Genomic DNA, 53,830 nt, shown 5'->3' on the forward strand with positions numbered 1-53,830 from the left:
GCGACGAGCTGAAGACCAAGTTCGACGAAGATTTCGTCGTGATTGTCAGCGGCCAGGATAGCGCTGCCTTCAGCCAAATCCGCATGATCATGACCCTGCAGCTTCTGCTGCGCAATGCTGACCGCCTCGGCGCCCCGTTCGACCTGGTCATCGTTGACGAGGCGCACCGGCTGGCCGGATCCGGTGCCCGCCGCACCCGCGAGGTCGTCGGCCAACTCGTGCGGCAGGCGCCTCGGGCGCTGTTTCTGACCGCCACGCCGGTGCAGAACAACCTGCTGGAGCTGTACCGGCTGGTCGAGCTGTTGCGGCCGGGCACGTTCCGGTCCGAGCGTGACTTTCGCGACCGCTTCGTCCATCGAAGCGATCCACGCCGGCCAGTCAACGCGCCTGAGCTGCGTAAGCTGGTCAGCAGCGTCGTGGTGCGCACCACCAGGCAGCAGGCCGGCGTCGACAAGGTACACCGGATGCCTCCGCAGGATCACGGCGTCCACCTGACGCCGCCGGAGCGACAGCTCTACGACCTGGTCCTGCGCACCCTCCGGCACCGCATGACTGCACCCGGTGACCACAGCCGGCGCAGGAGCCTGGCCCACAAGCTCACCGCGTCTCCGCATGCCATGTCCCGCAGCGCGCTGCGGATGGCCGAGGGGCACCCCGACCCGCTGATGCGTGCCGCGCTGACGGAGATCGGTCACCTGGCCGGCGAAATCCACCACACCGCCCGGGAGCAGACCGCCCTGAAGATCGTCCGCAAATGGCTGGACGAGCATGGCCGAGTGCTGCTGTTCACCCAGCACACCCAGACCCTGGACGGCCTGCTGCGCCTGATGGACGCTGAAGGGATCGCCGCCGTGCCTTTCCACGGCAGCATGGCCCACTCCGCGCGAGCCGAGTCGGTGGCCGACTTCCGCTCCGGCAAGGCCCAGGTCCTGGTATCCACCGACGCCGGCGCCGAGGGTCAGAACCTGCAGGTGAGCAACTGCGTGCTCAACTACGACCTGCCATGGAACCCGATGCGAGTCGAGCAGCGCATCGGCCGAGTGCACCGGCTGACCCAGACCCGCGACGTGCACATCGCCAACATCTTCGCCCGGGACACCCTCGACGAGGCCGTCTACCGGCTGCTGCACGATAAGCTGGCCATGTTCGAGCTGCTTTTCGGCCAGGTCGTGACGGTCCTCGGCGAGCTTGACGGCGACCAGGACGCCACCATGGAGAAGCGGATCCTGGAGGCGCTGCTGGAGAAGAGCGACGCGACCATGCAGCGCCGCCTCGACGCGCTGGGTGCGGAGCTGGAGCAGGCCCGCACCAAGGCGATGCACATGATCACTACCGACAGCGGGCTAAGCGCGTGGCTGGCCCAGCGGCAAGAGGAGCGCCAGCAACGCGCCGCCCAGCCCCAAGCCAGGGAGTTGCTGCCACAGCCCGCGGACCGACCCCGCCGCCGCCAGCAGGACCTGGAGCGGTTCGTGTGCCGGTTCCTGGAGATGGCAGGCGCCGAGCTTTCGCAACCCGAGGAAGGGCTCACACGGGTCAAGCTGCCTGCTGATATGGACTCAGCGTTCGACGGCCGTGATGAGTTGTTCCTGGCCTTCACCCATACCGCGCTGGACCTCCATCCGGAGGCGGAGTTGTGTGTGGTCGGATCGGAGGTCTTCGACGAACTGCTGCGCGTACTGCGTGAGCACGGCGATCTGACCGGATCGATCGCCGAGCTTCCCGCAATACCGCAAGAACCCGTGCTCGCGCACGTGCCCGGCGTGGTGCTGCGCCAGCGGCGCTTGCAGCCCACCGGCGACTGGTCGGCGCGCGCCACGTACCGCGTGCAGGAGGGCGCGACCAGTGGCAACCAGCGGCTGGTTTCGGTTGACGTGGGCCCGGCTCGCAGGCCGGACGCCCCACGGGTGGCGATCCTGGACGGCGCGCCGCCTCCGGCGCAGCTCACCGAGTCCGGCGTGCTGGAAGCGGTGGAACGCCAGGCCGCCAGCGACCTCGCCGAGCAGCTCCGGCAGGCTCGGCAGGCCGAGGAGCGGCGGCAGGCCGAGTCCCGCGACCGCATGCTTGACAACCTGCGCGAACAGTTGGCTGAGACGGAGCAGACCCTGCTTAGCCGGGGCGTGGCCGGGTACGAGGAGCTGACCGAGCGGCATCAGCAGCTCTCCCGGGCGATCCGGACCGCTGAACAGTCATCGGTGGCCCCGGACCAGACCGAGCTGCGGGCCGAGCTGCTCACGCTGGAGGTACACGGCTCCGACCAGCTTGAGGTGGTCGAGTACTGGGAGCGTACCGCCGGCGGCGGGCGGGAGCTACGCTACGCCTGGACCGGGGATCTTGCCGACCACGGGCTGCGCTGCGAGGCCACCGGCGAGCCATTGACCACCATGGCCCTGTGCACAGATATGCACGTCGTCGACGCCTCGGCGCTGGTCCGATGCGACCTGTGCAACGAGGACCGGTGCGCCGCCTGCGGACCGCAACGCGTCGTCGTGCCCTGCGCGGCCTGCCAAGGCCACGCGTGCGGACCGTGCCGCTTCGACGGGGCATTATGCGCCGAGTGCCGCGACCCACATCGGGCGCCCGACCTGGACACCGAGTGGGAGCATGGCTGGCGGCTCGGCGCCGGCACGCATCTGCTAGTGGGCACTCGACACGCGACGTTCGTCGGTCCCGCCGGGCGCCGCGTCGACCTCGTCCCGGACGCCGATGTGGACGATCCGCTGCGCGTACGGCTGCGAGGGCTGGCCGCGCGCTTCGGGCTTCCCGCTAGCGCGGGCCTGGTCGCCGCGGCGCGCATCCCCGCGGCTGAGGAGTTGGCCGGGGAGGCAGCCTGGTCCGACGTGGAGCAGTCGGTGTGGTGGACGTGCCTTCCCAGCACTGGCGGACAGGTGGACGCGGAGCTCGGCGATCTGCTGCCCGAGATCACCGGGCCCGCGGTGGTAGGCGAGGTCAACGCCGGTTTCGACGGCCTGCTCGCCGAACTCCGCGGCCGCGAGCCGGCGCCTCCCGTACCGGCCGTCGCCGCCGTGCCGTTCGCCGTGGTCCGCCGGGTCGACCTTCGCGGCGCGCGGATCACCTACCGGGAGCTTTGGCACGAGGGGGCCGGCGAACCGATGGTCGCCGCCGCCGACACGCAACCACTGCTGCCTAGCCGGCACGAGGTGTCGCCGTTCTGCCGGCCGGTCGCCCGCGCCACAGTAGGCCCGGTCACCATCGAGTTCGACGGCCTGCACCGTTCATATGTTGGCCTGCTGACGGATGGCTCACGCACCTCGACGATCTTTGTTCCGGGTTGGTCGGCGGCCACGGTCGGGATGGAGGAGAAGTTCGCCGGGTTGGTTACCGCGGCCGGGCTACCGCCGACCCGGCGGGTCGTCCGCCACCCGTGGCCAGGCGTGGCCGCCACCGAACTGCGCTACCTCGACGCCGCGCCGGACACCGAGGCACACCGCAAGGTCAGCACATTGTGGACTCTGGTCGACTCGGCGGAAGGCGAAATCGACGCCGCGGCGGCGGTCACCGACGTGGAACCGGTCGAGTTCGCAGGCGCGAAGCCCGTCGCCAACGAGCCGCTACGGCACCTCCTGGAAGTCATGGACGAGCCGGTGACGTCCAGCGCCATCGCGCCATGCCTGCTCGTCGACGAAGAGTGGCGCTCGCCGCACGGACGGGCCGAACGCAGATATCTTGTCGCACCGGCGACGCCGATCCAGCGGAGTTTGCTGACCGGGCGGCTGCTGGTACATCCCGGTGGCTCGGTGGCCGCGCCGCTCGACGGCCCCAGCACCGACGACGACCCGGTCACGGTGGACACTTGCGGGCACCTCATCGGTGCTGGGCGGTCGATGCCGTGCCCGGTCTGCGCTCGGGTGTACGGCCCCTGCTGCGCCCCCCACCGCACCGTCGTGAGCTGCCGTACGTGTCGACGGCCTGCGTGCGGCGTGTGCCGTTCAGCCAGCACGCCGGCTTTCGAAGCCACCCAGTGCCAGCGGTGTGGCGACTACTCGTGCGCTGACTGCTCGCGGCGGCTGCCGGTGCGCGGCTGCACACTGTGCGGCCGGATTGTGTGCGCGGCCTGCACCGGCGATGGCAACCTCTGCGGCACCTGCCGCAGCCTCGCGCCGGCAACGGACGACGAGCTGGCTGCGCTGCCGGACGAGCTAGCAGCTGGCGGTCTTGCCGTCCTGATCGGACATGACCCTGCCGGTTCAGTCGCGCTACTGGCTGGCGAACACCGCGCTGAGGTCGCCGTGTTCTCCGCGACCGGCCTGCACCGCTGGGAGACGGCACACCCGGACGCGCGCCAGGTGCTTCAGGCACGCATCGCCGCCGCGCATCTGGCCGGCACCGGTGACATTGAGATCCAGGTGGTCGACGGAAGCGTGCCGCCGTTCTCCGAGGGTGCGATTGTGCTACTGCGGCACGGCTCGACACGCCTGGTTTGGGGCGTCCTGAACGACGGTGCGCTCCGGGCCGGCGACGCGCCAACCGTGCCGGGCCGAAATGTCGCCGGCCCCCCAAATCAGGATCTGCTCGAGGAACTGAACCAGGCACTACAGGCGGCCGGAACGAAGCTTCGCCTGCCAGCACCCACCTCCGCCCCTCGCGACGAGGTGATCCGCCGCGTGGCGAGCGTCGCCCACCTGCCCACCGGCCGGGGTGCCGTTGTCGTCTCACGGCAGGCCACCGAATCCGCAGTCCTTATCGACTCGCGAGGGCTGGTCCGTCGTACGGCCATTGGCCCCACGGTCACCGAGGAGGTCGCTGAGTGGCGGCCAGCTAACGAACCCATTCCGTGGGCCGGCCACGGCTGGATGCCTGCCCCGGACCTCGTCGCGGTCGCGGCAAAGGACGGATTCACCGCCGTGCTCGCCGCGGTGGGCGCCCACGCCCTCCTTGGCGTCCAGCATGGCGTGCAGGCACCTGCGTGGTACATGGTGACCGAACCCGCCTGGGACGACCTCGCCCGCGGCGCGCTCGGGGCCGCCCTGCTCGGCCGGCCCGCCCTGCTCTCGGTGAACGCCATCACCGCCCCGAGAACCCTGATCGGCCCTGCCGTCATCAACAGCCGTCGGATAGCACGACGCGTCTGGCCAGATCCGGTCCTGGCCAGCCCTGACGCAGCGCCGCTGCCCAAACCGGCCATACCGCCCGCGACAGCGCTCGCGCAGATACTGCCGCACGTCAAGGTCGCAGCGCCTCACCCTCGCGACGAACTACCCGCCACGCTGACGTCGGCCCTGCGCCAACGCCTCAGCGACCACACAGAGAACCGTGTCCGCGGCGGCATCGGGCTCCGCGTGGAGGAGGACTGGCAGCTGCCCGACGGCACCCCGATCAAGGTGGGCTACCGGGTAGCACCGAACGCCACCAACGGCTACCTCCCCGACGCGGTGACGGGCCAACCGCTGCGCCTCGCCCACGTATGCCGCAGCCACCACGTCGTCAGTGGCCTGGAGATATGTTCAACATGCCGGACCGGCACGTGCGGCGCATGCCCGGACTCGGTACGACCCTGTGCCCTTTGCGGCGACCGGCTGTGTGGGCGCTGCGTTGCCAACACATACGGCTGTTGCCAAGCGTGCGCCGCCCTCCGCAAGGTCGGCGTCCTCAGTCGAAGCCGCCTCGGCATTCCCCGGGGAGCAGATGGCTGGCATGGCCAGAGCCGTACGGTGCGGGTCATCGTCCGCAGGATCGGCGACCAGTGGTTCTTGGAACGTGCGAGCGACGCGGCGCCGATCACGACGGCCCTCACGGGAGACCGGCTACTACTCGCCCAGCGAGTGCTCGGTGGGCGAGCAACAGGCTGACACGGGACGGCGCGGATCAGTCCGCCGAGGTCCCGCAGGCTTGACATCTGCGTAGAGGAGATTCAGCATGGAGACGCTGTAAGTTCTTAGAGTTCTTTGGAGGGCACGTGGCCACCGTAGATATCGACGACACCACCGATCAGTACTTGGAGTTCGCCGCGAACGTCGGCGGGGTCACCAAGGGCCAGATCGTCGCCCAACTCGTCGCCGCGGCCAGAACCAGGGTGGAGCCTCCGGCGGGGCCCAAGAGGAGCAACCAGAACGGGGTGGCGATACACGCGGACTACGACGGCCACCGCACCCGGGCCCGGTTCATCCCCGGCCCAGGCCGCATCGAGATCACGGACGGACCGCTCGCCGGCACCACATTCCGCACCCCCAGCGAAGCCGCACGAGCGGTTGTCGGCCACTACAAGCCCGCCGTCTCCCCACATAGGAATGGCTGGGTGTTCTGGTTCGTCACCGCGAACGGAGAGCCGCTACAAAGCATCCGCCACAGTCGTCCGTGACGCCGCTCGATAGGCTTTGTCAGCGCGCCCTGCAATCCTCCGCTACGAAAGGCTCGCGCCCATGACGTACGATCACCGCTATACGTCGACGTACATGGATTGTGTGCAGCGCTATCAAAACCGCTCCGACGTCCTTGCTGCGCTGTCGCAAACCCTTACGGAGCTTGCCCGGCAGCCGTTCGGTAACCCCCGCCTTCAGACGCACGCGGTCAAGAAAGCCCAGCCGAACACCTTCACGTCGTACGTCACGAACCAAGGGCACCGGCTTATCTGGCGCCGGGTGGGAAACGTCATCGTCCTGCTGCTCTTCGGAGAGCACGACGCGGTATATCGCCGGGCCGAGCGGTTACGGCTGGAGATCGATGACCGGCAGAACATCCTGCGGGTCGTCGATGAAGACCCAGGCACCGGCGAGCAGTTGCCATACAGCCAGCGCCGCGCCGATGAAGGCCGGCTGTTCATGGCGTGGAACGACGCCGAATTGGGCGGCTTCGGCTTCGAGGCGCAGGAGATCGCCGTACTGCGGCGGCTCAACACCGACCAGGATCTGGTGTCCCTGGACAGCCGGATGCGGCCCGACGCATGGCAATGCGCGATGAACCTGGCGATGTACGGCACGCCGAGCGGCGAGCAGGTCACGCCGGACGAGGTGGTTGTAGAACCTGAACCGGTCGAGGTGCCGCCGACCGAGCCGGTTGACGAGCGGATCTCGGCCGCCCTGCAGGAGCGCAGCACCAGCCCGGAGTTCATCCCGGTCGACGCCGACGATCTCGCCTCCGTGCTCGCGAGGCCGATCGAGGATTGGATGGTCTACCTCGATCCCGACCAGCAGGGGCTCGTCGACCGTTCGTTCAGCGGTCCGGCCAGGATCCGCGGCGCCGCCGGCACCGGCAAGACGGTCGTGGCGCTGCACCGGGCACGGGCACTGGCCAGCCTCGGCCGTAAGGTCCTGGTCACGACGTACGTCCGCAACCTCCCCGAGGTGTATCAGCAGATATTCGCGCGGTTCGCCCCGGCCGAGCGGCCGATGGTCGAGTTCGCCAACGTCCACCGCTGGGCTCTTCGCTACCTGCACCGCCATCGGGTGCCCATCCAGGTCGATCCCAAGGGTGCCGATCGGGCCTGGCGCGCAGCGTGTCAACAGGTGATCGCCAAAGGCTCGCCGCTCCGGCGGGCCGGCCTCAGCCCGGCGTACCTGCACGAGGAGGTCGAATGGGTGATCCGCGGCCGGGCCCTCGCAAACCTTGACGCCTACCTCGGCCTGGAACGCACCGGCCGCGGCACGCCACTGTCGAAGGAGCTGCGGGGTGAGGTGTGGCGGCTGGCCGAGCGCTACACGGCCGAGCTGGCCGACCGCGGCGTCTCCGACTTCAGCGATGTGCTGCTGCGGGCACATCGGGTGGTGACAGAACGAGGTGGGCAGCCGGAGTACGACGCCGTCATCGTTGACGAGGCACAGGACCTGACAGAGGCCGCGCTCAGGCTGGTCTACGCGATCGTCGGCGACCGGCCCAACGGCCTGCTCCTCGTCGGCGACGGCCAGCAGTCCATCTACCCCGGCGGCTTCAACCTGGCCACCGCCGGTATCCAGGTACGCGGGCGCTCGTACGTGCTAAGCCGCAACTACCGCAACACCAGTCAGGTGTACTCCTTCGCCCAAGCGGTGCTGGACGGCCGGGGCATCAACGAGGGCGGCGACACGCCCGCGCCCGAGATGCGCTCCGTCGAGCTGTCGCGGATCGGCCCGGCGCCTACCCTGGCCGGCGCGCCCACGGTCGATGAGCACGATCTCGCCCTGGCGGCCGCCGTGGAGGCGGCGGTCGATGCCGGCACCAGCATCGGCGACCTGGCGGTGCTGGTGCCGACCAACGCACTGGCCGAGCGGTACACCGAGTTGATCGGCTCGCTCGGGCTGCCCACGCAGCCGCTGAACGACTACGACGGCACGCCGAACTCGTTCGCCAAGGTCGGCACGTACCAGCGCGCCAAGGGCCTGGAGTTCAAGCAGGTATTCCTGCCTCGGCTGGACGCCGACGGGCTGCGGGAGGCGCGGCGCGCCGACGAGGACGACGACGCGTACGCCGAGCGGCTCGCGCTGCTGCGACGCCAACTCTTCGTGGCCATGACCCGCGCCCGCGACGCGGTCTGGATCGGTTGGGTAGGCGAGCCTACTTCGCTGCTGCCGCGACCCGCGGGTACGTAGCGAGCGCCTCCCGGCGGCGCTGAAGCAGCGGTGCGAGCTGCTCGTTGATCAGGTCGACATCGGGCTGCGGAAGCTGGAGCAGGGCCCGGCGCAGGTACACGCTCCACGCCTCCGGCTTAGGAAAAGCGGCGAGCCGGCCGACGAGCGGTTGCAGCGCGACGCCGCCCGGATACGGCACCAGGCCGTCGATGCGCAGGTCGCATCCGGAGTGGAAGCTGCGCCCGGCTATCTCCAGCGGTTCGTCCAGCGCCCGGACGGTGCTCCGCACCGTAGCGCTGCCGATCACGCGACCGCGGTCGCGCGTCGGGTTGCCCCATGCGCCGCGGGTGGCGTAGAGCAACAGCCGGTCGTCCACCGCGAGGGCAGCCACCTCGGCGCGCGGTGTCGCGGGAAACGCCATCCGCTGCTCGCGCAGCACCCACGCGATCGCGTCCCGGTCACCGAGGATCAGCAGGTACGAACGGCTCACGCCCATACCGTAACGCCCGGCCTGGTCAGGTCCGCGGCAACGCGAGGACCTCTTTGCGTACGCGGTCGGCGAAGCGCTGGGTCCGGACCAGCTCGCCGAGCGGCGCCCCTTGCGCCTCTTCCTGCGCGGCGGCCTGTATCACGGCCAGTAGCCGGTTAACCAGGTCCTCGGCCCGCAGCGGGTTCCACACGACCTCCAGGACGCGCCGGCACTCCTCGGCCGCCTTCCTCGGCCGGGGATCGAGCCGGCCTGCCCCGAGCAGGTACGTCTTAACGGCCGCGAGCAGGTGATAGCGGGTGGGCGCGTACACCCTGGGCAGCTTGCCGTTGCGGAAGAGCCACTCCAGCCGGTAGTACGTCGAGGCGGCCGCATAATAGACGATCGGCGCGTGGTTGGGCTGGAAGAGCTCGGCGCCGCGGGCTTGCTTGAGTTCGGTGTAGTGCCCGATCCGCGCCGGCTCGTCCAGGAACATCGCCGCGTACGCCCGGATGAGCTGGCCACGCGTGATGATCCGGGTCTTCTCCACCTGTTGGTGGGCGCTGTACTGCCGGGACCGCCGCTCGTAGAAGAGCCGCTTGCGCTCCGGCTGGGCGGTAAAGAATTCCTCCAGGTCCTTCTGGAACTGCTCTCGCGCGGCCAGGTCCTCGTCGGACACCGCGGTCTGCCGGTTGGTCGCGGCGATGATCCCTCCGATGACATCCTCGTCGCGCGACTCCACCAGCCGGATGTTGACGTACACGCCGTCGGTGAGGGCCTCCCGCTCGTCGAAGAGGACGTGGCACGTCTGGCAGCCGTTGACGATCTGGAAATCGCGGATCCGGAAGTCGTCGCCGGCCGTGGTCAGTTCGCGGGTCACGATCGTGATGCCGTTGTTGAGCACGGCGAACCGGTCCCGGCGATCGCCATCCTGCAGGGTGGCCCGGATCTCCTGATTGACGGCGTTGTAGTCCTGGAAGTCGCGCACGTTTTCGTAGAACAGCGTCTTGCGGATGCCGCCGGTCGAGTCGGTCAGTAACCGCGAGACCAGCTCCCGGGCCGGCAGCACGCCGAGAAACGCCTGCTCGACGCCAGGAATCCGGGGCAGCGTGATCCGCTTGGCCAGGGTGAAGCTGGCCGAGACCGCCTCGGTGGCCCGCTTGTACAGCTCGCGCAGCTCGCGCGCGCCGACCGGCAGGATGTCCACGTCCTCGAACCGGTTGGTCGCGTCGAGCGCCGTGGCGGCGCTGCTCCGCTTCTGGTCGAGCAGGTCGTTGCCGACCGTGCCGGTGGACACATAGCGCACCGACAGCCGCGGCAGGCCACGGCTCAGCTTGCCGACATCGGAGTAGATGGCGTCGATGCACGACCGCAGGTTCAGCACATCCTCGCTCGCCGGGTAGGCGATGCTGCCGGCCGTGAACAGGTGGATCAGGTTATCGGCGAGGTCGGTGAAGACCTTCGCCTCGAAGCCGGCGGTCGTCTTGGCCTGCACGATGACAAACCGGACGTCGAGCTGCCTGGCCTGCTCGACGGCGTCGCGTACTTCGGCCGGGTCGCGCAGGAGGTCGCCGTTGACCACGATGGCGTACGTGTCGATGCCGAAGTCGTTGCCACCGCCGGTGCGGAAGCGATCCGGGTCGAACTCGTCCTCGTAGAAGGAGCTGAGCACGCAGAAGCCGGCGAACGCCTCGAACGCTTCGTCGTCGCGCAACGACGTGAGACCGCGATCGGTCTGGAACTGCTTGGTCAGACCTTGGATGATCAGATCCACCGCTACTCCAGTGATGTGTTCGGCAGGTGACCGTTCGTCACGATAGCGTGCTGCCGGCAATCTCGTCGGCCAGCTCCTCCACCTGTGCGACGAGCGCCGCGGGCGGCGATGACAGGTCCAGGGCGTGGCAGACGATCTCGATGGCGGCGTTGCGAACCGCGTGGCGGATCGGCGGATGATCGCCGATGACGTAGACGAGGTGGCCCCGAGACAAGCCGTACACCGTGCAGTAGGCGAGCATCTGGTACGCGTCGTCGGCCGGGGTGTACGCCTTGTACTTCGCGTCGACCACGGCGACCACCCGCCCGTCACGTCGCCAGACGATGTCCGGCCGGAGGTCGATGCGACCACCTCGGTCGAGATGGTCCGTGACCTGCGTGGTGACCGCTCCGCCGTGACGGCCTTCCATGCTGCGGCGCAGCGCCGACGCGAGGAAGCCCTCGAACACCCGCCACATGTCGAGCAGGAACCCGTTACTGACCACGCCGCCGACACCGGCATCGACCGAGCTGCCGGCGAGCACCAGTTCGGCGAGCCGCAGCGCCACCTGGTATCGGGCGTTGAGCCGGGTCGGCCGCCACGCGGGCACCGGGACGCCGGGCGGCAGCCGGGTGACTTCGGCGAGGCGGTTGGCGTGGTGGCGCATCATCCGCCGCGACTCGGCGTCAACCCCGGGCACGCGGAGCATCCGCTCCGCCGCGGTGGCGAGGATCCGGTTCTCGACGATGTCCACCGTGTACTCGTCGTGCCGGATCTCCAGTGGCAGCGGCAGGCCGAGCCGGCGGCCGAGCTGGGCCGACTCGCGCAGCCGTCCGCGCAGGACCGGAGAACTCTCTTCGACGACGCGGTAGCCCTGCAGCATCCCGCCTCGTAGCGCCCGCTCAGTCTGCCGCCACAGAGTGGCGGCAAGCGCCGGGATCAGCTCCGGATGTGGGGGTACGCCGAGAGTCTGCTCGTGCCACGCGCCGGGGTTCCGGGCGTACCCGAGCAGGAATAGCAGCCTGCCGACCTCGACCTTCGGCTCGATGCGTAGCTCCAGGTCCCCGATCCGGGCCGCCCCCACCTTGCGATCGGCGCGGACCAGCCAGGTGTCGGCCCCGGGTCCGGGGCGGACCTCGACCACGCCGGAGGCGGCGAGTCGCCGAGCCTGTTCGGCGGTCAACGGCGCCGCGCTGGCCGGCCCGGCCTCCCGCAGCCGCAAGAGGGTCACGAGGATGCCATCGCCGCCCGCAGCGCCGCCAGGCCGTACGTCGCCTCAACGTCGATGTCGTCGGCGTAGTGGTGCTCGACCAGCATTGGCAGGATGTCGTGCCGCCAGATCCGGTCCAAGCCGTCTGGCTCTGTGTACGCCGACTCGCGCATGAGATAGGACGGACCGATCGCATAATCGGCGTCGCGTAGCCGCGCGTTGAGCGCGTCGAGCAGGACGGCGGAGTCAGAGTCGATCTTGCGGTCGTCGAGCCAGCGCGCCAGCAGTCCGTCGACCGGCGGCTTGCTCGGGTGCATCTCGACGAAGGCGAACCGGCGGCGCATCGCGGCGTCGACGAGCGCGATCGAGCGGTCGGCCGTGTTCATCGTCCCGATCAGATACAGGTTCTCCGGCAGGGTGAAGTCCTCCTGCGAATACTGCAACCGCATCCGCTCGTCGCGGTACTCCAGCAGGAAGTACAGTTCGCCGAAGATCTTCGCTAGGTTGCCCCGGTTGATCTCGTCGATGACCAGGATGTACGCGGTCGTCGGGTGCTCGCGCGCCTCGTCGGCGAGCCGCCGGAAGGCGCCTGGTCGCAGCTCGAACTCCAGCTTGCCGTCTACGGTGGACTTCGGCCGGAAGCCCTCGAAGAAGTCCTCGTACGTGTACGACGGGTGGAACTGGACGAGCTGCACCGCGTGTGGCTCGGTCAGGTGTGCGGCCAGCTTCCGCGCGACGTAGGTCTTGCCAGTGCCCGGCGGCCCGTACAGGATGATCTGCCGCCGCTCGGCGAGCAGCGCCGTCACGCCGTCGAGCCAGGCGCGCCCGTCCATCAGGAGGTCCTCGACGAGCTTGTCCGTCACCTCGCCCAGGCGGGCCTTCGGCTCGGTGAGCGTGGTAGGCGTATCGGTGAGGTAGGAGTCGTACAGCTGGTCGAGGATGGCGAGGGCCTCGGTGAGGTCGACGACGTCGTCCTGGCTCTTCGCTAGCGTTGTCAGCGGCGCCGGCAGCTCGTCCAGTCGAAGCGGTGCGCTCAGGTTGAGCCAGCGCACCGCCCGCCGCAGCCCAGTCCGGCGGTCGAGCGGCTCGGCGAACGTAGCCGGGCCGGCAACCAGTCCGAGGAAGACCGCGCCGCGGTGCACAGTGACCAGGTAGTCATCGGTACGCATCCGGCGCAGGAAGATGGCGAACTCCTCGGTCAGCTTCTCTCGCACCGAGTAGCCCTTGTGCCGGTACGCCTCCGCGACAAGCTCGCGCAACTGCTGCTCGTCCGCACCGGCGGCGGTGGCCGGCAGTTGCGAGGCGGCCAGCGACACCCATCCCTCGTCAAGCCAGGCTGGCACGACGTCGACGCCGTCAACGTTGGTCCCGCGCACCAGCCAGGCACGTCGGCCGGCGCTCTCGCTCTCGGCGTCAGGCGGCTCGCCGACCTCCGCTTCAAAGTAGTCGGCCGTGAGGTGCTGCTCCTGGCTGGCAAGGGGCGGTTGGTCCTCCGAAAACTCGACGCCCTCACTCCTCAGTCGTTCGCACAGGTCGTCGCCGCGATAGCTCCAGTACTGATGCATGGCGTTCGGCACCTGGCCGTTGGCGTAGAGCACCCGGTGCGAATTCGGCAGGGCGACCGAGGCCAGCAGGTCGGCAAGCTCGTCCGCATCTCCGCCGACCAGGTCCGCAAGGTCGTCGTGCGACGTCCAAGTCCCCTCTGGCACCTGGGCCAGCGCGCTTCCTATGACGTCGATCTTCCCTGCATACCTGGCGCGCGCGGCCTTCCGACGGTTGTCGACCTGCCGGTATTGGCGGCCAACCTCCTGTACCAGCTCTTCGGGCGTTGACCAGGCCCGGAGTGCCTCCAGCCCCGCCGCGGTGATCCACCACTGGCTATTGCGCTTGACCATCCAGCCGATCGTCGCCGCCATGCTGCTGAGGAAGTTGACGTCGACCTTCCAACGGTCACCGCCGCTCTTGACCTTGCCACGCTCGAAGTCGGTCAGCTCGACCCGCTCGGCGATTGCGGCCAGTACCGCCTGGTTCGACATCCGTCCGCGGTCGGGCGCCTCGGCGAGCACCTCCAGGCATGTGCGCAGCAGGAGTCCGGACCGTATCGGCTGTGTCATGTCTCTGGCCTGTGACGAGGGCCCTGACCGGGCGGCGGATCTAGGGGCGACCGATACGCTTCTCCGGTCCGCGCTGCGGTTGCCATCGCGTCGCAGCGCTCCAGGATCAGGCGCTTGGTCCGATACTCGCTGTGCCGCGCCTCATCCTTCTCCCGGGCCACCTTGAACGTGTCCATGATGTAGTCCACGTCGTCGCGCTCGATGCCGTAGAGGTGGAAGTAGGCGGCGTCGAGTTCGGCGCGCATCACCTCGCGACGAGCCGGATCCCAGCGGAACGGCGGCCCGCCGTCGCCCAGGTCACGGGCGTAGCCCACAAGGTCGTACGCCGTGTAGCTCAACTCCAGCACCCGTGGCGTGATCCAGGCGTCGAGCGTCGCCCGATGATCCCAAGCCGCTCGCTCGTCATACCGCTCCGGCGGCAGCACCGCCAGCTGCCGAATCAGGTAGTACTTCAACGACGTGCCTGCATACTTCTGTCGCACAACGTAGTCGAGCACGAACGCGGCGAGATTTCCCTGGAGACAGGAAGCTCGGTACATGGGCAGCGCGAGAAGAAACTTATCGCCGACCGCGGCACGGGGGATCGCGGTTGCGATCAAGGTCCGTTCGTCGGCGCTGCGGCAGATGTCGCGCCATCCAAGCAGCCAGTCGTGGTTCCACCGGCTACCGAGCCGCTGCTCAACCTCGTCCTCAGCAACCCAGTAACGCGGGATCGGCAGGTTGCCCGGATCGTCATGGCCCGTATCGTCAAGCCGAGGCAGCGTGCCCTTGTTGAGCTGCTCCTGTGTGGCGCCGGTGTAGGTGGAGAACCGGTGGTCGAAGTGATGGGTCATCTTCGCCTCATACAGCGGCAGCATTTGCTCCTTGCCGTGCACAAAGACGTTGCCCCGCGGCCTCCACCCGCCCGCAGTGAGTTGGTCTGCGGTCGCGAACAGACCAGAGTCGGCGGCCATATCAAACATCCGTAGGAACGACAGACCCCACGGGTTCCCGTTGGCGCTCCCTTCCCGCCACAGCACTGGCGCCCTGCTGTAGATGCCGAGCACGATCTCCGCATCGCGGCGAGAAAAGAAGACCGGGCACGTGCCCGTGTTCGGGTTAAGCTGCGTAATCTCCTCCGGCGTCAGGCGGTAGGCGCGAGCCAGAATCTGGTTGGCCTGCCGGACCCGGAACACGAGTGATACGTGTCGCGAGCGGCGCTGGGAACCACCGAGCGTCAGCAACGCGAATCGGAACTGATTGTGAACCGTGGGGAAGACCTTGTCCTCGTTCTCGAAGTCGTAGAGCGCGGCCAGGCTCTTGCGCACCACCAGGTCCTTGAAGAACTCCTGCGTGGTCGCATCAGTGGCGATTCCGGTCGGCAGGATCATGCCGTTCTGGCCACGACCATCGATCACCGTACGGCCGGTCTCCGCGAACACCGAGTACGTGTTGATGTCGCCGCGGCCGGTCAGCGGGTACCGGCCCGAGGAACGCAGCAGGTGGCTGACTCCGTCCGCCTCCCGCAGTGCCCCTCGGAACTCCGCCGCGAGCGCGTGCTTGGCTGGCTCTTCGCTGCGGAACAACGCCTGGATCATCTTCTTGCGCGCCGCCGCGTTCGAAGCGCCCGCGATCTCCGGATCCCGAGCCGCGAAGAACTCCTGCTCCTGGAGCTTCACCCGGTCCCAGGGCGGGTTGCCGCCGACGCACGAGAACCCACCAGACCATCCGGTCGCCGGATCGACTTCGCCGCCCTCCGGTACCCGGAAGATGTGTGGAAACTCCAGGTGCCAGTGGAAGAACCGGTACTGCCGAGCGAGGTCGTCCACCGTAGACAAATGTGACTCGTCGCCGGCTACGATCCGCTCCAGCACCGACTGGGTGATCGCGCTGGTACGCGTATCCTTCGTCTTCTCCTGTACGAAGGCAGCGCACCAGGCGTCCGCGACCCGCCGAGCCTGGCGTCGCTCCTGCTCCAGCGCCGCCGCCCGCTTGGCCTGCACATGCACGTCGGCGAGCGACCGCGGCTCCGCCCGGATGATGTCCAGCGTTTCCTCAGCCAGCGACTCGTTGCTCACCGGGATCGACTCCAGGCCAAACAGGTCACCCTGGCCCGCACGCTCCACGGCGTTCTGCTTGCGCAGCGAGGTCACGACCTGCTTGTCGTCGCCCTCCAGCGGAGCGAAGGCAGCGTCCGGGATGCCGTCGGCCAGCAGGCCAGGCGTGACACCGAGCAGCGAGTTACCGACCCGGATGTTGGCGTCCAGATAGGACAGCGGGTGGCCCGGCTCCATCGCCTCAAGCCACAGCGACACCTTGGCCAGCTCGGCGGCCATCTCGTTGACGTCGACGCCGTAGATGCACCGGCCGACCACCTGGTGCATCATCGCCCGTACCGCGGCCGGAGCCGGCTCGACTTCGTCGGTGTGCTCACCAGCCAGCCGCTTGGCGATGCGCCGGGCCGCCGCGATCAGGAAATGGCCCGACCCACAGGCCGGGTCGCAGACCGTGACGTCGAGCAACGCAGCGATCCGCTCCTCCCTGGTCGGCAGCGCCTGCGCCTCGTCCAGCAGCGGGTCGAGCGCCGAGTCGAGCAGGCACTCGACCAACGACGAAGGCGTGTAGTAGGAGCCGGTGGTCTTGCGCTCGTTGCCGGCCAGCTTCTCCAGGTGAAACCGGCGCCCGGCGGGATCCCACCGCGGCCGCATCTCCAGCAGCGATTCGTATACGCTGCCCAGTTCCTCGGCGCCCAGGTGCTCGAAGTCCACCCTGCGCCGGCCGCCACCGCGCACGCTCATCACCGCGAGCGCTTCGACGGCGCGCAGCAGCGCGGAGTTGGTCAGCCGCGCGCCGCGCAGTGGTTCGTCGAGCGGGCCGTCCTCAAAGAGGCCACCGATCCCGGGTAGGCCGAGCTGGGGCCGTCCCTCCTCGGCGCCGAGGATGTCGAAGAGGAGCTGCACCGCCTCCCACAGGTCGCCGTGACGCGAGTGCCGGCGCCGGACGGCGAGATCCCGCAACCGGCGGCCGGAGAAGTATGTGTTGTAGCGGGCCACGGCCGCCGGCTCGGCGTCGGGATCGAGGAGCACGCCGCGGTCCTCGGCGACGAACCAGAACAGCAGCCGGTACGCCAGCCGCAGCAATGCCCGCTGGAAGTCCATGAGGTCGAGCTCGTTGCGGTCGATTGCACCGCGGAGACCTGGGTTCGACGGATGGTCGAGGAACCCGGTGCCCAGGATCTCCAGGGCGGTCGTGACGCCGCCGGCCATCGTGGCCAGGGCCCGTTCGCCCTGCTGCGCCCCGTAGGTGCGCCACGCCTCGAACAGGCATGACGGCGGGCCGATCTCCGGGTCGCGGATCGCCAGCCTGGAGGCGTGCGCGACGCGGTACAGCAGGACGAAGTCTGGGAATAGGTCTCCATCGAAGATGGCTTCGAGATCGAACTCGATGTAGGCGGAGGCAACCAGGCTGGTCGAGTCGCGCAGCAGCCGGAGCCGCTGCCCGTTGGACAGCGCCGCCAACACGTACCGGTCATCATGGTTGAGCAACTGCTGGAGCATCGAGTGCGGGGCGGCGCCGGCCGCGCCGCGCATGCCCGGCGTCCGCCGGTCCAGGTCGACGCCCCAGCCGAGCAGGTGAATGGGCACGGCCTGCCACTGGTGGCTGACCGGAAAGCTCTTGTCCTCGGCGACGATCCCGCCGGACAGCGGCTCGATCCCGTCGTACCCGAGCTTGCGCAGCAGCACGAGCAGCCAACGTTCGCGGGTGAGGCGGGCCGGCGCTGAATTGCCGGCGCGGTCACGGTGTTTGGCGAAGTCGCGCCAGACCTCTTTCAGGTACGCGAACGCAGAACTCGCCTCGCGCCGCACGGATTCGCCCGCCTGCAAGCCGTACGAGGCAGGGTCTGCGCCGGGCAGCTCGGCGTCGCCCTCGCCGATGCGCTGGAGGAGAGTGCCGGGCAGCAGGCCACCGGCGACCGACACCGCCGGATACGAGGAGGTGCTCGTCATGACGCCACCTCCGGCAGGTAGACGTAGACGCCGAGGATGTCCGCGGGTTTCTGGGCGGTGACTGTGATCTGGCGCCGGGCGCGTTGGCCTGCGGCCTCGCGTACCCGGATATGTGATGCCCGAAGCCGCGCGGCCATTTCGTCGGCCGCGGTATCAAGGTGGTCGGAGACCGCGCCGAGCGCGTCGATGATCCGCTCCAGTTGCGCCTCGGCCTGGTCCGGTGCGACGTTGCCGGTGGGCACCGCATCGACTAGCGGGGCCACGTCCTCGTCGGCGAGCCAGTCGGCGGCCGTGGGCGCACCTCGGAAGGCGAGGATGCGGGCTTCCTCCGCGACCATGCGGCGAGGCTCGCCATCGTGGCTTGCCGATCGGGGCAGTGTCAGGTGCAGCCGAAACCGCACGAGCAGTAGGGTGGTCCGCTTGGCCACCGCCGACGTCCGCATGACGCCGGCTCGCCGTGCGGGCCGCAGCTCGGCCGGCACCGTGTCGTCGAGCGCGCTCTCCAGGACGTACCGGGCCAGCGCGGTCACGTGTGGGTCGGTGCGGTCGAGGTGCGTCTCGTGCGGCGGGACCGGTAGGTCTTCGTGGAATGGGAGCGGCTTGCGGTGGCCGGTCGGGAAGCTGTCCTGGACGGCGAGCGGGAGTCCGGCGGTGGTCGCCGTGAACCCGAATGGCGTGTCGACGACATCCGCGCCGAGTGCGGCGAGGCAGTCGCGGGTGAACTCGGCCACCTCCCGCGGTGCCCCCAGGCTGGCCCGGATCTCGGCGAGCTCCGTGGCCACCTCGGCCGGCTGCATCGCCCGCTGGGCGAACTTCGTGCGGGACTCCTTCTCCTTGGCCGCCGCGCTCTCCCAATCAGCGTGCAGGTCGTGGCGGCGCTTCGGCGCCAGCTCCTCGATCATCAACTGCTCCGGTACGTCGGGCGCAGCCAGCAGTTCCTCGACGATCGCATCGAGCACCTCGTCGCTGCGGTCGGGTACCGGCACGGAGACACCCAGCGCCTTGCGGATCTGCTCGTGCTTGCGCAGCAGCACCTTCAGCACGATTTCGTCGATCCGGTTGTCGGCTCCGAAAATTGCAACCGCGCGTACCTTCGGCGCCCGCTGACCGAACCGGTCGACCCGGCCCTCGCGCTGCTCGTGCCGGGTCGGGTTCCAGGCCAGGTCGTAGTGCACCACGGCCTGGAAGCTGTCCTGAAGGTTCACGCCCTCGGAGAGGCAGTCGGTGGCGATGAGCACGGGCGGGCGGTTTCCCTCGGCGGTCAGTTCGTCGATGCGCTTGCGCCGCTCGTCTGGCGGCAGCGCCCCGGTCACGTATCCGACCTCGGCGTGCCGGCCGAGTGCCTTGGTGAGCCGCTGCGCGACGTACTCGGCGGTGTGCAGGTATCGGCAGAACACGACCGGGCTGAAGCCCTCGCGGAGCAGCGCCTTGACCTCCTTGACCAGCAGGTCGAGCTTGGCATCGCCGCCGTCGGCCAGCTGCTCGGCGCGCCGGGCGAAGGCCAGCAGGCGGCGTCGTTCTGGACTGCCGCCGTCGTCGGTGTCTGCGCCCGGCGCCAGGTCGACCGATTCGTATGTCTCCTCGTCGGGCAGGTCGAAGACCGCGGCCCGGCCCAGCGCATCCGCCTCAGCCTCGTCGGTGGCATCGGCGTTGGCGGCCCGGGTACGCAACGTCGCTGCCGCGGCTGCGGGCGACGAGGCCATCGCGCGCAGCAGGGCAAGAGCCGACCAGTAGCGGACCCGTTGGCGCAGCCGCCCGCCGATCGGGTCACGGACGGTCTGCCGGGCGTACGCGACGACGTCGTCGAACAGGCTCTTGTAGTCGCCGGCCAGCCGGTACGACACCTCCTTGGTCTCGCGGTCGGCCGGGAACGGAGTGTCCTCCAGGAACCCGCGGATGTCGACCCGCCGACGCTGCACGAAGTGCTGCGCAAGCAGTCCGCGACCATCGGCACGGTTGATGTCCACCGTGGACAGATTTGGGTCGAGCAGGCCGAGGAGGTTGCGGAAGGCGCCCTCCTTGCCGCTGTGCGGAGTGGCGGTCGCCAGCACCAGATGTCGGTCGGGCCGCTCGGCGAGCTTGCGGACCAGCTCGTAGCGCAGCATCCGGGACCTACCGCCGGCGCCGGTGTCATCAACCACACAACCGTGCGCCTCGTCGACGATGACCAGGTTAGGGCAACTGCGGAGGAACTGCTCGCGCTGACCCGGGCGCTTGATGAAGTCGGTGGAGATCACCACGTGGCGGTACCGATCGAAGATGGACTCGGTGCCGAGGAGGTTGCGCTCCAGCCGGCGCACCGTGCCGGGGAGCACCAACTCGGTCGGCATGGCGAACTTGCTGGCCAACTCCTCCTGCCACTGCTCGGCGAGGGCAGGACTGCACAGCACGGCGAGCCCGTCGGCATCGCCCTGGGCCAGCAGTTCGGCGGCGATCAGGGCGGACTCGATTGTCTTGCCGATGCCGACGTCGTCGGCGATCAGCAGCCGCACCGTCTCCTGCCTGAGCGCCATCAGCAGCGGCACGAGCTGGTACGGCCGGGGCTCGACGGCGAGCGAAGCGAGCGACCGAAACGGCCCGCCGGTCGACCGGAAGCCGATCCGCAACGCGGTGCGCAGCAGCCCGGCCCGGGAGGCGTTGCCCGCGTCGGCAGGATCGGGGGGCGGGAACGTCGCCGAGCGCACCTGCTCCAGCTCCGGAATCACCGCCGCCCGCTCATCGTCGGCGCCGCCCAGCGGGCGCAGTACCAGGAGATCGTCGCTCGACTCGGGCAGCACGACCCATTCGCGGCCGCGCGCCTCCACCAGCGTCCCGGCCTGGAACGTTGCCGCCACCGTCATCGTGCTGCCCCCCGATGCTGACCGAAGACGCTTGGATGCTTGTCCGCCGCAGCTTGCCACTCGCCGGCGATCACCCGGACCACGCCCCACCCGTCGTTGTACATGCTCTCCTCAGCGGCTTCGTCCCGACCCGGACCGGGCGGCTGCGCGGGCTCGTCCACGAAGACGCCGACCGCCTGACTGCGGTACACAAGGTCTGGGACAGCGGCGCCGCCAAGGATCTTCTCGTGTAGGCCGTCCGGCCGCCGGTAGCTGTTGGCGTCGAGCCAAGCCACGAAGTCAGCGACCGCGCCGCTTTCGGTTGCCTGGCCCGCTACGGACGCGGGCGCGGCGTTCGGCGAGCTTGCGAGCCGTGCCGGCGAACTCTGCGGCTGGGCGACCGCTCCGGCGAGCGACCGCAGCAGTCCCGCGATCCGGTGCCGGTCGATCATGGCGTGGTACGGCTGGTTCGTGTACGACAGCAGGCAGTCGTAGCACGCGAGCACGCACCGAGTTTGCTGGTCGGCCCCATCGGCCAGGTTGTTGCCGCGGTCCTCTCCGGTCTGCGGGTCGAAGTGGGCGATGTCCAGCGCCCTGGCCGCCACCTCGGCTACCTTGTCCGGTTCGTCGACCAGTCGCCGCAACACACCGGCCCCGCCCTCCGCACTCTCGATGAACAGCATCCGGCCGTGACGATCCGGGTCCGGCAGCAGCTCGCTGGTGAGTTCCGAGTCCTCGAGCTGGAACGTCGCCTCGATGCCCCGCTCCAGGGCGAAAAGCAGGCTCGTGGCCGTTTCGTTGTCGACCTTTTCGGCTAGGCGAAGCACCAGCACGTTGCGGCGGTCCTCCACGTACGGGATCACCCGCTGCTTGAGCTTCACCCCATCGGCGCCGCCGAGGTCCTCCTCGTCGGATGTGGTCGCCTCCGCCTTGCTCTCCGACAACCATTCCCCGGTCACCGTGTCGACCCAGAACCCGCGAATGTCCTTGTTCTTACGGCGGCTCAGGCCGAGGTTCGCCCGGCGCACCGTCGCGGCGTCGCCGTACAACAGGGTCGCGAGCGTCGGTCCCTCGGCCGAGCGGACGGTCACCGCGAGCCGGCCCGGACGGTTGCCGTGGTCGGCGAACCGGTAGGAGGTCTCGATCTGGAACCCGGCCCGCCGGCGTTCCTCCTCGTCGGAGGAGATGCGCTCCCGGCGCTGGGTGCGCACGGTGTGCAACCGCAACAGGTTGCCGACCGCACGCCCGAGCTGCTCGCCGCAGCCGTCGCACACGTCGACGCCGACGACGTCGTCGTGCAGGTACCCGCACGCCTCGCACCGCCGCGCCGAGGCGGTCAACACACCCTCCTGGCCGGGCGTTGCCGGCGGAAGCTGCACGCTGCGGACCATGTAGCGGGCGCCCTCGTGGTAGATCAATGCACCCGGACCGAACTCACTGATGCCGATGAACCGCGGGCGGTGGATGTAGTCGCCGTCGCGCCGCCCGACCAACCCGGGCACGTACGCGGCAAGTGGGAGGCGCGGGAACGAATACCCCGGCAGGAAGCCCTCAGCGGCCAGATACCGGTACGTGTAGAAGTCCGTCTGCGAGTCGTCGGAGTCTTCGTTGCGCAGCAACGTCAGTTGTACCCGCGCGTCCCGAGCCCGGCGGTGCGCCTCATCGCGAGCCTTCGCCGAGACGTTCGTGTCCACCGCGCGCCGGTTCTGGATCTCGTACTCGGTCAGGGCCGTACGGTAGAGCGTGCGCCAGCGCTCGAAGGCGTCGTCAAACGTCGCCGGTGCGGCGCGGATGACATCGGTGATCCATCCCCTTCGCCACCATGGTGATTCCGCCAGCTCGGCGGCGAGTTTCCCGCCGAGCACGCTCGTCGCCCGTTCAATCGCGCGATCCTGAGCGCTCCCGTCACGCGCAGCCGCGGCCACCTCTCGCTTCAGTTTGAGGCTCGGGTGCTCGCCGCCCGTCTCGACGATGTCCGCAACAGACCCCGGCAGCTCCTGTCCGGTCTCGGCCAGCCAGATCGCCTGTACGTGTGACCGCACGAGATCCTCGTTGGCAAGGTCCAGCCTTGGCGGGACGACCGCGCCGCCCACCATCTCGGTGGCCCGGCGGAAGTAGTACTGGTCGTGGGCGCTGCCGGTCGAGCAGTAGGTGACGACCAGGGCCGGCTGGCCCGAACGGCCCGCACGGCCCGCGCGCTGCGCATAGTTGGCGGGTGTCGGTGGCACGTTCCGCAACGCGACCGCGTTGAGCGCGTTGATGTCGACGCCCAGCTCCATCGTGGGCGAGCAGACCAGCAGCGGGAGGTCGCCGTCGCGGAAGTCACGCTCGCGTTCCTGCCGATCCTCCGGCGGTACCTGCGCTGTGTGCTCTTTGGCTTGCAGACCGGTCAAGAGGTGGGCGGTGTCGCGGTACAGGTCCCGGAAGAACCTGTTCACCCGCGCTCCCGCCTCGCCGCTGAGCACCTTGCGGACCCGATCCTCGGCGCCGACCTCGCCGGCACCAACCCGCCAGATCAACGCCGACGACCGCAGCCGGTACCCGCCGATCAGATCGTCGTCGTCGGGCGGCGCGGCCTCGGTCACCTGGCCCCCGTCTACCAGCACGGCCAGCAGGTCCCGGATCACATCCTGTGCGTCAGCCGGGCCGCAGGGTTGCCCGAGCCGCCGGTACTGGGCGACCAGGTACTTGCCCAGCGCACCCCGCCCGGACAGATGGAGGTGGTACCGGGGACGGCCGCGACCGCTCGGCTTGGGAAACGCGATGCCGGCGACGACAGCACGTTCGCGTACGCCAAGCGCCCACGGCTCGGTCAGATGCTGCGCCGACAGCCGCCGGATCTCGTCGAAGCCGTCTTCGGTCAGGCACCGAACATCGATCGCGAGGTTACGACGCAATTCGTCGAGCAGCGTCGAGGCGACCTCGTACCGATGTCCCGGCTCGGCGTCGCGCAGCAGGTAGTGGGTGCCGGACCAGGATGACTCATCGGCCGCAACCTCACGCAGGTCGCGGTACTCGATCCGCAGCAGGCCGGTCTGTTCGAGGTTGGGCATAGTCACCCGCCAGCCACGCTCAAGATCGAGATACAGCCGGTAGTTGACCACTTCGCGCAGGGCACGCCATGCCTCGTCACGCAGGCTGTACTTTGCGGCCGGGTTGCTCGCGAAGTCGGGCATGTCGAGGCCAAGCGCCTCGGTGACGTGTTGGGCTATCCGCTCGTGGCTGAGGCCGTCCACTTCGGCGTGCAGGGCTCGGTACAGCGCACCGCGGAGCTGAACCACCTGAACGAAGTCGTTGAAATGGCCAGCCTGCAGCGCGGCGTCCTGCCGGTTGTCGACGAAGGCGAGCAGCTTGCGCGACTGGCGGGTCAGCTCGGGTTGGGCGCGCAAGGCCCGTACTGCACTCGCGCCAACGACCGACAGCGCCGAACTCCGTCCTTCCGTGGACAACTTGGCGAGCTGCGCGAAATCCTGCCCGCGGTTGCGCTCGTACGAGACTCGGCATCGCAGGCAGAACCGGAACGGCGTGGTGATCCAGGCGGCCGGAGTGCCTCGGCCCGGCGAAGCCTCCGTGCCCACACTGTCCACATGCAACGGCTCCGGCAGGTACTTCTCCTTGCCTGGCGTCAGCAGGATCTGGTTTTCGTCGCCGAGCAGCGTCCAGGAGTACGGCAGCCGGCCGTCGCTCAGCGCGATGTCGAAGCTCTCCGGCCACGGCTGGTCATCGCTGATGTAGAGGTAGCCGGACGTGTCATCGAGCGCGTCGAAGTCTTCGCGCGCTTCGAATCCGGTCGCGGTGCGCCGAGCGATCAGGTACTCCTGGCCACACTCCCGGCAGAAGGCGAGCGGCAGGAGGATCTTCCGCTCGGTGTCGTCGCTGTCCGGTGAGACGATCTGCTTCCGGCTGGTGAGATACCGCTTCGCCGGCGACTCGATGGTGGCGTAGACGTTGTCGCCCTTGGATAGGAACTGGTGCAGCCGGAAGGCGAAGACTGGCCGGCCGATCTCTGGATCCATCACCCGAGCGCCGGTACGCAGTACCGCTTCGATAGCGGCGCTACACTCGCTGGCCGGCCGCTCCGTGGTGGCCGCCAGGCTTCCGGCCGCCTCCGACACCGTGAGCGGTCTGCGACGGCGGATCAGCCGCATCGTCGCCGGTTCTTCTTCGAGCCCGAACGCGGTCTCCACCCAGCGGGCAAGCGCGTCGGTGCGGAACTCCTCGAACGTGCACGCTGTCTCCCCCACAGCGGCCCAATGCCGCAAGCGGTCCGCCAGCTCGCCCGTCGCTGGTGCCCGCTCCTCGGTTATCCGGCGTAGCGACTCGCCGATGACATGCTCCGGAAGGAGTGTCGTGCCGAACAGGCGGGTGGCCACCCGTGCCACCTCGGCCCGCTGGTCGGCGACTGAGCCCTTCGAGGTCATCGTGGCGGATGTGCCGACACATTGCAGGGCAGGCGCCTCGCAGGCGTCCCGGGTACGGCGGACCAGGAATGCGACGTCCGCGCCCTGCCGGCCTCGATAGGTGTGCAACTCGTCGAGTACCAGGAACCACAGCCCTCGGGCAGCCTTGATCAGGCGCTGCCGCTCGCGATGCCGGGTGAGGACCAGCTCCAGCATCACGTAGTTGGTCAGCAGGATGTCCGGCGGATCCGACATGATTCGCCGGCGCTCGTCGCGGTCCTCCTGTCCGGTGTACCGGTCGAAACGAACCAGCGGTGCGCCATCCGGAAAGCCCCACTGGAGGAACTTCTCCAACTCGTGCTTCTGGCTGTTGGCGAGCGCGTTCATTGGGTAGACGATGATCGCTTTGACGCCGGGCTGATAACTGCCGTCGGCCTTGGCTCGCAACACCCGGTCGACAACCGGTACGAGGTAGGACAGGCTCTTGCCCGAACCGGTGCCGGTAGTGAGTACGTAGCTGGCTCCGGTGGCGGCGGTTTCGATGGCCTCCCGCTGGTGTTGGTGGAACCTCAGCGGCTGGCCCGAGTCGCTGGCGTGCTGCTTTATGCGGAAGATGCGTGCGCAGTCAGGATGCAGCACGCCCTCGGCGACGAGGTCCTCGACGGTCCCGCCGGATGCGAAGCTCGGGTTCAGCGACAACCACGGGTCGGGCCACTGGTGCCCAAGTGCGGCGAGTCGATCGACGTGCTCCTTGATGCGGGCATCCCGGACGTCCACGAAGCTGGATGTGAACTCCCGGTAGTCTGCGATCAACTGTTGCCGGACCCCGAAGACATCCATGTATGTCCCGTCCTCCGTGGCGAGCCACTCAACCGTCCGATTAGATCACCGCAGCTACGGAGCGATAAGGGTACAGGCGCCCTCCGTGCGCCGACCGCTCGTCCGGTGTCGGTGGCTATTCGTACTAGCTTTTCCAGATACAGGATATTACGGACGGTCCCCCGGGGCCCGCGGCTCGGCTGGGTTGGCGGAAGGAGTCGACAGACCACGATACGAATTGGCTGACACGCGACGAGGCCGGCGACGGGAGGGACGAATGACGCCGGAGAGGTCTGGAAGAAGACCGAGCGTCGCAGAACTTGGCGCAGCGTGGATCACGGCGATTGCCACGATGATCGGATCGCTGGTCGCCGGTTTCTTGTCGTTCAAGCCGCGAAGCCTCGAACTCCACCGCGGTCCCGGCCGAAAAGCAGCGCACCGGCGAGCGGCGACGCGCCGCGGACGCCGGCGGTCACGCACTCGACAAACCCCACTGCTGCGGCAGGCAGCAGGCTGACGCAGTTCACCGTCGACCTGCCGGGCGGATACGGTCTCACCTTCGGCGCCAACCCCACCCGGCCGATCAGGATCGATCCGGGGCGGAACTGTTTCTGAGCTGGAGCAACGGGTTCTACGCCCCGGATCAGCACGGCACGCTTGCCACACTCGATGCGAGTACGCCGACCTACGCGGACTGCGTCGCGAGTACGCGGTTCACCTCGTCGGTCATCTTCCCCAAGCCAGGAACGGCATTCTGCTACCTGGGGCACGACCTCGTCGCCTGTATCAAGGTCACCAATTCCCTGCTCGGGAATTACGACACCCTGGCCATCACGGTGTGGCAGGCGTCGCCGCCGCCGAATGGCCCGTGATGGGCCGGACCGTCCTGCGGCGGACGGCATTGGCGCCGTTCCGCGCCGCTCGGTCAGACGTCGATATTGCGAAGGACTAGGGTTACGTTGGGCTTGGAGATGGCCTTGCCATCTAGCGCGTCGGGTACGGGTGTGCCGGTCGGGTAGGCGAGCAGCTGGGGATCAGCGGTGCGGTTGCGATCCCAATTGTCGATCTGGTTGATGATGCGCTCAGCGAGTTGCTCACCGCTCCAGCCGTGACCGACGGCACCGAGCTGCCATCGTTCAGAGGTCTCGGTGCGACGGATCGTGAAGTAGGCCAGCGAGTTGCCATCGACGAGGGCGGGGCTGCGGCTGGCGATCGCTGGCGTGCACAGGCCGGTGGTGACGGCTCTCTGGTCTGCTTCGATGCGGACCGTGTCGTCGTGTGTCGCGGTGAGGTGGAGCCAGATGCGGTCGAGGGATTCGTTGGCGTCGACGGTGGCGCCGGCCCACACGGTGGTCTTCTCGCGTGTCAGGACGCCTTGGAGCGCTTTGACATCGACTGCTTGGTCGATGTCGTAGTGGATGGTGACCAGGCCGTCGGTGTCGATGGTGGTGTTCTGCTCGCCCGGTTGGCCGAGCATGGGGATGAAGCCGCAGAGGTAGACCCAGTCGGATTCGAAGTGGGTGTCGCGTTTGACGAACGCGACCGCGCGGGTGGTGCCGCGCCATCGGAGCGGGAGGACGAGCCGACCGCCGGGTACGAGTTGGTCCCACCATGCTGGTGGGATGTCCCAGGCGCCGACAGTGACGATGATGCGGTCGTACGGGCCGTGCTCGGGTGCACCGTGCGCCCCGTCCCCCGTGAGCACCATGACGCGTTCGAAGCCAGTGGCGTCGAGGTTGCGCCGGGCCGCTGCCGTGACGTCAGGGTCGATGTCGATCGTGGTGACCGTGCCGTCGGCGCCGGCGAGAGTGACCAGGAGGGCGGCGTTGTAGCCGGTGCCGGCGCCGATTTCGAGGATCCGGTGGCCGGGTTGGACGTCGAGGGCGTTGAGCATGGCGGCGACGACGGTGGGGCCGGAGGCGCAGCTGAGGTGGGTGCCGTCGGGGAAGGTGTGGGTGATGACGGCTTGTTCGGCGTAGGCGTCGGCTATCGGTGCGTCGGGGACGTACCGGTGTCGCTCAACGTGGCGCAGGGCGGCCTCCACCGAAGGCGTGAGGCGCTGGTTGGCCAGGATGCGGTCGACCATCCGCTCGCGCAGGACTTCGGGGCTGGTGCCGGTGGTGGTGTCGTTCATCGGTTCCTTCGCCTAGTCGAGTGTTGGGGGGTGGCCTGGTCAGCTGACCAGGAGGCAGGTATCCCACCGCGGCCTGGTGGATGCCACAGCCGCGTCGATGAGTGCGACACCGGTAGCTCCCGCCAACAGGCCATCGTCGGTTGGCGCGCTGTGGCGGCGAAGGTAGTCGCACATCCGGCTTGCGGCGGTCTCTGCGGCGTTCGCGAGGTCGCGGCTGCCGGTGTCCGCGGCGGCGCAGCGGGCGGTGTGAACGAGGCCGGCCCAGCCGTGGCACAGGCCCGGGTCGGTGATCTGGGCGAGTTGGCGGTCGTCGGTGAGGCAGCCGATGAGGGCGTGCTCGGCGAGCTCGGCCAGCTGCCAGTCGTTGGTGGCGATGGCGGCGAGGTGTTGAGCGCGGGCGATGCCGGGTGTGCCGTAGCACCAGGAGGGCCGGTGCGGGGCGCCGTGGGCGGTGGTGCGTGCGGCCAGGTCGTCTCGGCCGATCACGTCCGGCCACCACGGGTTCCGGTCGGGACCGGTGCGCCACTGGTCGAGCCAGGCGCAGATGGTGTGGATGGCGTCTTGGTGTCCGAGGACGATGATTCCGCGCCGCATCGTTACTGACAGTAGCGCCAAGGGTCCGGCGATGCCGTGTGCCATGCCGAACCCGGTATGGCCGCCGTGCCAGCGTGGGGACTGGCGCCGGTCCGGGCTCCCTGTCGCCCACCATCCGGGCAGGGTCCGAGTGTCGACCCGGATGGGTCGTGTGAGCCGGACCAGATAGGCGAGGATCTCGCGGAGCAGCGGGTGGTCGTGGTGGCGGTGTATTAGGTATGCGCCGAGGCCGGTCAGCCCGTTGATCAGGTCGTACTCGCTCGCGCGGGCGAGGCGTGCTGCGTCGATTCGTTGGAGCGCTGCGTCGAGGCGCTGCGCGACGAGCGTGCGGATCGCGGCGTCGAGGGTGGCCAGGCCGGTTTGGTAGGACGGTTGGCCGGCGTGGTGGAGGGCGTAGGCGACGGCGGGCGCGCCGCGGAACAGGTTGCTCACTTCGGGGTGGGCGTGTACGGGTTCGCGAGTCATCGCGATGGCGAGGCGGTGTACTGGTTCCCGTCCGGCCAGGCCGGCGCGGGCGCGTTCGGCATGGAGTAGGGGCGATCCCGGGTGCGCCGTCGGCGAGTGACTGGGTCCACTCGTTCGTAGTGACGGTGGTGCTCATGACGGGCTGACACCGGTGTGGGCGCGGCGGGTGAGGGCGATCTGCCGGGCCATACGGCGGCAGCGGGCTTCGTCGGCGCGGTCGATGAGCCGGGCCCGGTTGTGGTGCGTGTGCAGCAGCGAGGACAGGACGTGATCGGTGAAGGCGTTGTCTGGCAACTCTGGGCGGTAGGCGGCGAGAGCAGCCCGGCGGGCCTGCCACGCCTCGGCGACCAGGATGGGCATGTCGCTGCCGTCCGGAAGCGTCCGGCGTGTGGCCCAGATCGCCGCGTGGTCGGCGATAGCCCGGTCGACCGGAGGGCCGCTCTCGGCGGCGAAGTGTTCCAGGAGCCAGCCGGTAGCAGCGTCCGGGCTGGTGTGGAAGCCGTCAGCGATGTCGACCATGCCGATCGCGGCCACCGCCATCGGATGTATCAGCCGCAGCGGGAGAAGTCGCATGGCGGCAGCGACCGCGCGGGAGTCCGCGACGAAGACCGCTTCGGCGGCGTCCATCGCCGGGCCGGGGCCGTAGCGGCCGATCTCGGGATAGTAGGGCGCCAACGTCAGGTGCGACACCGCGCTGGCTTCAACGAGCTGCTGGGCCCAGTGCCCGACGGCCATCGCGGCGGCGGCGTGATCGTTTGCGTTGTTGACGCGGATGCGCAGGCGTAGATGGTCGGTCTCGCGCATGCCTCGGTAGCGGGCGAACCAGTACGGAGGATCACCGTCGAGCATGGCGAGCAGGCGGGGCACGTGGACACGAACGAGTTCGTCGAGGCTTTCCGGGTGGGTGAACACCTTGGCGTACAACCAGGACGGTCCCGACCTAGTGAGAAGGTGAGCGCCGGCCGCGTTGGTAACCAGCGGCAGCGGACCGGCGACCGGGTTCGGGGCCGGTGGCGTGGCGCGGGCGAACGGCAGGACGATCTCGTGCACGTGCCCACCGATCCAGCCACAGTCATCGGTGGTTTCGGACTCGGTCAGCCGTGCGTGGCCGTGTCTATCGAGGTGTTCGCGGAGCACAATGGCGTGGGCGGCGATGGTGAGGTCCAGCCGGAGCGAGCGGTGGTCGTCGTGGAGTTCCACCACGTCGGGGCATCGCCAACGCTGCCGCCAGCCGGCCAGCGCTTCATCCCACGAGCCAGCCTGAGAAAGGGCGGCGGCGGTGATGTGCCACGTCGCGCGTGAGAGGATCGCCCGCCGGTAGCGCACCCGGGGGAGGAACGGCAGCCGTGCGGCGGCCGGTCCCCAGTCGAACTCGGTGTAGCGGGCAAGGAAGCCGCTGCCCATGGTGGCCAGGAGCCGGGCCAGCGGCGGCGCCTGTTTCTCCAAGGCGAGGGCGTGGAAGACCTGCGGCTCGACCACGCGGCGGCGGGAGATGCTGACCAGGTGCAGGCCGTCCGCGACGGCGACGATACCGAGGTCACCTGACCCGATGACGCTCGCGTCGCCGCCGACGCGGTGCTCACCCAGCGGCAGCACGTGCGGCAGGTAGGCCGGGAGGCGGGCGACGTTCTCCGAGTACGGAAACAATGGCGGGAACGACATCTGCGCCGCCAAGGCCCCGGCGGTCGCGGTCGGGGTTGCGGCGAAGATGGCGGCCATGCCGGCTTGGGCGACGGTCGGTTCGAACCGGGAGGTGAGCGTGCCGAACGTCTGGGCCGGATGGACGGTGAACGTGTAGTCGCCGGCCCGCAGCGCCTCCACGCTGCTGGCATGGATGCGGGCGCCGAGTTCGACATGGGCGGGGATCCAGCGCGGGTTGACCGGTTCGGCGGCGGTGATCGCGGTGATGAGCTCGTCGGTGAGGACGACCTCACGACGCCCGTCGGTGACCGCTTCCCAGGCCAGCCGCAGAAGCTGTTCATCGCGGCGGCTGACCCGCTCGTCGGGTGCGGTAAGCGTGCTGGCCGGGTAGCTGGCCGGCCAGCCGATCCCCGCGTCTGGGTGCACGGCCTCCGTGACCGGGACAACCGCGCCGGTGCCGTAGCGGTCACAGAACCGTTGACACCAGTCGTTCCACGCCGGGTCCGGGCGGGGCTGGCGGGTCAGCCGCAGCAGCGCGGTCACTGCGGACGCCATCTCCTCGACCAAACCGGTGGGGGTGGTGACCTGGCAGTCCAGGTGCAGGTCGTCGGCGAGCGCCGTCCGCCCAGCCGAAGACAGCTGCCGCATCCGTTCCGCGACGGCGGCCCGCAGTTGCGGCAGTTCGTCCTGGCGGGTCTCGGTCGCGTTGTGCGCGTGGATGATCCGGCGGGTCTCGCGGAGCTCCCCAACCATGTCGCCCGCCGGTGTCGCAGTTGTGCGTGAGATCGCGTCGACGAGGTACGCCAGTGGGTCCGGGACGGTCATCGGCGCCCGTAAGTTCGTGACGAGCACGCCGTTGGCGACGAGCTGACTGAGTGTAGCGTCTATAGTGGACGGTCGCGCGCCGGGGAACGCCTCGGCGACCTTGGCCCACAAGACCTGCCACGCGATCGGCGTGGCGGCGGCCTCCCGGACCAGCCGCACGACCGCGGTGTTGCGCATCGTCGCCCGTCCTGGCCCGCGTGGCACCTCGATCCGACCGCCGCGGAATACCACCAGGTCCGAGAAGACGACTTCCAGATCCCGCAGGACTGCCGGGTCGGCTTCCAGCCGTTCGATCACCGCGTCGAGCCATAGCGTGTCCGCCCGCACCAGCAGCCGGTGCTGCGCACCCCACGACGCGTGCGGTTCTCCGCCGACCTCGACCGGGGCGACACCGGCGAACATGCCGAACGGTGTTGGGCGGCCCACCGCGCGCAGCAGATACCGCAGCCCCGACAACGTCGCCCGCCGCACCCGCCGAGTCTGCGTCACGGTCCCATCGAGAACCGCCTCGACCTCGCCGGCGAACGGGCCGCTGGCGTACCGGACCGCCTCGGCGAAGCCTGGCAGCGCCCACACCTTACGCAGCCACAACCGGCACGAGCCTGGATCGGACAAGACCGGCCACCGCTTCGGCGCCTGCGACAACGGCAGCACCGCCGCCCGGAGCATCGCACCGCCCGCATGCCGATACAGCGGCGCATGCATGTCGCCCACGACTCACCTCCTCCCGTTCGTGCGGCCATGTGGTGGTCACGGGCCGACGGCGGCCGGCCCGCGACCGGTTGGTCATCTGGTCAGCTGCTCGCGCACGACGATGCGCACGTGGCGGCGCAGTTGTCGCTGGTGTCGCAGCGACGCACCGTGTAGCCGTCACCGGTGTCGAGCGTCACCTGGACGTCCAGCTCGAAATCGAGCAGTGCGTCGGGCTCGGCGAGGTCGGCCCGGTCCAGGACCGCGCCACTGATGGTTCCCGGGGTCATCTGATCGCTCCTTCGACAGGGTGGATGTGGCCACCTGGACCCGCACGGTCCAGGAGATCGCGGTTCCTGCCGCTCGGCCGGTGGAAGGGTCTGCCGCCGCCCGTGGGGTGGCTCCTGCCAGGGAGTGCGGGCACAGGCGGCGGCAGACCCGGTCTTCGTGCCGTCAGCCGGTCGGCTGCGCGCCGGGCAACGGGCTGCGGTGGGTCAGGCCGGCGAAGAACGCCTGATACACGTGCACGAGATCGTCTGCGAGTTCCTCGCACTGGGCCTGGTCGATCGGGATGTTGTTGCGGTCGGCGTAGGCCGCGATCCGCTGCGCCGCCACGGTGACGACCGCCTTGGCAGCGTCCGAGTTGACCGGGAGCATCACGCCGTTGCCTCCTGCACGGTCGAACCGGCCGCTCGGCTGCCGCCGGATAGGTCGTCGGCCGCCTCCTGGAAAATCTCGACGGAACGGACCGGTTCCAGGGCGGTCTCCTTGAGCTTGGCGAATATGTCCACGTAGCGGTCAGCGTCCGTGGCTTCCACGGCGAGACGTCCGGTGAGGTGGTCGACCAGCGCGACCGGCGGGTACGGGCGCGGCGGCATGCAGACGGTGAACGCGCCGTCCAGGCCGGGGTGCCAGCCGGTCCGGTCGGGCAGAACCCGGATGTCCACGTGCGGTCGCTCCACGGTGCGGGTCAAGAACTCGAGCTGCTGGTGCAGTACCGCCCGGCCGCCCACGATCCGGGCAGCACCTGCTCCTCCAGCAGGATGGTCAACCGGGTGCGCGGCGGGTCGTCCAACTGCTGCTGCCGGCCGATCAGCCGGGCGACGATCTGATCGACCTGCCGCCCGTCCTGAACCGTCTGCCGGACGATGGTCTCGGCGTAGTCGCGGGTCTGCACCACCTCCGGGACCAGGAGTGGGGCGTAGATACACAGCTCCTCGGCCTTGGCCTGCAACCACCAGGGATCGATCGGCAGCAATCCCTTCCCGTTCGTGGGCAAGAGGCTGTCGTAGCGGCTCGTGACCGGCTGCCACTGGTTGATCTGCCACGCCGACTGCGACAGCTCGATCAGCTGCGACCGCTTGAGTTCGTCGTAGACGCCATAGACGTCGAGCAGGGCGATGACGTGGTCGCGGCGGAACGGCCACTCCGCCCGCTCGTAGCGGGCGAGAGTGGAGAATTCGACGCCGAGGTGCGCCGCGATGTACTTCAGTGTCAGCCCTCGGTCCTCCCGCAGCTTACGCATCTGCTCGCCCAGGTATTGGGCGCGGATGGTCTGGATGAACTGTTCCCGTTTGGTCGGCACGGTCGTGCCCCTCTCCTTAACTGTTCGATTCGATGGGTAGGTCGATGGCGAGGCCGCCGATCAACGCCGCCGACTCGACCTGCGTGGTGGCGGCGTCCCAGAGCCGGTCGAACATCCCCGCATACACCTCGGCCACCGCACCCTCATGGATGGCCACGCCACGGACGTGGCCGGCGCAAGCCACCCGCCGCGAATAGGGCTCAGGCAGCTCGAACAGCGTGAACCAGCCATCCGCCCAAGGCACGTAGCTGGCCTCGTCCGGTAGGACCCGGACTTGGATGCGGTCGCTGCGGCGCAGCTTGGTTAGGTATCCGAGCTGGCCGGGCAGTGTGCGGGCGGCGCCGCCGACCGGTCGGCGGAGTACGGATTCGGCGAGCACCGCGCGGACGTCGGTTACTCGGCCGTTCTCCACGGTCTCCTGCCGGTCCCGGTAGGTCTGTACCCACCAGCCCACCTGCATGTCCGAGATGTCCTTCACCTCACAGCGGATGACCGCCTCCACGTACTCCGGCGTCCGCAGCAGCGGCGGCATCAGCACTGGTCCGTAGCAGCAGATCCGGTGCGCGACCGACTCCAGCCACAGGTAGTCCAACATGGACACGTCCAGGTCGGGTCCGGCGAAGTCGTCCTGCCACCGCGGTAGCCGGAACACCTGACGCGCCAGCCCTAGCAGGTGATCACGCTCGACCCGGTCGTGGATCCCGTACACGTCCAACAGCGCGGCTACCTTGTCGAACACGAACACCTGCCGCCCGTGCTCATGAGCCGCGAGATCGGCGAACTGCACACCCAGGACGTTGGCGACGTACTTCAGTGTCAGCCCACGATCCTCACGCAGCTCACGCAACCCGCGACCCAGCCACCGCGACCGCAGCGACGACTCGTCACGATCACGACGCGATGGCACGCTTACCTCCGTGCTCACGATCGGCTTCTCGTGCCGCACGATTTAGCGCAGGCATGTCAAAGCCTCCTCACCCGGGGACAACTGGGCACCGCGAGCCGACAGTTAGCTGTCGGCTCCGTGCCAAGAAGGAAGCTAGGCGAATTGCGCGGGAATTTGATTACCTGTGGTAATCAGACTGTGCCCAGCCGCGTCGCAAGATCCTGCAAATCCCGGCCCCCGGCGGCCTTGCGTGCACGCCGCAACATCGCGCCGACCGTTTCCCGAACCGGCGGTGACAGCCGGACCCGTTGCGGCGCGATCGACTCGGCACGCAGCAGATACGTCAGCGCTTCCCGGTCATGCCTCTTCGTCTGAGCCAGCGCCCTGCCGAGGTCCGCGAAGTAGGTCGCCTTACGTGCGCGGGCGCCGATATGGCTGACATTAACGTCGGCGAGCTTCAGTGCTCGACCGCCGTCGCCCAACTCGGCGTAGACACCAGCACGCCAAATCTTGGCGTTGGTCGGGCCGAACCACATCTGCGCGAAGTTACCTTCACCAGTCCTGGCCGCGACTTGATCCGCCTCATTAAGGTGGGCGTACGCGTTGGAGCTATCGCCAGACACGGCTGAGAACAACGCGGCGGTGAAATGAAGCATCCCATAGACCTGCGCCGCCGCACCGTCGCCTGACGACGGCTCGAGTTGCGCGATCGCTCTTGGCAACCGGCGCGCGGCGAGGTCCTTGCTCTCCGGCGGGAGCGAATGGACCATCGCGAACTCAGCCACACCGAGCCACGCCGGGTCGCCCAACCGGCTAGCAGTCCGGGAAGCCTGGCCGGAGGCCAGCAGGGCGAGATCGGGATAGCCCAGGTACTTGGCCGCGAACGTCGCGGCGTACGTGGTCCAGGAGAGCAGCCGCAGCGCCGCGGGCTCGTCGCCGAACGAGTAGAGGTCGCGCAGCAGATCAGGCAGCATCGGGACGAGCTGATCGTATCGACAGGCGTTGTGAAGGTCCGCTGCCACCGCAGTCGCCTGGCGCAGCTCGTCGATCGACCGCCGCGGCTCGCGACGATCGTCGAGCGCCAGAGCCAGCAGTGCTGCCCGGACTGAGGGGACGGCACCAGCCGCGGCGGTGTGCTCGATGGTCTGCGGATCGTAAGGCTGGCCGGTCAGGTCAGCGACCGACACCTGTAGAGCTCCGGCGAGGGCAACCTGCAAGCTGCGTTTGTCGACCGCCTTTGTGCCGGCTTCGATCTGCGCGATATACCCCTGACTGACACCGGCGAGCCCCGCCAGTTGGCGTTGGCTGAGGCTTCGCTTCAGCCGCCAATGCCGGACCCGAATTCCGATGTGGTCACCGCGCACGGCCATCCCCGCCTCAAATCCCTATCCATCGCTACCTGAAAGTCGCGCGGCCACCTGCTCGCGAACGTCCTTCAGATGAGCCAGGAGTGCGTCCCACGGAAACAGCTCAGCGGCCGATGGACCCATGTCCGGCGTCGGCAAAGGATAGACCTCAGGATCGAAGATCAACGTCACACCCCACTCCCGAAGTGATCGAACGCTGGCCCGAAAGGCTGGGTGCCTCGCGAGGGCGACGTTTGGCGTCGGCACCGCCACAATTGGCAGCCCCAGCCCAATCGCCTCATTCAAAATCCCAAGCGCCAGGGTGTCGCTGCTACCGCCAGCGAGCTTGTTGATCGTATTGAAGGTCGCCGGTGCGACGGCGAGCGCGTCCGGGCGTGGCAGCACATCCGGCTCATCCGGCTGCTTGTAGTCATACCGCACGACGTGTCCCGTGATCTCCGCTAACACAGGGGCGTCGACGAACTTCCGCCCGGACGGCGTGACGATGACACACACCTCCCAGCCGTCCTGCTGCAACGTGGGGATATAGCTGGGCAGGTCGCCGGCGGGACGCCCGCCACAAGCGACGACATACAGAACCGGCTTGCGCACCAACCCATCATGGCGGACGGTCAGCCGTGCTGCACCAACGCCTTCCGGTCGGTGGCCACCGACGATGTCCACGACGCGATCCAGCTGGCAGCAGCGTTCGCCCGACTCTGATCGATGTCCCCCGGTCCGGCCCCTCCCACGCGGTCGCCGACGAGACGCTGCGCTGGACGCTGCTGCAGAGATTTACAGTCGCTGTGGGATCTGGCAACGTGGATGATTCCGCCACCGGGCGGACAGCCGCCCGGCGGGTGACGGCTGTCCGCGCGGCCACCCTGGACAAATCCTAGACAACACGCGCCATAGAGACCGCTATGACAATTTGGGCGATTTGTATGGCGCCAGATGGGGCGGGTGTAGCGCATATGGCGTCGGGCGCGCTGATCGAGCGAGTGTCAATAGCAGTCGATGCGTATTGTCGATCGCCTGCCCTGCGCAAGGGATGCGGCCGGTATGGGTGGGTCGAGGCAGACGGTGGCAGGGGTCTGCCGGCCGGAGGTGCCGGGGTCGCGCCGGGCGGCTTCCGGTACGGCTTCCGCACGACGCAAGTTGCGCTCACTGTCGAGCAGCGCTGCAACGTCGATGGGCAGCAGGATGCCCTCCGTATCGAGGCGAAACTGGGTCAGTGGCCGGAACGCGAAAGCGATGTCGTCGCCGGGGCATGGCGGGTGGTGCCAGTCGTAGACACCGGGGTCGGCCGCAAGGTACCAATCCTGGCCCGCGCGGTGGGGCGCGCCGTACCCGATAGCCAGTCGTGCCGCATCGACATCGAGCTTCCAGAGGGGCAGGCCCTCGCGCAGCACGATCCGCGGGTCGTGCCTGATGCTGGGATGCCACAGCCAGACGTCGGCGATGCCGCGGTCTGTGTAGGCATGATGGCGGGCCACCCAGTCCGGGTCGGGTAGGAGTTGGTGCTGGAGTTCGACCGCGAGCTGGGCGCCGCCGGTGAACGTGACCATCACGTCGGCGCGGCGGCTGCCGTCGACGAGCCAATGCTCGGACTGAACGGCCTGGATATTTGGTAGGGCTGCGGCCCAGCGGGCGACGAGGTGCTTGCCCGCGCTGTGCCAGAGGGTTTCGGGACGGTGTCCGCCCGCCGGAGCCATACCGGGTGGATGGGCAAAGTGCGCGCGACGGACGCCCTGGTGGCGACCGCGGACGACGAGCGGAACTATGGTGCCGGCCGGGGTCTGGTCACCGATATAGCAGTGATGGCAGATCAGGGTGGCGTCACCGCGTCGGAAACTCTTCGCGTGCCACACGGACAGTGGCGCGTCGTCGATGTGCACTTCTTTGCCGGTGGCCAGGTCGAGCCCGACAACCAGCAGGTCGGAGGCGGTCGTGGTCATGAGGAGCTCCTTCGTCAGGAACGGCGGGTACTACCGGATCGCCCACTGGCCATGCGCAGGGGCAAGCGACGGCAGACGTCAAGCTGGAGATAGCGCGGAAAGCGAAGAAGTCCTGAGATTCAGAGAGGCCGCAGGTGATTGGTCAGTCGACGCGGATCGTGGTGGCGTCGGTGATAATCGTTGTTCGTCGGTGCGGCGAATATCGAGATTTGTAAGTCCGTGCCGAGCCTCGGCATCGACGATTATAGCTCGCCGGCCGGCACTCACGTCTGCCAGGATCGTGTTGCGCCAGCGCGGCGCCCCGGCACGCACTCGCGTTGACACCGCGGCACAGTCAGTACGGCATGGCCGTCGGTGCCGGCCTCACCGCCGTCTACGTTTAACTGTCCAGTTGCACCATGTGTGCTGGATGCGGGATCCGCGACCTCACGAGACGCCATGGGGCCCGGAACGGTGGTGCTTCCTGCCCATGGTTCACGCACCGTTCAGCCGCTATCGTCAATGCGTGATCGATGGACCTCGGGTCGACCCGGATGGCTACGGGCAGGATCGCAGTGCAGATAGTTGGACGCCGACGCTGCTTATCCATGAAGATCTCACACCACTGCCCGTTGTCGATCAAGCATTGCCAATTATCGGACTGTTTGCCCGTCTGGTGGGGCGGGGGCCGCTTGCCCGGTACCGGGTTGCGATTCTGCGTGAGCTGGCGACGCAGCCACGGGCTCGACTGTCGATCCGGGTGATACAGGACTGCGTTGCGTGGATGGATCCGCTGTCCGTGTCGCGGCTGGTTCAAGATTTGCGTACCGCCGAACTGCTGTCCTACGACAGCCGCACCAGCGTCTATCAGCTCACTCGCGAAGCGAGGGTTGTGGCCGCGGTGTGCGGTGCGCTCACCACAACCGGCGTGGACTACAGCCGGATCATCAAGGTCTTGTCCGCCACGATGCGGCTGGCGGAAGCGATGAACGCGCCGTCGCAGATGGCCTACGAGGCGTTCCTCAACGCCATTGCGGTCCTTGAACTCGATTATGAGGAGCTACGCGGTCTGCTGAACGACTTCTCCGAAGAGGCGCTGCTGGAAGCGGCGCGTATGGCCGGGACACACGTCCAGGACATGCAAACGCTGCTTGAGGAGCAGCAAGACATGTTCGCGCGGTTCCAGGGTGATCCTCTTTTCCTGGAGCACGATCAACGGGCGCATGACGTCATCGCGAGCGTCGGGCGGCTTGCTGACGAGGTCGTCACGCACTTGTCCCGCCGCGCTGACCTGCGTCTTCGTGGGACGCTACGGGTGGATCGCCAAGATCTGCGTAAGGCCATCGAAGAAACCGGCGTGGAGGAGCTTGCCGACTTGGTGAGAGACAGCGCCCGCAGTCCGGTCTTCCTGTCAGCCGTCAACACGGTCGCGGCATTCACCGCCTTGGACGATTACCTTGGGCGGATCCGGGAGCGTCCGCTGCCGCCTCCCCCGCCGAGCGCACTGTCGATTCGTGCTCCGTTGACCGTCGGCGACAACCCCGTCGACCGAGCGGTCAGCGCGCTGGAACGGTTGGCCGCATCCGGCAGCGCGCTGCTGTCCGACTGGGTGGTGGACAACGGCTGGGACGAGGCCCTGCGACGCAACGTCCAGGCCGTCGAGGCGTGGTCGAGGCACGGACCGAGCGGCGACGGCACTCTCCGCGCCGTACTGGACGCCAGAACCGACCTTCTACGGTTGGACATGTTCGATGTCGGCTGGATGTCGGCGACCTGGGTAAGAAGCCCTTCGGCTGGAGCCGCCGATGACGCCGACTGAGATCAGCGGCGCCCTTCTCGTGGCCATGCTGCCCGCCCGTGAGGTGCCAGAACTTCGCGACGACGACGTACGCCAGGAGGTAGAACTTCGGCTCAGCGAGGTCGGCTGCGAGCTGATCTATTCTCACCATTTCGACTGCTGGACCGCCCGCTTGTCACGCGCGCTGCCGGACATCAATCTCAACAACTCGCCGCAGGCACTCGACACGAAGGACCTTGCGGTGCTCGCGGTCTGCTGGCTGCATCTGCGGTTCCTGCCTATGGAGAACTCACGCCTGCCTCTCGACGAGGATGGACTGTTCCCGGAGGAGGACACCGTCGTCGAGGTTCCCCTCGATCAAGCCGACATCATCGGTCAGCTTCCCACGCTTCACCCACGGTCCATCGAGATCTCCATAACGAAGCTGAAGCGAACCCGGTTCCTCGTCCAACGCGACGGTCAGCTGCTTGCGGGGCCAATGATGGACGCGTTGGATGAGGTCCGCGCCAGCGAGCAGGCGCGCCGGCTGCTGCTGCGACACCAGAGGCTGCTGCGCGCGCAGCGCGCAACAGGTGGAGCCGACAGCGAAGCGGGCGAGGAGGCCACTGGTACGACGGTCGACGGCGGGAGTGACGATGCCGCAGATTGAGGAGGCGCAGTTCGTCTACTGGGGCTCGATGCGGCCGGACATCATTCCACTCGCCGCGCCCGGGATCACGATGGCCGTAGGTCCGAACGGCTCCGGGAAGAGCTGCTGGCTCGACGGCTTGAAGATCATCCTCGGCGTGAGCGACCTGTCCGGACACCGCACGCCGGGAAGCTACATCTTCAACGGCAAGCCTTCCGGCGTACCAGCCGACCAAGCATGGCTGCGGGCAACCTTCGCCAACCCGAGGCACCCCGGGCAGTCGCACCGCGTGTTTGCCGTTGCCGGACCCGGACTCGACGTCGAACACGTGACCGTGGTCTGCCGCGTACGGGGCGACAAACGTCAGTACCTTTTCCTGCCCGGCCGCGTGACGTGGGGCGCCGACGTCAACGCCGAACTCGATGACCTCATGGAGCGCTACCCGGAGAGCAAGTGGAAAGGCCCGGACCAGTACGACACCATTCTCACCCGAGCGGGGGTCACCAAAGCCCTCCGGGGAGTCCTGGCCCTGCCGCAAGGCGCGACCGACCGGCTCGTTGCCGAGCGCCCCAGCGGGCTGATGAAGCGGCTGCTCGACTTGACCGGACGGCAAGAGACTCTGGAAAAGTTCCGGCTGGCCAAGGTGAAACACGACGAAGCCGTCATCGCGCACCGTGACGCCAAGCGGCGATACGAGCAGAAGCAGATCGACGTCGAACGCCTCGGGATTCAGCTGAGTCAGCATCGCGCCTGGATGCGTGACAGGACGAGGCTCACCGAGATCGACGAGGTTCTACTACCCGCAGCACGCCATTTCGAAGCCGACAACGACCTGGACGCAATCAAGAGGGAGATCAAGTCCAAGGAGGCCGACCAAGCGCGGCTGCACCAGGAAGCGGAGGAGTTGCAGCGCGAGCACCGCACAGCTGAACAAGACCTGGCCCTGCTGACCCAGCAGCTTCCGGGTGTCACGCGATGCCGCAAGGCGCTGGAAGGTGATCTCTCCGAGGCCAACACCATGTACGGACAGGCCCGCGAACGCTTCGCCCGCGCTTGGGATGAGCTGCGCTCCGCACGGGCGGCAACCGGAGGGCTCACCGTCCCGGACGTCGATGCACAAGTCGTCGAAGCCGAGGCCGAACTGGCCGCGGCTCTCCATGCGCGCCAGGATGCCGGTGGAGATCATGAACGCAGCCACGCGGATGGCGAACGCATCCGCCGGGGCGGAACCCTGGCACCGCCTGCGGTACGCGCCTTCCTCGACCAACTACGGGCAATCGGCGTGAGCGCGTCGACCGTCGGTGATCTTCTTGAAGCCACCGCGGACGACGACGCCCATGCCGAGCACATGCAAGCCGCACTCGGTGACACCATCTGGGGCATCCTCGTGCCCGACGGCCAGTACCGGTCCGCATGCCAGCAGGCGATTGACGCGGCCTACACCTGGCCCATCATCCGCCGCGGCACGGGCGCACCGCTCGACATCCTCACGACCGCCGCGCCGCCCGAGTTACACGGCCTCCTCGCACACCTCGACGCGACAGCGGCCGCCAACATGGACGAGGTCGGGCATTTGAACGCGAATGGCACCCCTGCAACTACCACTAACGGCATGCGGCATGGCCCTGTGGTCTCCCGGCTCACCCCCGTACGCGATCCGGTGCTTCATCCCGACGCCCGCGCCCGCACGATGGCGCAACTCGAAAATGCCGCCGACCAGGCGCGGCGACAATCCGACGAGATCGACGCCGCGGTACCGTCGCTACGCTATCGCCTGAGCCAGGCATACGCACTGTCTGAAACGGTCCGTGGACTCGAATCAACAAGACTCGACTTTCGAGTCGCCTGCGGCGACCTAGCACGCATCAGGCTCGGACGCAACATGATCGGAAACGAACTCACAAGGGTCGGCCGGCAGGAGCGCGAACTGCTCGGGCGGATCGAACGCGACAAGGCCGAAGTCAACAAGCTGGCCGAGAAGGCCAAGGCCAGGAAGAGCGAGGGTGAGCAAGCCGTCACCGAGTTGGAGGTGCTCAACAAGAAACGAGTCGCATGTGAGATCGACCTTGCCGATCATCCGCTTCCGCCACAGTACACAGGCACTGAGACGGCCCGGCTGAAGCCGGCGGAGCTTCAACTCGAACGCGACCGGCTCGCCCTCGACGTGGCGGACACCGCACGGTACCCGCTCGACGTTCGCGATCCGATCATCGTGAGCCAGCACGAGGCAGAAAAGGACCGTCTGGTTAGTGTCGAAGAACTCATCACGGACAAGAGCGGAGAGATGGAGAAGCGGGCCAGGCTCGTCCAAAGCGCCCGCGCAAGCTACGACGAGCATATTCGCGCTGTGGTCCGGGAATTACGTGCCCGGTTCATCGAGATCTGCCAGATCGCTGGAATCGTCGGGGATATTCGACTCGTTCCCGGAGATGTCCCCGACGAATATGGCGTTGACGTCCTGGTGGCACACAAAGCAGGCGAGAACCCCGTCTCATACCAAGACGACAGCCACTCCGGAGGCCAAGGGACCAAGATCTCGATTCTGCTGCTGCTCGCAGCCATGAGTTTGGGGCGCACCGCGGACCTCCTGATCGTCGACGAGCACAAGGCACACTTGGACGGAACCAACAACAGCCAGATCATCGAAATCATGCGGAATCTCGGAACCAAGGTGCAGTTCGTGCTGAGTGCCCCGACCAACGCCAAAGACACCGACGAAGAAGCGGACTGGTGTGACGTGCAAGTAAGTTTCCTGCCGCGAGAGCCAGGCGCGGCGTTCAGCCCGCCCGTCCGGTTGATGTCCCGGCTTGGCGCCGGTCAACTCGAAGAACGATTCCGATCACTACAACAGCCACTCATTTAGGGCCACACGAATGGCACGTTCGAGCGACACCGAAGGCGTCCGGATCGGCCGCAAGTACGCCCACGGCCGACGCATCCATCCGGTAGCAGCCACCGAAGAGGCGCACACGGTCATCTCCCGCCTCGACCCGGCCGCCGCCACTGCTGCCCGCGCCCTGCTGCGACGCGCACTGCCCACTGAATCGATCACCGGCGTATTCGTTCGCCCGGAAGAGGAGCAGGTGGCGGCGATACTCGCCACGTGTGGGGTGCTACGGCTGGAGGAGAAGGTCGAAGGCACCGCGGCGCTCTACCACTGGCGAGCCTACCGGGCACAGATCGCGGACGGCCGTCGCGACGAGGTCCGCCACACGCTCGGCAAGCTCGAACCCGATCACGCGCGGCACACCCTCCTCGCCGCGATCTTCTCAACCAACGAACTAGCCGACGAGCACGCCCGCCTCTCCGCGGCGCCCCACGGCAGTCCGCTCCGTGTACCAGAGGGCACACGTGCTCGAACGACGAAATGGTCCGTCTACGACGCAGCCCTGCGCGCAGCGGCTGGCTGGTACCGCGCCACCGCCAACGACGAGAGACTCTCCGCCCGCGAACTGGCAGCCAAAGAACTCGGCTGGTCCAAAGCCTGGACCGACGCGCGCATCGCGGCCTTTGAACGCATCATCGGCGTGCCCTTCGACCAAGCGGTAGAGACTGCGGAGCCGGAGGTCCGGCTCCGCGGGCCGCTACGGTGGACAGGCGACGACGTCATCGTGGACGCCTCCGCAGCACGTCCATGGGTCGCGATCCCAGCCCGCAGCGCACAACAGTTCGGCACCCTCGACTACTCGGACATCCACGGAGTCCTGATCGTCGAGAACCTCGACACGTTCGAAGCGATATGCCGCCACTCCGACGTTCCCGACACCTGGCTGTGCCTTTGGGGGCATGGCTACGTCAACAACAGCCTGGTAAGCCTCGTCAAGCTCATCGACAAACCCACTGTCTGCTGGTCTGACCTGGACGCGCACGGCGTCGCGATCGTCGGAGATGTCCAGGCCCGCTCCGGCGTCGCGGTCACGCCGATCTTCATGACCGTCGAACTACACGCGGCCTCGGCATTCCTGGAACAAGACGAAGAACAACGCGCCCTCGCCTCACGCCTGGCCACCAACGGACATCCGATGCTGAGAGACTTGGCCGCACAGGTGGCCAGAACCGGAGTTGGCCGTGAGCAGGAGACGATGCACCACCTAATCCCGAAGCTTGAGCATCACCTTGCACAGGTCGCAGCACCGGCGAATGCGGGAACCGACGCCGTACCCTGACCCGGGTGGAAACTGATCCATGGTGGAGCCTGTCCGAGTTGAACGCCGGGGCACCCGATCACTATCACGACTCAACCGTTAGAACCTCGCGGGCGGCCCCCATGTAGCGGTCCGAGTCTCGGCTGTGGTGGGTCAGCGTTGCCGGGCGCGGCGCTCGGCCGACAACAGGTCCGCTACCAGCGGCCGAACCATAGGCAGGTCCACCGTGGCTGGTGCTGCCGGCTCGAACCGCGGCCGGTAGGTGCGAAGCTGCTCAGCGGCGCGGCGGGCGTCGCGGGCCTGATCCAGTCGGTCCTGTGCCTGGCGCAAGTCGGCCAGGCTCTCCGCCAACGCGGCGAGGGTGTAGATCAGGTGCAGGGCGGCCGTAGTGTCCTGGTCCCGGGATACCGCGCCTAAGACGGCGATGAGCCGGGCCATGCTGCGCAGGTGTCCTGCCTGCCAGACCCGGCGTGACGGCACCCGGCCGCATAGGTCATGGGCGGCGCGGTCGAACCAGTCGGCCGCGTCGGTCAGCGGCCCACCCGCCTCGCCTTCCCACGCCCGTGCGGTGGCAGTCAGCAGGTCGGCGGCGGCGTACGCGATGGCTGAGGCGAGGCCGGAAATCGGCGCCGCGCGCATCGCGGCGGCGGCGTCCCGCACCGTCTCGGCCGCGCGGCGGGACACTTGCGGCGGGATCATCCCGGTCGCGGCGAGCCGCGCCGCGTTCCCGCCTCGCGGTGGTGTCCCGGCCCACCGGGACCGCAGTCGTGGCAACGTCAGGTCCGGGGCGAGGCGGCCCCCGCCGTACCACACCGTGGTACCGACCGCGGTGACATGCGCGTCCAACCCGACCGCGTACCCGATTACCCGCCCCGGGTCACGCGCACTGCACCGAAGCCTGACCAGCACGCCCGCCTGCTGGAGCCGGGCGAAGAAATCCACCTCGTCCGTGGCGATGGCGGCCACCTCGCGCACTCGACGACGCAGCACCTCACGCGGCGCCACCGTGGGCCCCGCCCGCTCGCCTGGCCTGGCGCTGCCAGTCTTGGCGTCCAGTCGGGCGGCCTTGTTCAGCTCGGCCGAGCTGGGCCATCGGCGCGACCCGGCACCGGCAGGCGCCACCCGGTACAGCCCATAGCGCTCCTCCAGGTCCCGGCACGCGGCCTGCGCCTTGCGCTTGTCGTAGCTGATCCACGCGGTGCGCCGGTCCTGGCGCACCGTCGTGGCCACCACGTGCACATGGTCCGGAGCGTGGCGCACCGCGAGCCACCGCACCGCCCGGGTATCGCCGTACGGGGCCAACCCTACGGCGGCCATCACCTCACCGGCGATGTGCGCCCACTGCGCATCCGTCAGTATCCGGTCGGTGGGGTGTGTACGGATTGAACAGTGCCACACCGGGCGGGCCGGCGGCTTCCACCCCACCGCGACCGGCTGCTCCAACAGCTCCGTCAGCCGGCGTACATCCCGGCGGCCGGCCGCGTCGGTCGGCGGCTCTAGCTCGGCTAGGCTGCCCGCCCCGTCCCACGCCGCGATCAGGTGCGCGTCGGTGTGCTCCTCCCGGCGGCCCGGCCCGAACAGGTACCGCAACAGGCCACCGACGTTCCGGCCGCGTGAGTGGACTGCGGGTATCACTGGACCCGCCGGTGCAACGCCGCGATCACCTCATCCACGGCACCGAGGGTCCGCCCGCACATCGTCACCACGGTGCACAGCCATACAGGCGCCTGCCCGCTGCTGTTGAACGCGGCAACGGCCTGGTTGAGGTTCGTGCCGACCCGGTTCACGGCCGTGCGCAGGTCGAACAGCTCCACCTGCACCCCGGCTAGGGCCTCGAACTCCAGCCGCTCGGGCTCGACCGTGGCCGTCTCGCCCCGCGCGGCGGCCAGCGCCGCCACGGCGCAGAACCCGGTCGGGGTCAACCCGGCCCGGCGGGCGGCGGCAGCCACCTCCGCGTGCTCAGCGACGGTGAAACTCGGGCTTATCCGCAACGTGCGGCCCGGGAACTCGTGCCGGCGATCACGGCCAGCCCGCTGACGCGGGACGCGAGCCCACTCGCCGTGCGCCTGCCCGTCCACAACCGACCGTCCCTCCCGGCGAACTGTTCGCCGCTAAGGGAATCGTCGGCGCTGGGGGTTAGCGGAACCGTTGCCGTAACGCGCTACGGGTGCCCCGCCGCACGACGGTGGCCCGCCAACAACACCTGCTGACCGCGCTCGGTCGGCACGTGTTGTTGCAAGACCCTTCAACTTGCTCACCCAAGATCAACTACGCGCGGGCGCTACGGGTTAGCGGTCGGGGTCCGGGCACGGCACGCTCGACGTGGCTGCGGGCACCTCGAACTCGCGCGGGCGCACGGGCGGCAGATGCGCTTGGCTCCGATTCGGCTGTACCGGCCAAGACACGTAACGGCCCATGTCGGCGGGAATCTGGTCACCCGAACCGGTCGGCTCGCGGCACTCGGTGCCGGGCGGCTCCACCAGGTCCACCTTGAGACCGCGCCGGCGGCCGAGCCGGCCCAGCCGGGATGAATGCCGCCCGGCTGTTCCGAGGCCAGCGTGCCGGAACGGCCCGCCCGTTCCGGGTGGGCCGTTCCACCCATGCCGCCGGAATGCCGGCACCCTCCGGAACGGACCGGGCGTCCTGCCGCACGCGATGGGGTAGAACGGCGGAACGGCGCGGCGTGCGCTTCCTGGTTCCGCTTCCAGTTCCGCTCGCCAAGCGAACGGAAGTGGAAGCGTACGGCGCCCGGGTCGGCCTATGGCGGCGGCTGGTAGCGCTGCCGGCGCGCCGTTACCACGGTGGCGTTACCCGTAGCGCTCCCGGATACGCGAAGAGCCAGTGACCTGCGGCGCTAATGGGTCCGCTAACCCTGTAGCGGTCGCTCGACCGCTGCCAGCTCTGGCCGTTCCGGGGGCCGCTTCGGCGCTTGCGGACGGGGCCGGTGTCAACTGGCACCCCTCCGGGCCGCCGGCCGGAACCGTCCGGCCATTCCGACGGCCGTTCCGCGTGCCCCGCCGGGCGTTCCGGAACGGCCCGGCTTCCGCTTCCTGGTTCCGTTCCGCACGGCCAGCCCGGCGGTGCGGAAGCGGAAGCGACCAGAAGTGGAGGTCGCGCCCCGGCGTCCTGACGCTGGTAGCGAGGGTAGCGGCGGGCGTGGGCGTTAGGTCGGATGTCGTGTCGTCAACACGCTGGCGCAGGTGTTGTCTGTCGTCACCAGGCGCGGGGTAGAGCTTCTGCAGCCCCCGTAGCGCTGCCGGTAGCCCGTAGCGCTCCTGCTCGGACGCCCAGCCAGTTCGACCGGACGAGCCGGCACGGACGTGCCAACTTTTCCGGCGCCTACTAACGGCTCGTAGCGGGCCACACCAACACGTGTCAGCGCATCCGCTACCGGCTGCCACTGGTCGCGACGCCGCTAACCCTTGCGCGTCATCCTCGACGTCAAGGGCCGGGACCGAGCTGCGCCTTGGCTGGGCACAGCGTCAGCACCGAGCGCGGGGATCGGCCAGGCAGTGACGAGCAGGAGGCAGCCGTGAGCAAGCGAGTACCGACTCCCGACGAGATCCGGGCCTGGCCCGTAACGGTGGACGTCCCGACCGCCGGTCGCGCGTTCGGCGTCGGCCGCGACGAGGCTTACCGCCTTGCCCGCGAAGGCCGCTTCCCGGTCCCGGTGCTGCACCTTGGACGGTACCTACGCGTCACGCGCGCTGCTGTGCTGAACGCGCTCGGCATCACCGACCAGGTGACGACAGGAGCCGTCGGCTCACACGAACAGCCGCGGTATCCATAGTGGACAAGGGGAACGCCGGTAGTATTTGCCAGAGCGATAGATTGTGCTCATGGTTTGTCATCACTTACGCTATATTCAGCCCACAACGATGACAAGAGGACCATGTATGGCCCGCCAGCTCGGCGCGATTTCACAAATTCACACCGACTCCGACGGGCACCAATGGCACCTGACCGTGCACTGGGCGGACATAGACGGCACGGCAACCCCGGTCGGCCTGGACCTGCGCGCGTTCACCAGCGACGGCCGAGCACGTGTACAGCCGACCGGCGGCGTGCTGACCGCCGCCGTCCTCCGCTCGTTGCGGGTCGCGGAGATCGTCGAGGCGACCCGGCGCGAAGGCGCGTGGACCGCACCGACCGTCAAGAGGACCACCGCGGCGCGCCGGAGCAGCGTCAAAACACCGCCGAAGCGGCCGGGCCGCCCAGCAGAGCGGGGTGACGACTTCGTAGCGACGGTCGCCGCCCTCTATCACGAAGCGAAGGCACAAGGAGGTGAGCCAGCTCGCAAGCCGTGGCCGTACGTCACCGGCCAACTCAAGGCCCGAGGCTTCGGCGACGTCACCGACGGCCAGTTGAGGAACTGGTCACGCAGGGCCAAGAAACTTAACCTGCTACCCGCGAAGGAGAGGAAGTGAACCGAAGATCGCCGAAGTACGGCAAGGGCGTGTTCCAGCGCTGCGACGCCGGCTGCCCGCCGCAGGGCAAGGTCTGCAAGACCCACTCCTGGGCGTACCACGTCGAGCTGTCCGCCGGCCCCAACGGCAAACGCCGACAATGGACCAAGGGCGGCTTTTCCAGCGCCAAGGCCGCCGTAGAGGCCCGTGCCGAGATCCTCGCCGCTGACCAGGCCGGCACCCTGCCCACCGACGGCAAGCAGACCGTCGGGGCATGGCTCACCGACTGGCTGGACGGCAAGGTCGGCGCAGAAGCGATCCGGCCAACCACCGAGGTCGGCTATCGCGGTCACGTCGACAACTACCTGATCCCTTACCTCGGCCATCTGCGCCTGATCGATCTACGCCCACAGCATGTCACCAGGATGCTCATCGACATCCGGAGCGAGCACGACGAGCGCATCGCCGAGGCGAAGGAGACCAACGAGCGGCTCCAGGCCGAAGCCGACGCGGTAAACGGCGAAGGAGACCAACGAGCGGCTCCAGGCCGAAGCCGACGCGGTAAACGGCGAAGGAGACCAACGAGCGGCTCCAGGCCGAAGCCGACGCGGTAAACGGCGAAGGAGACCAACGAGCGGCTCCAGGCCGAAGCCGACGCGGTAAACGCCGAACGGGCCGCGGCGGGCAAGCGTCCGGTAAAGGCCCGGCGGGTTCCGGTGCCGCGGCCGTTCAGCCCGGTCACGGCCCAGCGTGTGCGGGCGACGCTGCGTAGCGCGCTCAACGCCGCGCTACGAGCGGGCGAGGTGTCCCGCAACGTCGCGGCCCTCGCCGACGTCGCTCGAGGCGCCCGCCCACGGGTGAAGGTCTGGGAGCCGGAGCAGCTCGGCGAGTTCCTCGATGCCATCGCAGCCGACGGTGAGCGGCTGTATCCGATGCTGCACCTGGCGGCGTTCGCCGGGCTGCGGCGGGGTGAACTCTGCGGGCTGCGCTGGTGCGACGTCGACCTGGACGCCTGCGTTGTCGACGTGGCCTGGCAGCGGACCGCCGCCCGGCACAAGGTGGTGGAGTCCAGGCCGAAAACGGACGGGTCGGAGTCGATGGTCGACATCGACGAAGGCACGGCCGAGGTCCTCCGGGTGTGGCGAAAGCAGCAGCTCGAAGAGCGGCTCGCCTGGGGGCCGGCCTGGCAGGACACCGGGCTCGTCTTCACCCGCGAGGACGGCTCCGGCCAGCACCCGGACTTCGTCACCTACCGGTTCGAGAAGCTCGTCGCCCGTCACGGACTGCCCAAGATCTCATTGCACAAGCTGCGCCACCTCGCGGCCAGCCTCCAGCTCGCCGCCGGCGTCGACATCGCGATCGTCAGCAAGCGTCTCCGGCACAGCTCAATCAAGATCACGAACGACACCTACGGCCACCTCATCGGCACGGTAGGCCGGGACGCCGCAGAAGCGGCGGCAGCGCTCGTCCCACTGAAGACGCGGAAGAGCGCGTAGCAGAGCAAGATCCCTAGCATTTCCCTAGCAATCCAGGTCCCGAGCAGATCAACTGGATCACCAGGCCGGACATAATCCCAGGTCAGTACTTGTGGGGCGGGCGGGACTCGAACCCGCGACCGAGGGATTATGAGTCCCCTGCTCTAACCTGCTGAGCTACCGCCCCCTGCTGGCGCGGGGATCGTATCCCGCAGGCGGTGCTAGCGGCCACTGACCCGCCGGCTGGGGAAGGCCGCGGCCGAACCGGACGAGCGGGCCCATTGGAAGCGTGAGCTCCCCCATTTGGACTCGAACCAAAAACCTGCCGGTTAACAGCCGGCTGCTCTGCCAATTGAGCTATGGGGGATCGAGCTGGCATCGGATCGCTCCGGCGCCGCGCGACTGCACAAGAGTACAGGACGGTGTGGGGCGTGGGGCTACAGGGTTACCCGGGACACGCCAGTGCCAAATCGGGACATTCTGCCGCTCGGGGCCCAAGGGTGCATGGACGCGAGGCAGGATGGGTACGTACCCCGTGTAGAAGACCACTGGGAAGGAGCCGCTATGCGCGGAAAGCTGTGGTTCATCGGCGGGCTGGCTGCGGGCTTCGTCCTGGGTGCCCGCGCCGGCCGGGAGAAGTACGAGGAGCTGGTCCTCAACGCCCGTAAGGTGTGGGACCACCCCACGGTGCAGGAGGCCGCCGGCGTCGCGCAGGCGCAGGCCAACCGCCTCTACGAGGAGGGCAAGGACCGCTTGGCCCACACCCGGGTCGGCGAGAAGCTCACCGGGCACACGGACGACGCGCTGACGGCGTCGACCACCTCCACCGGATCCGCGAGCGCGAATCGCAACAACAGCACCATCTGACCCGTCGGGTCGGATCGCGAACAGCAACCATGTGACCCCGCACAGAAGGATGGGCCCGGCCGCGGTGGCCGGGCCCATCCGTGTACCCGACGAGGGTCAGTCTTTGCTCGAGAAGGCCGCGTCGAACGCTGCCTGGGGTGCGTCGAAGGCCAGGCGGCGCACGAACTGGAGCGCCTCGGGCGCGCCGACGAGCCGGTCCATGCCGGCGTCTTCCCACTCGATGGAGATCGGGCCGTCGTAGCCGATCGCGTTGAGCGCGCGGAAGCAGTCTTCCCACGGCACGTCGCCGTGGCCGGTGGAGACGAAGTCCCAGCCGCGGCGCATGTCGGCCCAGGGCAGGTGGGAGGAGAGGCGGCCGCGGCGGCCGTCGCCCGTGCGGACCTTCGCGTCCTTGCAGTCGACGTGGTAGATGCGGTCGGCGAAGTCGAAGATGAAGTTGACCGGGTCGAGCTCCTGCCACACGAAGTGCGACGGGTCCCAGTTGAGCCCGAAGGCGGGGCGGTGACCGATCGCCTCGAGCGTGCGCTTGGTGGTCCAGTAGTCGTACGCGATCTCGCTGGGGTGCACCTCGTGTGCGAAGCGGACGCCCTCCTCGTCGAAGACGTCGAGGATCGGGTTCCACCGGTTGGCGAAGTCTTCGTATCCCTTTTCGATCATCGAGGGCGGCACCGGCGGGAACATGGCCAGGGTGTGCCAGATCGACGAGCCGGTGAAGCCGACGACGGTGCGGACGCCCAGCTTGGCCGCCGCGCGAGCCGTGTCGGCAAGCTCCGCTGCCGCCCGCTGCCGCACACCCTCTGGCGAGCCGTCGCCCCAGATGCGGGCGGGCAGGATGCCCTGGTGGCGCTCGTCGATGGGGTGGTCGCAGACCGCCTGCCCGACGAGGTGGTTGGAGATCGCGAAGACCTGGAGGTTGTACTTGGCGAGCGTCTCGCGCTTGCGCTCGACGTACCCGTCTTCGTTTACCGCCTTGTCCACTTCGAAGTGGTCGCCCCAGCAGGCGATCTCCAGGCCGTCGTAGCCCCAGTCGGAGGCCAGCCGGCACATCTCCTCGAATGGCAGATCGGCCCACTGGCCGGTGAACAGCGTGATCGGTCGGGCCATGTCCCTCTCCTGTAAGAGCGATGGACGGCGCGAGGAGACCGGTCCGGTGCATGCAGCGGCGCGGCCCCGGACGGCGGGTGGCGGTGGACTCCGGGCGGGTTGCGCCTCCCGCCCGGACGCACACCCACGCCCGGTCAACGCCAGCCCCAACTCTAGGCTGCCCACCGCCCCACGAAAAGCCCGCCGGCGTCAGCGCCCGTGCCGCTGCCGCTCCGTCTCGCATCACCCGACGGTGCGAAGGTAGTGACGGTGAGCGGCACGCAGGGTATCGTCGCGCGGGACGCCGGCGCGGTGCGTACTCCCGAAAAGCTGGCGCGTGTCCTCGACCCCCAGGCATCGGCCGAACGGATGATCTGAGCGGTTGAATGGTGATTCCATAAATCGTCGTTAAGGAATCGCCGCGTAGCTTTAAATCATCATTTGCAGCTTGGCGGAAGCTCAATGCTGACTCATATGGTGGCTGCACTCAGCGAACGAGAGCCGCGCTCGGCTTCCAGAAAAAGGTGCACCATGTACAGGTCGGCACGACGGCAAAAGGGTCTCCTGTCCACGCGCAGAAACCGGATCATCGCGATCATCGGCACCCTCGCCGTCTTCGGCGGCGTCATCGCGGTCACCCAGGTGTCCAACGCGGGGAGCAACCGCGATCGCAACCGTCCCGCGGCGGCCCAGTGCCGACCCGCTCCGAACGGCACCGCGCCCGCCGGGCAGCAGAACGTCACCGAAAGCCGGCAGAACGGCCGCACGGTCCGCAACTACTGGGGTGACGGCCAGGCCTGCACCACCCAGGTGAGCAGCACGCCGACGATCTCCTGTCCCACCGTCGCCGACCGCCTACCGGAGGTGCCGGCGCGGGCCCGCGAGGAGGTGGACCGCAACCTCGCCCAGCTGGAGACGCAGATCGCCGAAGCCAACCGGCGGCTTGCCTCGAGCGCCGGCCAGGGCGGTCCGAACTTCGTGCAGAACGCCATCCTCGGCCCGCTGGCCGACAAGCGCCGCGCGGCGCTCGACCGGATCACCATCGCGATCGACCGGGCCGGGCCGCGGCCGCAAGGGCTTCAGGCATTGGCCACCTGCACCGTCAGCAACGGCAACGGCGGCGGCGGTAACAACCCCGGCGCGCCCAACCAGCCCGCCACCAGCGCGCCGCCGTCGGCGCCCCCGCCGCTGGACTTCGGTCCGGACGAGTGCTCCGAGGGCAACGACCTCCAGCTGCACGACGGCTTCCAGAACGGCAAC

General features: G+C 68.4%; 33 protein-coding genes, 2 tRNA genes and 1 pseudogene (1 of these 36 only partly in view). 13 read left to right on the top strand and 23 right to left on the bottom strand.

Annotation, left to right across the window (positions count from 1 at the left end; translation table 11 throughout):
* From ACTMTJ_RS26465 to ACTMTJ_RS26475, 3 genes are all read left to right on the top strand, one after another.
* On the top strand, positions 1-5,807 hold the 3' portion of the coding sequence (locus ACTMTJ_RS26465) for an SNF2-related protein (RefSeq protein WP_441220498.1). 799 nt of this gene lie to the left of the window's left edge; the window shows 5,807 of its 6,606 coding nt (coding positions 800-6,606); the start codon falls outside the window, past its left edge; the stop codon is at positions 5,805-5,807.
* A gap of 107 nt (positions 5,808-5,914) precedes the next feature.
* The gene (locus tag ACTMTJ_RS26470) at positions 5,915-6,316 is read left to right on the top strand and encodes a hypothetical protein (RefSeq protein ID WP_441220500.1); all 402 of its coding nucleotides are present in this window, start codon (positions 5,915-5,917) and stop codon (positions 6,314-6,316) included.
* A 280-nt stretch (positions 6,317-6,596) separates the two neighbouring features.
* Positions 6,597-8,519, top strand: coding sequence for a UvrD-helicase domain-containing protein (locus ACTMTJ_RS26475; RefSeq protein ID WP_441220502.1), 1,923 nt, complete (start codon positions 6,597-6,599; stop codon positions 8,517-8,519).
* Here ACTMTJ_RS26475 and ACTMTJ_RS26480 read toward each other — a convergent pair.
* The 18 genes from ACTMTJ_RS26480 to ACTMTJ_RS26565 form a co-directional block, all read right to left on the bottom strand.
* Complete coding sequence (locus tag ACTMTJ_RS26480) at positions 8,485-8,988, bottom strand: hypothetical protein (protein ID WP_441220504.1); 504 nt, start codon at positions 8,986-8,988, stop codon at positions 8,485-8,487. The two genes, ACTMTJ_RS26475 and ACTMTJ_RS26480, sit on opposite strands and share 35 nt — an antisense overlap.
* 25 nt (positions 8,989-9,013) lie before the next feature.
* Entirely contained in the window at positions 9,014-10,738 is a 1,725-nt protein-coding gene (locus ACTMTJ_RS26485; protein ID WP_441220506.1) for an AIPR family protein, read from the bottom strand.
* 37 nt (positions 10,739-10,775) lie between these two features.
* On the bottom strand, positions 10,776-11,948 hold the full coding sequence (locus tag ACTMTJ_RS26490) for an McrC family protein (RefSeq protein ID WP_441220507.1): 1,173 nt from the start codon (positions 11,946-11,948) through the stop codon (positions 10,776-10,778).
* Positions 11,945-14,041, bottom strand: a complete 2,097-nt coding sequence (locus tag ACTMTJ_RS26495; RefSeq protein ID WP_441220509.1) for an McrB family protein — start codon at positions 14,039-14,041, stop codon at positions 11,945-11,947. The genes ACTMTJ_RS26490 and ACTMTJ_RS26495 overlap by 4 nt, the downstream gene beginning before the upstream one ends.
* Positions 14,038-18,027 carry an Eco57I restriction-modification methylase domain-containing protein gene (locus tag ACTMTJ_RS26500; protein ID WP_441220510.1) on the bottom strand — a complete coding sequence of 1,330 codons (3,990 nt, stop codon included), beginning with the start codon at positions 18,025-18,027 and terminating at the stop codon, positions 14,038-14,040. Before ACTMTJ_RS26500 ends, ACTMTJ_RS26495 begins: the two co-directional genes overlap by 4 nt.
* Positions 18,024-20,867, bottom strand: coding sequence for a helicase-related protein (locus tag ACTMTJ_RS26505; protein ID WP_441220512.1), 2,844 nt, complete (start codon positions 20,865-20,867; stop codon positions 18,024-18,026). The genes ACTMTJ_RS26500 and ACTMTJ_RS26505 overlap by 4 nt, the downstream gene beginning before the upstream one ends.
* The gene (locus ACTMTJ_RS26510) at positions 20,864-26,023 is read right to left on the bottom strand and encodes a DEAD/DEAH box helicase (RefSeq protein WP_441220514.1); all 5,160 of its coding nucleotides are present in this window, start codon (positions 26,021-26,023) and stop codon (positions 20,864-20,866) included. The genes ACTMTJ_RS26505 and ACTMTJ_RS26510 overlap by 4 nt, the downstream gene beginning before the upstream one ends.
* A gap of 967 nt (positions 26,024-26,990) precedes the next feature.
* The gene (fxlM, locus tag ACTMTJ_RS26515) at positions 26,991-28,199 is read right to left on the bottom strand and encodes a methyltransferase, FxLD system (protein WP_441220516.1); all 1,209 of its coding nucleotides are present in this window, start codon (positions 28,197-28,199) and stop codon (positions 26,991-26,993) included.
* Between the two features lie 39 nt (positions 28,200-28,238).
* The gene (locus ACTMTJ_RS26520; RefSeq protein WP_441220518.1) at positions 28,239-29,258 is read right to left on the bottom strand and encodes a lanthionine synthetase C family protein; all 1,020 of its coding nucleotides are present in this window, start codon (positions 29,256-29,258) and stop codon (positions 28,239-28,241) included.
* 132 nt (positions 29,259-29,390) lie between these two features.
* Positions 29,391-32,429 carry a lantibiotic dehydratase gene (locus tag ACTMTJ_RS26525; protein ID WP_441220571.1) on the bottom strand — a complete coding sequence of 1,013 codons (3,039 nt, stop codon included), beginning with the start codon at positions 32,427-32,429 and terminating at the stop codon, positions 29,391-29,393.
* 89 nt (positions 32,430-32,518) lie between these two features.
* Positions 32,519-32,704 (bottom strand): FxLD family lanthipeptide, encoded by a 186-nt coding sequence (locus tag ACTMTJ_RS26530; RefSeq protein WP_441220520.1) that lies wholly within the window; start codon positions 32,702-32,704, stop codon positions 32,519-32,521.
* Between the two features lie 163 nt (positions 32,705-32,867).
* Complete coding sequence (locus tag ACTMTJ_RS26535; protein ID WP_441220522.1) at positions 32,868-33,074, bottom strand: hypothetical protein; 207 nt, start codon at positions 33,072-33,074, stop codon at positions 32,868-32,870.
* Positions 33,071-33,427 (bottom strand): Scr1 family TA system antitoxin-like transcriptional regulator, encoded by a 357-nt coding sequence (locus ACTMTJ_RS26540; protein ID WP_441220524.1) that lies wholly within the window; start codon positions 33,425-33,427, stop codon positions 33,071-33,073. Before ACTMTJ_RS26540 ends, ACTMTJ_RS26535 begins: the two co-directional genes overlap by 4 nt.
* Positions 33,385-33,999 carry a Scr1 family TA system antitoxin-like transcriptional regulator gene (locus ACTMTJ_RS26545; protein ID WP_441220526.1) on the bottom strand — a complete coding sequence of 205 codons (615 nt, stop codon included), beginning with the start codon at positions 33,997-33,999 and terminating at the stop codon, positions 33,385-33,387. Before ACTMTJ_RS26545 ends, ACTMTJ_RS26540 begins: the two co-directional genes overlap by 43 nt.
* Positions 34,000-34,015: 16 nt before the next feature.
* Entirely contained in the window at positions 34,016-34,924 is a 909-nt protein-coding gene (locus tag ACTMTJ_RS26550) for a helix-turn-helix domain-containing protein (protein ID WP_441220528.1), read from the bottom strand.
* A gap of 152 nt (positions 34,925-35,076) precedes the next feature.
* Positions 35,077-36,255, bottom strand: coding sequence for a helix-turn-helix domain-containing protein (locus tag ACTMTJ_RS26555; protein WP_441220530.1), 1,179 nt, complete (start codon positions 36,253-36,255; stop codon positions 35,077-35,079).
* Positions 36,256-36,270: 15 nt separating this feature from the next.
* A complete protein-coding gene (locus ACTMTJ_RS26560) occupies positions 36,271-36,915 on the bottom strand; it encodes a flavoprotein (RefSeq protein WP_441220532.1) in 645 nt (214 codons plus the stop codon).
* A gap of 320 nt (positions 36,916-37,235) precedes the next feature.
* Positions 37,236-38,189 (bottom strand): competence protein CoiA family protein, encoded by a 954-nt coding sequence (locus tag ACTMTJ_RS26565; RefSeq protein WP_441220534.1) that lies wholly within the window; start codon positions 38,187-38,189, stop codon positions 37,236-37,238.
* Between the two features lie 505 nt (positions 38,190-38,694).
* On the opposite strand from ACTMTJ_RS26565, the gene ACTMTJ_RS26570 reads away from it, so the two are divergent.
* The 4 genes from ACTMTJ_RS26570 to ACTMTJ_RS26585 are packed head-to-tail and all read left to right on the top strand — an operon-like array spanning position 38,695 to position 44,760.
* Positions 38,695-39,987, top strand: coding sequence for a hypothetical protein (locus tag ACTMTJ_RS26570; protein WP_441220535.1), 1,293 nt, complete (start codon positions 38,695-38,697; stop codon positions 39,985-39,987).
* Positions 39,974-40,615, top strand: a complete 642-nt coding sequence (locus tag ACTMTJ_RS26575) for a hypothetical protein (RefSeq protein ID WP_441220537.1) — start codon at positions 39,974-39,976, stop codon at positions 40,613-40,615. Before ACTMTJ_RS26570 ends, ACTMTJ_RS26575 begins: the two co-directional genes overlap by 14 nt.
* Positions 40,602-43,457 (top strand): hypothetical protein, encoded by a 2,856-nt coding sequence (locus ACTMTJ_RS26580; protein ID WP_441220539.1) that lies wholly within the window; start codon positions 40,602-40,604, stop codon positions 43,455-43,457. Before ACTMTJ_RS26575 ends, ACTMTJ_RS26580 begins: the two co-directional genes overlap by 14 nt.
* A gap of 10 nt (positions 43,458-43,467) precedes the next feature.
* Entirely contained in the window at positions 43,468-44,760 is a 1,293-nt protein-coding gene (locus ACTMTJ_RS26585; RefSeq protein WP_441220540.1) for a Wadjet anti-phage system protein JetD domain-containing protein, read from the top strand.
* Between the two features lie 132 nt (positions 44,761-44,892).
* Here ACTMTJ_RS26585 and ACTMTJ_RS26590 read toward each other — a convergent pair whose 3' ends face one another.
* Together ACTMTJ_RS26590 and ACTMTJ_RS26595 are read right to left on the bottom strand one after the other, a co-directional pair.
* On the bottom strand, positions 44,893-46,329 hold the full coding sequence (locus ACTMTJ_RS26590; RefSeq protein WP_441220544.1) for a relaxase/mobilization nuclease domain-containing protein: 1,437 nt from the start codon (positions 46,327-46,329) through the stop codon (positions 44,893-44,895).
* 41 nt (positions 46,330-46,370) lie between these two features.
* Positions 46,371-46,688: a hypothetical protein gene (locus ACTMTJ_RS26595; protein ID WP_441220546.1), complete on the bottom strand. Its 318-nt coding sequence runs from the start codon at positions 46,686-46,688 to the stop codon at positions 46,371-46,373.
* Between the two features lie 1,583 nt (positions 46,689-48,271).
* Here ACTMTJ_RS26595 and ACTMTJ_RS26600 point away from each other — a divergent pair.
* The 4 genes from ACTMTJ_RS26600 to ACTMTJ_RS26615 all read left to right on the top strand — a co-directional run bounded on the left by ACTMTJ_RS26600 (position 48,272) and on the right by ACTMTJ_RS26615 (position 50,641).
* Entirely contained in the window at positions 48,272-48,529 is a 258-nt protein-coding gene (locus ACTMTJ_RS26600) for a DNA-binding protein (protein ID WP_441220548.1), read from the top strand.
* 106 nt (positions 48,530-48,635) lie between these two features.
* Positions 48,636-49,166, top strand: coding sequence for a hypothetical protein (locus ACTMTJ_RS26605; protein ID WP_441220549.1), 531 nt, complete (start codon positions 48,636-48,638; stop codon positions 49,164-49,166).
* Complete coding sequence (locus ACTMTJ_RS26610; RefSeq protein ID WP_441220551.1) at positions 49,163-49,759, top strand: Arm DNA-binding domain-containing protein; 597 nt, start codon at positions 49,163-49,165, stop codon at positions 49,757-49,759. Before ACTMTJ_RS26605 ends, ACTMTJ_RS26610 begins: the two co-directional genes overlap by 4 nt.
* A gap of 102 nt (positions 49,760-49,861) precedes the next feature.
* Positions 49,862-50,641, top strand: a complete 780-nt coding sequence (locus ACTMTJ_RS26615) for a tyrosine-type recombinase/integrase (protein ID WP_441220553.1) — start codon at positions 49,862-49,864, stop codon at positions 50,639-50,641.
* Positions 50,642-50,733: 92 nt separating this feature from the next.
* On the opposite strand, the gene ACTMTJ_RS26620 is transcribed toward ACTMTJ_RS26615, so the two are convergent.
* Positions 50,734-50,807, bottom strand: a tRNA-Ile gene (locus tag ACTMTJ_RS26620).
* A 107-nt stretch (positions 50,808-50,914) separates the two neighbouring features.
* A tRNA-Asn gene (locus ACTMTJ_RS26625) sits at positions 50,915-50,987 on the bottom strand.
* A 197-nt stretch (positions 50,988-51,184) separates the two neighbouring features.
* On the opposite strand from ACTMTJ_RS26625, the gene ACTMTJ_RS26630 reads away from it, so the two are divergent.
* Entirely contained in the window at positions 51,185-51,487 is a 303-nt protein-coding gene (locus ACTMTJ_RS26630; protein ID WP_441220555.1) for a hypothetical protein, read from the top strand.
* Between the two features lie 96 nt (positions 51,488-51,583).
* Here the strand turns inward: ACTMTJ_RS26630 and ACTMTJ_RS26635 are convergent, their stop codons facing one another.
* Positions 51,584-52,591, bottom strand: a complete 1,008-nt coding sequence (locus ACTMTJ_RS26635; protein ID WP_441220557.1) for a sugar phosphate isomerase/epimerase family protein — start codon at positions 52,589-52,591, stop codon at positions 51,584-51,586.
* Positions 52,592-53,101: 510 nt separating this feature from the next.
* On the opposite strand from ACTMTJ_RS26635, the pseudogene ACTMTJ_RS26640 reads away from it, so the two are divergent.
* Positions 53,102-53,830 (top strand): annotated as a pseudogene (locus ACTMTJ_RS26640) (hypothetical protein); the annotation flags it as partial.

This window comes from Phytohabitans sp. LJ34, assembly GCF_052068095.1.
Classification (GTDB): domain Bacteria; phylum Actinomycetota; class Actinomycetes; order Mycobacteriales; family Micromonosporaceae; genus Phytohabitans.

What these genes read in the sequence shown, in the direction of transcription:
- ACTMTJ_RS26495 (WP_441220509.1), bottom strand. Translation starts at nt 14,041, where the DNA reads ATGACACAGCCGATACGGTCCGGACTCCTGCTGCGCACATGCCTGGAG.
- ACTMTJ_RS26500 (WP_441220510.1), bottom strand. Translation starts at nt 18,027, where the DNA reads ATGACGAGCACCTCCTCGTATCCGGCGGTGTCGGTCGCCGGTGGCCTG.
- ACTMTJ_RS26505 (WP_441220512.1), bottom strand. Translation starts at nt 20,867, where the DNA reads ATGACGGTGGCGGCAACGTTCCAGGCCGGGACGCTGGTGGAGGCGCGC.
- fxlM (WP_441220516.1), bottom strand. Translation starts at nt 28,199, where the DNA reads ATGAACGACACCACCACCGGCACCAGCCCCGAAGTCCTGCGCGAGCGG.
- ACTMTJ_RS26520 (WP_441220518.1), bottom strand. Translation starts at nt 29,258, where the DNA reads ATGACTCGCGAACCCGTACACGCCCACCCCGAAGTGAGCAACCTGTTC.
- ACTMTJ_RS26525 (WP_441220571.1), bottom strand. Translation starts at nt 32,429, where the DNA reads ATGCATGCGCCGCTGTATCGGCATGCGGGCGGTGCGATGCTCCGGGCG.
- ACTMTJ_RS26530 (WP_441220520.1), bottom strand. Translation starts at nt 32,704, where the DNA reads ATGACCCCGGGAACCATCAGTGGCGCGGTCCTGGACCGGGCCGACCTC.
- ACTMTJ_RS26555 (WP_441220530.1), bottom strand. Translation starts at nt 36,255, where the DNA reads ATGGCCGTGCGCGGTGACCACATCGGAATTCGGGTCCGGCATTGGCGG.
- ACTMTJ_RS26565 (WP_441220534.1), bottom strand. Translation starts at nt 38,189, where the DNA reads ATGACCACGACCGCCTCCGACCTGCTGGTTGTCGGGCTCGACCTGGCC.
- ACTMTJ_RS26575 (WP_441220537.1), top strand. Translation starts at nt 39,974, where the DNA reads ATGACGCCGACTGAGATCAGCGGCGCCCTTCTCGTGGCCATGCTGCCC.
- ACTMTJ_RS26580 (WP_441220539.1), top strand. Translation starts at nt 40,602, where the DNA reads ATGCCGCAGATTGAGGAGGCGCAGTTCGTCTACTGGGGCTCGATGCGG.
- ACTMTJ_RS26585 (WP_441220540.1), top strand. Translation starts at nt 43,468, where the DNA reads ATGGCACGTTCGAGCGACACCGAAGGCGTCCGGATCGGCCGCAAGTAC.
- ACTMTJ_RS26605 (WP_441220549.1), top strand. Translation starts at nt 48,636, where the DNA reads ATGGCCCGCCAGCTCGGCGCGATTTCACAAATTCACACCGACTCCGAC.
- ACTMTJ_RS26630 (WP_441220555.1), top strand. Translation starts at nt 51,185, where the DNA reads ATGCGCGGAAAGCTGTGGTTCATCGGCGGGCTGGCTGCGGGCTTCGTC.
- ACTMTJ_RS26635 (WP_441220557.1), bottom strand. Translation starts at nt 52,591, where the DNA reads ATGGCCCGACCGATCACGCTGTTCACCGGCCAGTGGGCCGATCTGCCA.